The sequence below is a fragment of the Corynebacterium pilbarense genome, from assembly GCF_026930265.1.
GTDB lineage: Bacteria > Actinomycetota > Actinomycetes > Mycobacteriales > Mycobacteriaceae > Corynebacterium > Corynebacterium pilbarense.
In genome coordinates this window covers 1-56418 of record NZ_JANRML010000005.1, presented here as the reverse complement: position 1 = coordinate 56418, position 56418 = coordinate 1, and the positions used below count along the sequence as shown (strand labels likewise).

The following is a 56418-nucleotide window of genomic DNA, read 5'->3' as shown; positions in this document are numbered from 1 at the left end:
CCGCACTCGCCCCGAAGGGTCTGCTAGAGGCGCTAGTTGCGGTCGGCGCCAAGGGCACCGAGGGCGAGGTGACGCGCCTGCTTATCGACGACCACCTGGTCACCGCATTCGGCCTCGGCGACGCCTCCGAGATCGACGACGAAGCTGTCCGCCGCGGCGTGGGCGCGGCCGCTCGCGCCTTGAACGACGTGGAGCGCGCCGCCATCTCCGCCGAGTTCGGCGTCGCGCCTGTGGTGGAGGGCCTCCTGCTGGGCGGCTACACCTACACCGGCCTGAAGTCCCAGGCCGAGGTCAACGACGACGAGAACTCCGATGCCGAGACGCCACAGACCACCGAGGTCACCGTCGTCGGCGCCGACGACGCCGAGTACAACGCCGCGGTGATTGTCGCCGAGTCCGTGAACCTGGCGCGCGACCTGGTCAACACCCCTGCGAACTACCTCTACCCCGAGTCCTACGCCGGCATCATGGGCGAGGTCGCCTCGACAGCCGGCCTGGACATCGAGGTGCTGGACGACACCGCGCTGGATGAGCAGGGCTTCGGCGGCATCCTGTCCGTGGGCCGCGGTTCCTCGCGCCCGCCGCGCCTGGTGCACCTGACCTGGGCACCTGAGAGCGCATCGACGAAGGTCGGCCTGGTGGGCAAGGGCATCACCTTCGACACCGGCGGTATCTCGCTCAAGCCCGGCTCCGGCATGGAGGACATGATCTCGGATATGGGCGGCTCCGCAGCACAGCTCGCCGTCATCGCCGCGGCCGCGCGCCTGGAGCTGCCGGTGCGCATCGACGCCTGGCTGCCCCTGGCGGAGAACATGCCGTCCGGCACCGCCACTCGCCCGGGCGACGTGATCACCCACTACGGCGGCATCACCAGCGAGGTCATTAACACCGACGCCGAGGGACGCCTCGTGCTTGCCGACGCCATCGCCCGCGCCTGCGAGGACGACCCCGCCTACCTCATCGAAACGGCGACGCTCACCGGCGCGCAGTTGGTGGCGCTGGGCAATCGCACCGCAGGTGTGATGGGCTCCGACGAGCTGCGTGACCTCATCGCCGAGTCTGGCCGTAGTGTGGGCGAGCAGGCCTGGGCCATGCCGCTTTTGGAGGAGCAGGAGGACGAACTGAAGTCCCCCATCGCCGACATCCGCAACACCCACAACGCGCGTACCGGCGGCATGTTGTTCGCGGGCCTGTACCTGTCCCGCTTCGTGCCGGAAGACATCGAGTGGGCGCACATCGACATCGCCGGCCCCGCCTGGAACGGCGGCGCCCCCTACGGATACACCCCGAAGCGTGCCACTGGCGCGCCTGTGCGGACGATTGTGGAGACGTTGTCGCGCCTCGTCGATAAGCAATAGCCTTTGTAAAAGTCGGCAACCCCCGGCGCTCGCAAGATCTGACAACCGACCGACATTTCCGCAGGTCGCCACGGGCCGATTTCGGCAGCGCTTTGTGTCAACTTTTACGAGGTTGTCCGCAATGCGGAGCCCGCAAGCGGCGTCTTTTGTACGAATCGACAAAACGCCCCGGTTCCTCATTCCCCCACCTGGGGAAATGCCGGAGCGTTGTCGATTCGTACAAACTAGCCGTAAGGATTCTCGCCGCGCTCGAACCGGGCGCGGCGCTGCTTTTGTTCCTCGCGCTTGCGCAGGATGCGCTCCTGCTCGATTTTCCGGCGCATGCGGTCGGGGTAGCCGGTCTCCTCGACGTCGTAGAGCATGATGCCTAGCATGTCGGCCACCTGGTCGATACCCTTGGGCCCGCCGATGCGGCGGCGGGTGTAGTTGCCTTTTTCGTCCACGAGGACAACGGACATCTCGTTGACCATCGTTTCCGGCTCGACAAAGCCTTCGACGTACGCGCGGCCGGTGACCCAGTCGCGCAGGTACTGCGCATCGTCCGGACGGATCGTCTCCCCCGGCGCGCGGGGCGGTTTAAACGTCGTGGACTTCTTGCCTTTGCCGAACAGGTTGAACACGTCCCACATCATACGGTGCACCTCGGGCAGCAAAGGTCACCCCTTGGGCAACGTGCGGGGCCTGTTACAGGTACGCTTTGTGCCTGTATAGCTTCCAACGTTTCAATGAGGAGACTTAAGAAATGGCGCACTCAGTTGAGATGCCCGAGCTGGGCGAATCGGTCACCGAAGGCACGATCACCACGTGGCTGAAGGAAGTCGGCGACACGGTCGAGGTGGACGAGCCTCTGCTCGAGGTCTCCACCGACAAGGTCGACACCGAGATCCCGTCCCCGGTTGCAGGCGTGATCCTGGAGATCAAGGCTGACGAGGACGACACCGTTGAGATCGGCGACGTGATCGCCATCATCGGCGACGAGGGCGAGGAAGCAGACTCCTCCTCCGAAAAGAAGGAAGAGAAGGCCGAGGCTGAGGAGCCGGCCGAGGAGAAGGCTGAGGCGCCGAAGAAGGAAGAAAAGCCCGCCAAGAAGGCCTCCGGCGACGCCACCGACGTAGAGATGCCGGAGCTCGGCGAGTCCGTCACCGAGGGCACCATCACCACCTGGCTGAAGGAAGTCGGCGACGAGGTTGAGGTCGACGAGCCGCTGCTCGAGGTCTCCACCGACAAGGTCGACACCGAGATCCCGTCCCCGGTCGCAGGCACCCTGATCGAGATCCTCGCTGAGGAGGACGACACCGTCGAGGTCGGCGATGTCATCGCCCGCGTCGGCGACGCTGACGCCGCTGCCGCTTCCGACGACGCCGACGAAGCCGACGAGGCAGAGGCAGAGGAGCCGAAGGAAGAGAAGAAGGCCGAGGCGCCGAAGGAAGAGAAGAAGGCGGAGCCGAAGAAGAGCTCCGGTGCAGGCACCAAGGTTGAGATGCCGGAGCTCGGCGAGTCCGTCACCGAGGGCACCATCACCACCTGGCTGAAGGAAGTCGGCGACATGGTCGAGGTGGACGAGCCGCTGCTCGAGGTCTCCACCGACAAGGTCGACACCGAGATCCCGTCCCCGGTTGAGGGCACCATCCTGGAGATCCTCGCCGAGGAGGACGACACCGTCGAGGTCGGCGATGTCATCGTGGTCATCGGCGATGCAGACGCCGCCGTCGAGGAAGACGACGCCGACGAGGCTGAAGAGGCTGAGGAGCCGGCCGAGGAGAAGGCTGAAGAGAAGCCGGAGCCGAAGAAGGAAGAGCCGAAGGCCGAGAAGGCACAGAAGGCTGAGTCCAAGAACGCCTCCGCGAAGGTGAACAACGGCGACAACGTCCCGTACGTCACCCCGCTGGTGCGCAAGCTCGCCGACAAGCACGGCGTTGACCTGAACTCGGTTGAGGGCACCGGTGTCGGCGGCCGCATCCGCAAGCAGGACGTCCTGGCAGCTGCCGAAGGCGGCAAGTCCGAGGGCACCTCCGCTTCCTCGTCTGCGACGAAGGAGCAGACGGCGGCACCGAAGGGCCCGCGCGCCAACTGGTCCACCAAGTCCGTGGACCCGGCGAAGGCGGAGCTCATTGGCACCACCCAGCGCGTGAACCGCATCCGCGAGATCACCGCCGCGAAGATGGTGGAGTCCCTGCAGACCACCGCGCAGCTGACCCACGTGCAGGAAGTCGACGTGACCCGCGTTGCGGAGCTGCGCAAGAAGGTCAAGCCGGCATTCGTCGAGAAGCATGGCGCAAACATCACCTACCTCGCCTTCTTCATCAAGGCCACGGCCGAGGCGCTGGTCTCCCACCCGAACGTCAACGCTTCCTACGACGCTGACGCGAAGGAGATCACCTACCACTCCGACGTCAACATCGGCATCGCCGTGGACACCCCGATGGGCCTGCTGGTGCCGGTGATCAAGAAGGTGCAGGACATGAACCTGGCCGACATCGCGAAGGCGATCACCGACCTGGCCTCCCGCGCGCGCGACAAGAAGCTGCGTCCGGACGACCTGTCCGGCGCAACCTTCACCGTGACCAACATCGGTTCGGAGGGCGCGCTGCTGGACACCCCGGTGCTGACCCCGCCGCAGGCCGGCATCCTGGGCACCGCCGCGATTGAGAAGCGCCCGGTCATCGTGACCGAGGACGGCATCGACTCGATTGCGATCCGCCAGATGTGCTACCTGCCGTTCACCTACGATCACCAGCTGATCGACGGTGCGGACGCAGGCCGTTTCGTCACCACCATCAAGGACCGCATCGAGGAGGGCGATTTCGAGGCTGACCTCGACATCTAACGCCTGAATGCGCTGAACCCGGCACCGTTTTTCGGTGCCGGGTTTCGTCGTTTTTGGCATACAGTGGTGGCATGCCTGACACGTTCAAATCATTTCGTAACGCCACCGACCACTTCATGCGGGAGGCCCTCGGCGGCCTTGTCGCCGCGCACCCGTGCGCGCAGTGGCACGACGAGGGCTTCGTGGGGCTTTCGCTTGACGACGCCACCAAAGGCGAACAACGAGTAGCCGTCATCTCCGGCGGCGGGTCCGGCCACGAGCCGATGCACGCCGGCTTTATCGGCTCCGGCATGTTGGATGCGGCCTGCCCGGGTCTGTTGTTCACCTCCCCCAACGCAGTGCAGATCGGCGCGGCCACCGAGTGGGCGGACCGCGGCAACGGCGTGGTGCACGTGGTGAAGAACTACACCGGCGACGTGATGAACTTCACCGTGGCGGCCAACCACGCCGACGTTGAGGTGGCGCAGGTGCTGGTGGACGACGATGTTGCAACCGAGATCGACAACGATGATTCGCCGGGCCGCCGCGGCACCGGAGCAACCGTGATTGTGGAGAAGGTCGCCGGCGCGGCCGCCGCACGCGGCGACGACCTGCAGGCGGTGGCTGAGGTTGCCCAGCGCGCGGCGGACCAGTCCCGCAGCATGGCGGTGGCGCTGCAGCCAGGCCACTCCCCGACCTCGGACCGCGCCACGTTCGACTTGGCGGACGGCCAGATCGAGATCGGCGTGGGCATCCACGGCGAGCCGGGCGTGGAGCGCCGCGACATTGCCGGCGCGCAGCTGACCGCGGCGGCTCTCGTGGAGGAACTGCTGGACGGCATCCTCGGCTCGCTTGGCAACCCCAGCGGCGACGTGATGCTCTTCGTCAACGGCCTCGGCGGCACGAGCCAGCTGGAGCAGGACTTGATCTTCGGCGAGGCGCTCAAGCAGCTGACAGACCGCGGGCTGAAGGTGCGCCGCGGCATGCGCGGCACGCTGGTGACCTCGCTGAACATGGCGGGCATCTCGCTCACGCTCACCGTGCTCGACGACGAGCTCACCGAGCTCATCGACGCCTCCACCGCCGCTCCCGCCTGGCCCGGCACCGTCAACGACCCGGAGTATGCCGAGGCGATCCTGGTGGACAACGAGACCCAGCCCGACAGCGGCGAGGAAAACGCGTGGCTGAGCCGCTTTGTCGAGCGCCTGGGCGCCAGCTACGACGACCTGACTGCCCTGGACCGCGAGGCCGGCGACGGCGACTTCGGCCAGAATATGGAGGCGGCCTTTGGTGACGTCGTCACGCCTGTGCGCGGCGCGGACGCGGACGTGCTGAACTTTTTCGCACACCGCATGCTGGTGCGCGCCGGCGGCACCTCGGGTGCGGTGCTGGGCACCTTCTTCCGCCAAATGGCCGACGCGTTCGCAGGCGTGGATTCGCGCGACGCGGACGGCAGCGCATTTGCCGAAGCACTCGCGGAGGGGCTTGAGCGCGGCGTGGACGCCATCACGCAGCTCGGCGGCGCGAAGGAGGGCGACAACACGCTCGTCGACGCGCTCGCCCCCGCCGCACGCGCCGCGAAGGACGCCACCGGCAGCGTCGACGAGGTGCTCGCGCACGTCTTCGCCCCGGCGGTCGAAGGTGCGAAGGCGACCCGCGGCATGCAGGCGAAGAAGGGCCGCGCGTCGTATCTCGGCGAGAGCGCGAAACACGTGCCCGATCCGGGTGCGATCGCGGTGACGTGGCTGTTCGGTGAAGCGGGTGTGGACGAGTTCTAAATCGGGCTTTCGGCAACTGAGAAACAGCTAAGCTGTCGCGTGGTTGTACGACCCGATTTTTCAAGGAGCCCTCTTTTGGATTACATCTCCCGTCATATCGGCCCAGACCAGGCAGAACAGCAGAAAATGCTGGATGCGCTGGGCTACGATTCCATCGATGCGCTGATCACCGCGGCGGTGCCCTCCGGCATCCTGGCGGACAAGCCGCTCGATCTGCCGGAGGCGCTGACGGAATACGAGGCCCAGGACCGCTTGCGCGAACTCGCAGACAAGAACACCGTGCTGCGCGCGTTTTACGGTCAGGGATTCTCCTCCACCCTGACCCCGCCCGTGATCCGCCGCGGTGTGGTGGAGGATGCCGGCTGGTACACGGCGTATACGCCGTACCAGGCCGAGATTTCGCAGGGCCGCCTCGAGGCGCTGCTGAACTTCCAGACCATGGTGCAGGATCTCACCGGTCTGGACATCGCGAACGCATCGCTTCTCGACGAAGCATCCGCCGCCGCCGAGGCAGTCGGGCTGATGTCCCGCGTGGTGAAGAAGGGCCGCCGGGTGCTTCTGGATTCGCGTCTGCACCCGCAGGTGATCAAGGTCGCCTCCGAGCGCGCCCGCGCGATCGACCTGGAGGTCGAGGTGGCCGACCTGGCTGAGGGCGTGGTCGGCGAGGACCTCGTCGGCGCGGTGTTCGCCTACCCGGGCACCGAGGGCGACATCGTGGACCCGCGCCCGGTGATCGAGGCGATCCACGAGCGCGGCGGCCTGGTCGCCGTCGACGCCGACATCCTGGCCCTGACGCTGCTGGAGTCCCCCGGCGAGTTCGGCGCGGACATCGCAATCGGCACCACCCAGCGCTTCGGTGTGCCGCTGTTCTACGGCGGCCCGCACGCGGCCTACATGGCGGTGCGCGAGAAGCTGCAGCGCCAGATGCCGGGCCGCCTGGTGGGCGTGTCCAAGGACACCGAGGGCTACCCGGCCTACCGCCTGGCGCTGCAGACGCGCGAGCAGCACATCCGCCGCGAGCGCGCCACCTCCAACATCTGCACCGCCCAGGCGCTGCTTGCCGTGACCGCGTCCATGTACGCCGTCTACCACGGCCCGCAAGGCTTGACCGAGATCGCGCGCGCCGTCCACCAGCGCGCCGCGGACTTCGCGGCGTCGCTCGAGGCTGCCGGCGTGGCAGTCAAGCACGCCGAGTTCTTCGACACGGTGGCGGTTGAGGTTGCGGGGGCACCGGAGGTCGTCGCAAAGCTGGCTGATGCTGGGTACCTGGTCCGCGCAATCGATGAGACCACCGTCGGCGTCTCCTTCGGCGAGGACACCACCGACGCCGACGTCGAGGCGCTGCTGGCAGGCTTCGGCGCTTCCGTCGCCGAGGGCGCCGCTCGCATCCCAGCGTCGCTCGAGCGCACCACCGAGTTCCTCACCCACGAGACGTTCAACCGCATCCACTCCGAGACGCAGATGATGCGCTACATCCGCACGCTCGGCGACAAGGACCTCGCGCTGGACCGCACGATGATCCCGCTGGGCTCGTGCACCATGAAGCTCAACCCCACCGCCGGCCTGGAGGCGATCACCTGGCCGGGGTTCGCCAACGTGCACCCCTACACCCCCGACCAGTACACCGCGGGATGGCGCGAGCTTATCGACGAAATCCGCGCCTGGCTGGTGGAAATCACCGGCTACGCCGAGGTGTCGGTGCAGCCGAACTCCGGCGCGACCGGCGAGCTGGCCGGCCTTTTGGCCATCCGCGCGTACCACGTGGCCAACGGCGACGCCGAACGCGACATCTGCCTCATCCCGGCCTCCGCGCACGGCACGAACGCGGCGTCGGCGACGCTGGCGAACCTGCGCGTCGTGGTGGTGAAAACCGCGGACGACGGCTCCATCGACCTGGCGGACCTGGATGCGAAGCTGGAAAAGCACGCCGACTCCGTGGCCGCGATCATGCTCACCTACCCCTCCACGCACGGCGTGTACGAGGAGGACGTGCGCGTGGTCTGCGACAAGGTGCACGCGGCCGGCGGGCAGGTCTACATCGACGGCGCGAACATGAACGCGTTGACCGGCATCGCCCGCCCGGGCGACTTCGGCGGCGACGTCAGCCACCTGAATCTGCACAAGACGTTCACCATCCCGCACGGCGGCGGCGGCCCGGGCGTGGGCCCGATCGGCGTGGGCGAGCACCTGATCCCGTTCCTGCCTGGCGACCCGACCGCCGAAGACGGCGAGGGCGGCGTGCCTGTGACCTCCACCTTGTACGGCTCCGCTGGTGTGCTGCCGATCTCCTGGTCCTACATCGCCATGTCCGGTGCCGCGGGCCTGCGCAGCGCCACCGAGCACGCCGTGTTGGGCGCGAACTACATCGCGCGCGAGCTGAACGATTCCTACCCGGTGCTCTACACCGGCAACGACGGCCTGGTCGGCCACGAGTGCATCCTGGACCTGCGCGAGCTCACCGACGCCTCCGGGGTCACCGCGGCCGATGTGGCCAAGCGCCTGATCGACTACGGCTTCCACGCCCCCACCCTCGCCTTCCCCGTCGCGGGCACGCTGATGGTGGAGCCGACCGAGTCCGAGGACTTAGCCGAGCTGGACCGCTTCATCGAGGCGATGCGCGCCATCCGCGCGGAGATCCAGGAGATCATCGACGGCGAAGTGGAGTACGAAAACTCCGTCGTGCACAACGCGCCCTACACCGCCGAGAGCGTGATCCGCTCCGAGTGGCCGTACGAGTTCACCCGCGAAAAAGCCGCATACCCGGTGGATTCGCTGGTGCACGCGAAGTACTTCCCGCCGGTGCGGCGTATCGACGAAGCCTTCGGCGACCGCAACTTCCAATGCTCCTGCCCGCCGCCGGAAGCCTTCGACACCGATACCGAAACCGAATCCTAAGGAGGAACACACATGCCACAGACCCCGCTGCACGCAACGCACGAAAAGCTCGGTGCGAGCTTCACCGATTTCGGCGGCTGGGAGATGCCGCTGAAGTACGGCTCGGAGCTGGAGGAGCACCGCGCGGTACGCACCGACGTGGGCATTTTCGACCTGTCCCACATGGGCGAGATCACCGTCCAGGGCCCCGACGCCGCCGCGTTTTTGGATTACGCGCTGATTTCCAACTTCACCGCACTCAAGGACGGCAAGGCGAAGTACTCCATGATCGTCGCCGAGGACGGCGGCATCATCGACGACCTGATCACCTACCGCTTCAGCGAGAACCACTTCATGGTCGTGCCCAACGCCGCGAACACCAACGCGGTGTGGGCGGCGTTTGAGGCGCGACAGGGCGACTTCGAGGTGCAGCTCAGCAACAATTCCGAGGCGTTCGCGCTGGTTGCCGTCCAGGGTCCGCGTGCGCTTGAGGTGTTGGAGCCTTTGCTTAGCGACGACGCCTCCGCCCTTTCCTACTACTCCGGCGCGTGGATGACCCTCGACGGCGTTGAAACCTTCGTCGCCCGCACCGGCTACACCGGCGAGGACGGCTTCGAGCTGTTCTGCACCCGCGAGGACGCGCAGAAGGTGTGGGACGCCGTCATCGATCACGGCACCCCGTGCGGCCTGGCGGCGCGCGACTCGCTGCGCCTGGAAGCCTCGATGCCGCTGTACGGCCACGAGCTGACCTCCGAGATCACCCCGGTGGAGGCCGGCATGGGCCGCGCGTTTGCCAAAAAGGAGGCGGACTTCGTGGGTAAGGAGGCGCTGACCGGCCGCGAGCCGAGCGTGGTTATCGCGGGCCTTACCTCCGAGCAGCGCCGCGCCGCCCGCGAGGGCGCCGAGGTCTTCCTGAAAGACTCCGACGACAAGATCGGCGTGGTCACCTCCGGCCAGCCGTCGCCGACGCTGGGCCACCCGGTTGCGCTCGCACACCTGGACCCGGCGCATGCTGAAGAGGGCACGGACGTGGACGTCGACATCCGCGGACGCCGTTACCCGTTTACTATTGCACCGACCCCGTTTTACTCCCGAAAGGACGCATAACCATGGAGCTGAAGCAGGACTTCTACTACTCCGAGGACCACGAGTGGATCAACGCCACCCCGGACGAGGCAGCAGGTAAGACTGTGCGCGTGGGCATCACCCACGTCGCCGCTGACCGCCTCGGCGAGGTTGTCTTCGCGGAGCTTCCGCAGGTGGGCGACACCGTCACCGCCGGCGAGACCTGCGGCGAGATCGAGTCCACCAAGTCCGTCTCCGACCTGTACTCCCCGGTCACCGGCACGGTCACCGCGGTCAACGAGGACATCGACGGCGCCTACGAGGCCATCAACAACGACCCGTACGGCGAGGGCTGGCTCTTCGAGGTGGAGGTCGAGGAAGTCGGCCCGCTGATGACCGCCGACGAGTACGCCTCCTCCAACGGCGTGTAGTTCCGGCCGGGGACTAGGGTTGAGGGGCATGACTGCCCCGCGCGATCCGTTCTTCCCCGCCGACAAATCCATCCGAGCCTCAGCCGCGCCCATTGATGTGCGCGAGCTGGGGCTCGTGGACTATCAGGAGGCCTGGGACCTCCAAGCAGACATTGCTTCTCGACGGGCCAAAGGCGAACTGCCCGACACCGTGTTGGTACTCCAGCACCCCTCCACCTTCACCGCCGGCAAGCGCACGCAGCCGGAGGACATGCCCGACCCCGCCTACCCGGTGCCCGTGGTGCCGGTGGACCGCGGCGGGCGCATCACCTGGCACGGCGAGGGCCAGCTGGTGATCTACCCCATCATCAAACTCGCCGAGCCGGTGGACGTGGTCGACTACGTGCGCCGCTTAGAGGAGGCGCTCATCCAGGTCGTGCGCGACGCAGGCGTGACCACGGCGGGCCGGGTCGACGGCCGCTCCGGGGTCTGGGTGCCGGAGGAGACGAAGGCGGTGGACCCGGAGGCGTCGACACGCGAGCGCAAAATCGCTGCCCTGGGCATCCGCATCACCCGCGGCGTGACCATGCACGGCCTCGCCTTGAACTGCAACAACACCCTCGAGCACTACGAGCACATCGTCGCCTGCGGCATCGACGACGCCGACGTGACCACCCTGTCACTCGAGCTCGGGCGCGACACCACCCCGGCCGATATGGCCGCCCCGATGGTGCGCGAATTAGAGCGCGCACTATCCGGCGAACTGGTCGTGGCGGACCACACATTCGCCACCCGACCGGACCCCTCGAAGGGTTTGACACGGAAGGTACGGTAATTAGCGTGACTGTAGCACCAGAAGGCCGCAAGCTCTTGCGCGTTGAGGCGCGCAATTCCGAAACACCGATTGAGAAGAAGCCGCGGTGGATCCGCAACTCCGTCAAGACCGGTCCCGAATACGAGGACATGAAACAAAAGGTCAAGGGCGCGGGCCTGCACACCGTGTGCCAAGAGGCGGGCTGCCCCAACATCCACGAGTGCTGGGAGTCGCGTGAGGCGACCTTCCTCATCGGCGGATCCCGCTGCTCGCGCCGCTGCGACTTCTGCGACATCGCCTCCGGCCGCCCGGATCCCTTGGACCGCGACGAGCCGCGCCGCGTGGCAGAAGAGGTGCAGAACCTCGAGCTGAACTACTCCACCATCACCGGCGTGACCCGCGACGACCTCGACGACGAGGGTGCCTGGCTCTACGCCGAGGTCGTGCGCAAGATCCACGAGCTCAACCCGCACACCGGCGTGGAGAACCTCACCCCGGACTTCTCCGGCAAGCCGGACCTGCTCCAGGAGGTCTTCGAGGCCCGCCCCGAGGTCTTCGCTCACAACGTGGAGACCGTCCCGCGCATCTTCCGCCGCATCCGCCCGGCGTTCCGCTACGAGCGCTCCCTTGACGTCATCCGCCAGGCCCGCGACTTCGGTCTGATCACCAAGTCCAACCTGATCCTGGGTATGGGCGAGACCCGCGAGGAAGTCCTCGAGGCGCTGCACGACCTGGTGGACGCAGGCTGCGACATCATCACGATTACCCAGTACCTGCGCCCCGGCCCGACCTACCACCCGATCGACCGCTGGGTGAAGCCGGAAGAGTTCATCGAGTACCGCGACGCCGCCTACGAAATGGGCTTCGGCGCCGTCATGTCCGGCCCGCTGGTGCGCTCCTCCTACCGCGCCGGCAAGCTCTACGTCGAGGCGATGGCGCACCGTGGCCTCGAGCTGCCGGAGAACCTGAAGCACTTGGCGGAGACGTCGCAAGGCGATACTGCGCAAGAGGCCTCCACCCTGCTGAAGAAGTACGGCGCATCCGCCGACCACCCAGTGGAGACCCGCTAGGGTCTTTGGCCCGCGTCTTAGCTGTGGCATACAGTTATGTCCATGGCTAAGACGCAGGACAAGGAAGCGGCGAAAGCCGCCAAGAAAGAACAGCGCGCCGCGAAGCGCGCCAAGGGCAAAGCAACCCGCTCGCAGCTCAAGCAGGCGTTTGACATCCAGCGCAAGCGCGACAAGGCGCTCATCCCCATCATGCTCGCCTGCGTGCTGGGCGGCGGGCTGCTGTTCTTCCTCCTCGGCCTGTGGTGGGGCGCGAAGTGGTTCTGGCTGATCATGGGCCTGATCCTGGGGGCCGTGCTGGCGATGTTCATCTTCTCCCGCCGCCTGGAAAAGTCCATGTACGACGAGGTCGGCGACACCCCCGGCGCCGCAGGCTGGACGCTGGAGAACATGCGCAACACGATGGGCATCGTGTGGCAGACCAAAACCGGCGTGCAGGCCAACACCCACATGGACACCGTGCACCGCGTGGTGGGCAACCCGGGCGTTGTGCTCGTCGGCGAAGGCAACCCGAACCGCCTGAAGTCCCTGATGAGCAAGGAGCACAAGCGCGTCGAGCGCCTCCTGGCGGGCGTGCCCGTCTACGAGGTTTACGCCGGTGAGGGCGAAGGCCAGGTGCGCAACCGCGACCTGCAGAAGCACCTGCTCAAGCTGCCGAAGAACTACCAGAAGAACGAGGTGTACAGCCTCGCCGCCAAGCTCGACGCGATGGATTCGCGCGGCCGCGGCGCCCAGGCCGCCGGCCTGCCGGGCGGCCCGCTGCCGAAGCAGGCACAGAACATGGCGGGCATGAACCGCAAGATGCGCCGCATGCAGGAGCGCAAGGGCGGCAAGTGATCGAGCACAACCCCGGCATGGACGCCGAAGCGAACACCTGCCTTCGCTTCGGCGTCTTGTTGTTGTCTGCCGGCGCGTCCGGCTACCGCGTGATCCGCGCGGTGAAGCGCTGCGCCCGCTCGGTGGGCTTCGACGACGCCGACGTCATCGTCGGCTTCAACACCATCAGCTGCACGTTCCACCGCGGCCAGCAGTTCCGCACCGCCGTGTCCGACGTGCCGCTGCCGGGTGTCAACGCCTCGCGCATCGAGGCGCTGGAGACCGCGGCGCACTCGCTTCTGCAGAGCTACCGCACGCCCGAGGTCATCGATGCAGTGCTCGACGAGATCGAGCGCATCCCGTCTCCACGCTGGGGCCTTTGCCTATCGACGTTCGCCGCCGGACTCGCCTGCGCCGGATTCGCAGTACTGAACCAGTTCGGGCTCGCCACCGCCGCGCTGGTGTGCCTGGCGGCGATGCTGGGCCAGCTGGTGCGGGCGTTTTTACACAAGGCGCACTTCAACCTCATCGGCATCACGATGGCGGCGTCGTTAGTGGCGTCGTCAGCGTTCTTGCTGCTCGACCAGCTCCTGCAGTTAAGTAGTGTGGTCTCCCCCGGTTTCATCGCCGCGGTGCTGTTTCTCATCCCCGGCTTCCCGCTGTTCACCTCGTTTGTGGACCTCGCCCGCTTCGACTTCACCGCCGGGATCCCGAGGCTGTTTTTCGCCCTCGAGATCATCGTGGTGATCATGCTGACCGTCTCCGTGGTGGCGATGCTCTCCGGCACCCCGGAGCTGCCGTCGACGGCGGTGCCGCGGTCGGCGGAGTTCATGGTCGCCGGGGCGCTGGCCAGCTTCGTCAGTGTGGGCTGCTTTGCGTTGCTGTTCAACTCGTCGAGACGCATGGCGGTCATCGCCGCCACCCTCGGGATGGCGGCCAACGTCGCACGGCTCGCCCTGCTTGCGGACGGGGTGCGCTCCTACCTCGCCGCCTTCGTCGCCGCCCTTATCATCGGCGTCGCCGGCGGGCTTTTGGGCCGGGTGGCGAAGGTGCCCCGCACCACCGTGACCATCCCGGCGGCGGTGGTGATGATCCCCGGCCCCGTCATTTACGCCGCGGTGCACAACTTCGCCGACGGCGACATCCTTAACGCGCTGTCGAAATTCACCGAGGTGTCGTTCGTGGTGCTGTTCATCGCCGGCGGGCTCGCGGTGGCGCGCATGCTCACCGACCCGAACTGGGCGATGTACCGCTACATCGACTTCGACCACGAACTCGTCGGCGAGGAACGCCCCATCAACAACTAGGTGCGGATCACCGTCGTGGTGGTGGCTCGGTCGTGCATGCCGCGCCCATCGGCGTCCACAAGCGCCGCTGGCAGCACAAAGCCGGTGAGGATTGTGCGCACCGCCGCTCGCCACAGCCCCACCGGGGCCTCCTTGTCCACGCGCGCAACCCCCATGCCCAGCGCCGCCATGCCCGGCGTGCGGGAGAACAACCAGCCGCACACGATGCCCAAAACGATCCACAGCAGGTACGTCGCGGTGTAGCGGTCCCCCAACGCGGACGTGTTCGCCGTGATCAGCGACGCAGCCACCGCGCACAACGCCCAGTCAATGAACACCCCGCCCATGCGGCGCAGCACCGACGCCTGCGAGCCCGTCCCCTCCTTCGGCATCCCGAGATACTGCCCCGGGTACTCAGGCAAGGTGTCCTCGCCGGAGAATTGGTTCGGGATTTCGGGGCCGTCGTGCCAGTTTTGTCGTCGAGAAGCAGCCATGCCTTCCGAGCGTAGTGTCACGCGCGCGTAGACTTGAAACCGTTATGTCCGACACACAACGAGGAGTACCACCCGTGTCCTTCGACAACATCGAAGATGTCAAAAAATTCATCGCTGACGAGGAGGTGGAATTCGTCGACGTGCGCTTCACCGACGTGCCCGGCATCGAGCACCACTTCTCCATCCCGGCGTCGATGTTCGACGAAGATGTGATGGAAGAAGGCCTCGCCTTCGACGGCTCCTCCATCCGCGGCTTCACCACCATCGAAGAATCCGACATGACCCTCATGCCGGACCTCGCTACCGCCAAGCTCGACCAGTTCCGCGGCTCCAAGACCCTGAACGTGAAGTTCTTCGTCAACGACCCGTTCACCCACGAGCCGTTCTCCCGCGACCCGCGCAACGTAGCCAAGAAGGCCGAGGAATACCTGCGCTCCACGGGCATCGCTGACACCTGCTCCATCGGCGCCGAAGCCGAGTTCTACCTGTTCGACTCCATCCGCTACGAGGTGGAGGGCCACTCCGCGTTCTACGAAATCGACGCCGAAGAAGGCTGGTGGAACCGCGGCAACGAAATCGAAGCCGACGGCTCGCCGAACCTTGGCTACAAGAACCGCTGGAAGGGCGGCTACTTCCCCGTCGCCCCGCACGACAAGACCGTCGAAGTGCGCGACGCGATGGTGCGCAACCTCGCCGCCGCCGGCTTCGACATCGAGCGCTTCCACCGCGAAGTGGGCAACGGCGGCCAGCAGGAAATCAACTACCGCTTCAACACCCTGCTGCACGCGGCCGACGACCTGCAGGACTTCAAGTACATCATCAAAAACACCGCCACGCTGTACGACAAGACCGTGACGTTCATGCCCAAGCCGCTCGCCGGCGACAACGGCTCCGGCATGCACGCCCACCAGTCGCTGTGGAAGGACGGCGAGCCGTTGTTCTACGACGAGTCCGGCTACGGCGGCCTGTCCGACATCGCCCGCTGGTACATCGGCGGCCTGCTCGAGCACGCCGGGGCGGTGCTGGCGTTTACCAACCCGACGCTGAACTCCTACCACCGCCTCGTGCCGGGCTTCGAGGCACCGATCAACCTGGTGTACTCGCAGCGCAACCGCTCCGCCGCGATCCGCATCCCGATCACCGGCGCGAACCCGAAGGCCAAGCGCATCGAGTTCCGCGCACCGGACCCGTCGGGTAACCCCTACCTCGGTTTCGCGGCAATGCTCATGGCGGGCATCGACGGCATCAAAAACCGCATCGAGCCGCACGCCCCGGTGGACAAGGACCTCTACGAGCTGCCGCCGGAGGAAGCCAAGGACATCCCGCAGGCGCCGACCTCGCTGGAGGCCGCGCTCAAGGCGCTGGAGGAGGACCACGACTTCCTCACCGAGGGCGACGTGTTCACCGACGACCTCATCGAGACCTACATCAAGCTCAAGTACGACAACGAGATCACCCCGGTGCGCCTGCGACCCACCCCGCAGGAGTTCGAGATGTACTTCGACTGCTAGGTTTGCATAGCCTGACCTGCACTAAGGCAGGCCGAACTTCCTTGCGGGGGTGACCGGGCCGGGTGATGATTGGATCATGACTGATCTGATGAACCGCCCCCAGCCCGACTGCCCCGCGGATTGTCCGGGGACGGAGGAACGGGGCGTCGATAGGCATGAGCCCGGCACCGGCGAGCGCCTGAACCGCCTGCGCGCCGCGGTGTTGGGCGCGAACGACGGCATCGTCTCCACCGCCGCCGTTGTCGTCGGCGTGGCGGGCGCGACGTCCGACCAGACCACGATCGCGATGTCCGGCCTGGCCGCGGTGATCGGCGGCGCGGTGTCGATGGCGTTGGGCGAGTACGTCTCGGTCTCCTCGCAGCGCGACTCCGAGCGCGCCATGGGCCTCGCCGAAGAAATGCAGGTCAACCCGTGGTCCGCAGCCATTGCGTCGTTCCTGTCGTTCCTGCTCGGCGCCGCACTGCCCTTTGCGACGGCGCTGCTCGCCCCCGCGTCCTGGCGCATCGCCGCCATCTTCGTGCTGACCCTAGTGGCACTCGCGTTGACGGGCGCGCTGTCCGCGAAACTCGGCGAGGCCCCGGTCGCACGCTCGGTGACCCGCATCGTGGTCGGCGGCACCATGGCGCTGGCGGCCACGTTCGCCATCGGCTCGCTGTTCGGGGCGAACGTGGGTTAGAAACACACCGCGGCTCAACAGTGACCTGCCCAACCAGCTCCCGGCCTCACCGGTACAAAACCGCAGGTCGGGTTTTGTGTTTCCGGGGCTGTTTCGGTGCAACGGGGCCCGCCTGGTGGGCCGAGCAAGCACCGTTACCTAAAAGGGATTACCATGCGCTGAGTGACTGACAAGTTCCGCCAACTGCCACCGCCCGGCCCCGCGTGGGGCGGCAGCCTCATGGGCACCTCAATCGTGTCGCGACTGCTCGTGGAGATGGACCACCAGTTCTTCTCCGCCGTCTTCGCTGCGATCGCGTGCTTCATCCTCGTTGTGCTCGTGTTCGGGTTCGCGCGCTACCGCCACCCCAGCTTCGAGCGCACCACCATGGCGGAATGGTCGATGTTCTTCATCGGCATCCTCGCACTGGGTGCCGCGCTTTCCGGGCTTACCGACGAGGGCGTCTACCGCCTCATCGGCTTCTGGATCGGCGCCCCTGTCACCGCAATCACCTGGGCCATCCAACTCACCCGCTTCGACGGCGCGCCGAAGTTCACCTGGGGCCTGCCGTTGGTCGGCCCGATGATTTCCGCGTCGGTGGCCGGCTGGCTCGCCCGCGACTACGGGCAGTTCTACCACGTACTCGGCACCGTGTTCTTCCTGATGTCCCTGTTCACCGCGGTGCCGACCTTCGCCCGCGTGTACTGGGCGGCGTGGCACGGCAAGGTGGACCTTTCGGGGCCGCTATCGGCGACAGCGTGGGTGCCCCTGGGCGTGATCGGACAATCCACCACCGCGATGCAGATTCTCTACCCGGGCAAGGTTTCGATCTACTACGGCTACGTCGCGCTCGTGTTGGCCATCCCGCTGGGTATTTGGGCGATGTGGAACTTCTACCCCAATGTCGCGCGCTGGGTGGAGTACACACCTGCGTGGTGGGCGTGCACCTTCCCACCCGGCACGGTGAGCATGGGCGGGCACCAGGTGGCGCTCGTCAACGGCTCGCACTGGCTCGACGTGGTGGCGCTGACCCTCCCGTTCTTGCTCATCGTGCACTGGTCGCTGTGCTCCGGCCGCTTCATCAGCTGGGTGCTTGAGGGGCGGCGCTAAAACGGCATGCCGATGGGCCCGCCCGGTGGGGCGGGTTTTCGGTGTGTGGTGGTTAGTCGAAGAGCAACTCCATCGCGCCCGGGGTGGTCATGGGCACTTTCGTGCCGTTGGGCGCGACCCAGCGGATGCGGGCGTTGGGGTTGTCGATGTAGCCGAACTTTCCCTTCCTGTTGTCGGCGTTGACCCCATTGTGGAACGGGCAGAGTTCGGCGAGGTTGTCCATGTTGGTCATCCCGCCGAAGCGCCACGCGTTGATGTGGTGGGTTTGTGTGGTCTCCGCGGAGTGTTTGCAGTCGGGGAACGCGCAGGCCGGGCAGGTGAGTTTCGACATGGTCTTTTGTTTGGGGTTGGCGCAGCGCTTTGCGTGGTAGAGGTTGACGGGGCCTTCTTGGGGGTGGAACGCGGCGACTTCGAGTATGTCGCCGAATTCGTGCTCCATGTATTCGGCACCGGTCATGGTGGTGCCGTCGGTGCAGATCAGGGTGACTTCGTCTGCGTGGCCTGATTGGATGCGGGCCCAGTCGGCGATCGGCACCAGGATGATCGGGCGGAAGTTCGCCTTCGGTATACCTTTGCCGTCGCGCAGGATCCTGATGAGGGTGTGGGCCATTTGGGCGGCCGCCGGGTCGTCGGCGTCGATGAGTTGGCGCAGCAGGTGCTCAAGATCGGCCAGGTCGCGCTCGTTGTAGGTGAGGATCATGGTGCGCATGCCGGCCTTGGAGCGGGAAAACCTGCACGAGGGTGCGGCGGGTTTGATGGGTTGTTTGATCAGCCGTTTGATGCGCTTGGTCAGTGCCCTATATGAGCCGCGGTGGCGCACTAGGTCGAGGCGGATGCGCCAGCGTTCCGCGGCTCCTTCGACGGCGAGCAACTTTTTCTCGATGTGCACCAGCTGGTCGACCGGCAGACCATGAGCAGCCTCGAGAGCGTCGCGTTGTTTGCGGGTGAACTGGGTCGGGCCAAAGTAGGTGTGGTGCACCCGCGCCAAATCGCGCACCCGGCCAGACGATAGGCCGGCGGCCATGGCCACGTCGCGGTCGAAGTCGGCGAGGACACCCACGCCTGCGGTAACAAAGTCGGTGAAGTTCATGGCCCAGAAGCTAAAACAGCGCAACCCCCAAAACTAGACCCGCGGCGAATTGTGGAGAACTCAACCTGTGAAATTCACAATCAGCAGGTCAGCGCGCCAGATTTAAATCGACGTCCACCCCGTCGACGCGCCCGCGGGAGGTGAACTGCCACACCGTGGGCTCCGGGAAGCCGAGGGGACGCGGCCAATCCCCCAGCTCCGGCAACGCAGAAACGTCCACGACTGGGTTAGTGCCCCACTGGGCGAGCCACAGCGCGCCGAACTCGGACACAGAAGCAAACAGCATGTGCCGGCGCCAGTACCAGGCACTCGTGTAGACACCGGCCACCTCGACGCCTGCGGAGGTGAAGGCGTGGTGGGCGGAGTGGACGTCGAGAAGCGAAAGCCCCACGGGGGACTCGACGTCGAGCCACATAGGCAGGCGGCGATCCCCTAAGACCTCGAGCGAGGCGGCAACTTGCGAGGCGACGGACGTGCCTTCGGACGGGGCGCGCAGGAAGTGGTACGCCGCCGTCGCATGCGGGGCGAAGGACGAAAACGCGGCGTCCTGGTAGGTGCCGTCGGTGGTGCGGGCGATGACGAAGTCGAAGCCGGAAACGTCCAGCCCGGCCTGGTGCTCGGAGACGTCGAGCCCCAGCTTCACCTCTTGGTCAGCCCCATGCGCGGCGCGAAGCTGCCCGGGTGGCGGCGCTGCGAGGCGGCGTCGGCGATGGCCAGGCGCCACTTCGGGTCCGTCACCGGCATCTGGGAGATGGGGAACCAGCCGGCCTCGGTGTTCTCGTCGTCGCCGACAACAGGGTCCGCGGTGGGTTCGAGCGGTTCGCAGCGCAACTGCACCGTCATGTAGCTGGCCTTGTCCCCGTTCGCGTGGGTGACCGGGCCGTGCGCGCCGACACCCAAAATCGCGGCGGCAGTCACCCGCACGCCGGTTTCCTCCAGCACCTCGCGCACCGCCGCGACGTGCGGCTCTTCGCCCGGGTCCGCGATGCCGGTCACAGGGGTCCACTCGCCGTTGTCGGCGCGGCGCACCAGCAGCACTTCGGGGACGGCCCACGGGGAGGTAACGGTGGCGTCGCGAAGCACGACGGCGCACACGGCCGGCACCCACATCAGGTCGGTGCCGATCTTCTTGCGGGTTTCCACGATGAACTCCGGGATAGGCATGGTGGCAAGTGTACAATCCCCAGAATTATGAGCACCGCCGTTTCCGACACGCAGCCTTTGGTCAGACGCGTCCCCGCTCCCCTGTTCGTCGCGGTGTATGGCGCGCTGGTCATCCTGGTGATTTTCGGGGTGGCGATGGCGGCGAGCCGCACCACGGCGAGCACCCCGGCGGACGCGGAGTTGCCGCAGCCGGAGCGGCCGTTCAACCCGGCGCCGGCGGATCCGTCCAACGTCGCGGCGAGTATCCGCCCGCACCTGATCGACAATGTGCGCGTGGGTGAGACGAACACGGGCGCGATGATGCGCGGCGACGTCGTGGTCGGGGCGCTGGACGATTCCACTGAGATCGCGGGTCACCTCTCGCGTCTGCTGGAGCAGAATTGTTTGGACACGGTGACGTTGACGTCGAAAAGCGGTATGCGCTTTAACTTCTGGGGCTTTTGCTTCTCGACGCTGCCTCCGGAGACCATCGCCCAGTTCATCGATTTCGGCGTGGCTGAGAGCGCCGATTCGGTGTCGTTCGTCGACTACGCCTCGCACAACCACTTCCGCGTAATCACCCTGAACTGGATGGATGTGGACGACGCCGACGCGATGTCCGAGCGCTGGCTGGACGTAGAGCGCCCCGACGAGATCGACCGCGTGACGTTCAACGGCTACACCGACGACGAAGTCGTGGTGGTGGACAACGACAAGGAAACCGGTGAGCAACTCAAGCGCTGGCCGCTGCTCACCAACGCTGAGGAATAAACTCCGCGTCCGGCACGGCGTGCCGGATCACGGCCATGACCTGCTTGACGTTGGAGTAGCTCATCAGGTGCGGGTCCTCCATGCCCTCGTAGCACTCCTCGCCCGCGCGGCCGGCTTCGGTGCCGGAGACGACGCCGATGACGGTGGCGCGGCCGCCCACGTCCGCGAACACGGGCCCGCCCGAATCGCCGGAGGCGGCGCATACGGCGGCGATGTCGCCGAACGTTTCGTCCTCCACGCCGGGGTCGAGGTTGACTATCTGCACCCGCTCGGTGGCCTCGAAGGTGCCGCAGGTGTAGCCGGTGGTCGCCCCCGTTTTACATAGCCTATCGACGGGCCCAAGGCCCTCCCCGATCCCAGTCGGAATCGGCGCACCGACCACGTCCATGAACCGGTCGGGGTCTGTGATCTCGATGATCCCCACGTCCGTGCCCTCCGTGGCCGGGGTGTGCTGGGAATACAGCCCGGAGAAGATGAAGTGGCCGACCTCGGAGGCGTAGTCGATGGCCGTGGACGCGTTGGTGGGCCACACCAGGTCGCCCTCGCGGCCGCAGTGCCCGGCGGTCACCGCGTAGGCGCGTCCGTCCTTGCCGGTGAACGAGAACGCCGCGGTGCACGACTGCGCCGTGAAGTGCTCACCGGGCGCCGGGCGGTGGTCCGTGGTCTGAATCTTCGTGCCCGGCGCCCACGGGGCGAACGCGGGCACGAGCACGTTGTTTTCGCTGCCCGGCGCGGGTGAGGCGTCGCCAGGCGTTTGCACCTCGGACAGTGCCTCGCGCTCTTCCACGGTGCCGGTGGGCACCCTGGATGCGTTCAGGCCCAGCCACACCACGATGCCCACAATCATCGCGGTGGCGACGATCACGGTGATCCACCCGCCCGTCTGTAGCCCGCTGCGGCGCGCGCGGGCCGGCTGCGGCGCGGGCATGTCCGGGAACTTCAGCGGGTGCTGCGGGTACTGCTGCTGGGGTTTTTGCGCAGGCTGGACCGGCATGTCCGGGAAGCGCCACTGCTGCCCCTGCTCGGGCTGGTAGCGCTTGGCCGAGCTGGGCCGGTTCGGCTGCCCGGGCTGGTTACTCGGAGGCGTCAACCGCCGAGCCCTCGTCGCAGGACTCGTCGTCCTTTGCTTGGTCCTTCTCTTCGGCCATGATCTTCATGTCCCGGATGAACTTCTCCGGATCGAAGTCGGTGTAGTGCTCCGGGCCTGCGAACTGCTCCTGTGCCATTGTCGCGCGCGCTCCTTTCTGTCGCCCTAGACGTTAGTGGCCTCGATGGCGTCGGCGATAAACGCCTTGACGGCCTCGGCGTCGTTGGGCAGGTCGGTCACGTGGCGCTCGGCGTCCATGATGTCCGCGAAGCGCTCCGGCACCTCCGGGGCCTTCCCAATGGCCTCGGCGATCGTGTCGGCGAACTTCACCGGCAGCGCGGTCTCCAGCACCACGATCGGGGTATCCACCTCGCCGGCGAGCTGCTCGGCCACGTGCACGCCGTCGGCGGTGTGCGGGTCCACCAGCACCCCGAACTCGTCGTTCACGCGCTTGATGGTGGCCACGCGGTCGGCGTGGGTGGAGGTGCCGGAGGCGAAGCCGAACTCGCCGCGGATACGCTCCATCACCTCTTCCCCACCCAGGTCGGAGGCAGCGAAGCCGCCGTTTTTCACCCTGTTGGCGAACAGCTCGGCGGTGAGGTCGGAGTTGCGCAGCGTGGCGTCGAAAAGCATCCGCTCAAAGTTGGACGCCTTGGAGATGTCCATGGACGGCGACGACGTCGCGTGGGTTTCCGCGGCGGAACGGGGGCGGTACTCGCCGTTGGCGAAGAAGTCGTGGAGCACGTCGTTTTCGTTCGTCGCGACGATGAGACGGTCGATGGGCAGGCCCATCTGCTTCGCGATGTGGCCTGCGCACACGTTGCCGAAGTTGCCGGTGGGAACGCAGAACGAAACGCGCTCGTCGTTCGTCTCGGTGACTTTCAGGTAGGTCGCGATGTAGTACACCACCTGCGCAAGCAGGCGCGCGAAATTGATGGAGTTCACCGCGCCGATGGAGTATTTCGACTTGAACGCCGCGTCAGCGCTGACGGCCTTGACCACGTCCTGGCAGTCGTCGAACACGCCGTCCAGGGCGATGTTGAAGATGTTCGGATCGTCCAGACCGAACATCTGCGCCTGCTGGAACGGGGTCATACGCCCGGCCGGGGTGAGCATGAACACGCGGATGCCGTCGCGCCCGCGCATCGCGTACTCGGCCGAGGAGCCGGTGTCGCCCGAGGTCGCACCCAGAATGTTGATCTCCTCGCCGCGGCGGGCCAGCTCGTACTCGAACAGCTCGCCGAGCAGCTGCATCGCCATGTCCTTGAACGCCGCGGTCGGCCCCTCGGACAGGTGACCGATGTGCAGCTGGTCGTTCAGGCGGGTCACCGGGACGATTTCCTCGTTGGCGAAGACGGGCGTGCGGTACGCCCGGCGCGCGATCGCCTCGAGGTCCGCCTCGGGGATGTCGTCGACGTAGAGCTTCAGGACTTCGGCGGCGAGGGCTGCGTAGCCGTCGTCAAGCAAAAGCTCGCGCCACTGATCCAGGAGCTCATTGCTTATGGACGGGTACACCGCCGGCATGAACAGGCCGCCGTCGGGGCTTAAGCCCGTGAGCAGGATGTCCGTGAAGGAGCGCGGCTGCGCCAATGCGTCGCGAGTTGAGATGTAGTCCACCCCGCGAAGTCTACGTCATGGGCCCTTACCTGCGGGGCGGTTCCTGTCGACCGGTCAAAATATCCACCACCGAGCGAATCGCGGCGTCGCCGAGCGGCGGCACGGTGCGCTCCTTCTCGGGCGCCTGCTCGCGCGCGGGCGTGCGGGTAGTCGGCTCGACGGTGATGCTCAGCGTCTCGCCGTCGAGTTCCAGCCCGGTCTTCGGGTCAACGCCGGCCACGCGCGCGGCGTCCACCAGCGCGACGAGGTCTGCGAAGGTGGCGTTGTTCAGGTCGATGGTCATGTTCACTGCCATGTCCCCGAGCATATTGCCTAGTCGAACTCCAGCGACGGCACCTCGCCCCAGAACGCCTCTTCCACCACCTTGTGGGCGTGGCGGGTGATGCGCAGGTAGTCCTCCAGGAACTCCTGTTGGTCGTCGGGGTCGTAGCCGGCGGAGCCCGCCACCTGCGCGAGCTGCGGGCCCGGCGCGGGCAGCTGGTCGGTGCGTTTGCCGGCGACGAGCACGATGGCATTGCGGGCGCGGGTGGCGGTGAGCCACGCGGTGCGCAGCACCTCGGCGTGCGAGCCGCGGATGACGGACGGGTCGTCGAGCTCGGCGAGGAAGTCCAGCGCGTCCAAAGTCGACGGGGTGCGCAGTTCCTCGTGGGTGTGGGCGTGCTGCATGGTCAAAAGCTGCACGGTCCACTCCACGTCCGCGAGCGCGCCGCGGCCGAGCTTGGTGTGTGTGGCGCGGTCGGCGCCGCGGGGCAGGCGCTCGTTGTCCACGCGGGCTTTGATGCGGCGGATTTCCCGGATGTCGGCGGGTTTTGCGCCGCCGGCCGGGTAGCGGAAGGCGTCGATGGCCTCCAAGAACGCATCTCCCACGCCGCGGTCGCCGGCGACGACTGCGGCGCGCAGCAGCGCCTGGCGTTCCCAGACTTCGCCCCACTCGCGGTAGTAGCGCTCGTAGCTGGCGATAGTGCGCACCACCGGGCCGGAGCGGCCCTCCGGGCGCAGCCCCAGATCCACCTCGAGCGGCGGGTCGCCGGAGGGTTTGGACAGCCGCGCGCGCATCTGGTCGACGATCTTCGCCGCCCAGGCGATGGCGCTGGCTTCATCGGCTGCCTCGCTCGGTTCGGCGACGATCATCACGTCGGCGTCGGAGCCGTAGCCGAGTTCGGCGCCGCCGAGGCGGCCCATGCCGATGACGGCGATGCGGGCCGGAGGCTCGTCGTGAGGCGAGGATGCGAGATCCGCGTGCACCTCGGCGCGAAGCGCCGCCTCGAGGACGGCCTCCCACACGTAGGTCAGTTCGAGGCAGACCTGGCGCGGCTCCATCAGGCCGAGCAGGTCGGCGCTCGCGATGCGGGCGAGCTCCGCGCGGCGCAGCGAGCGCGCCACGGCGACGGCCTTGTCGGGGTCTGCCTGGTGGCGCTTGGCGGAGGCGATGATGGCTTTGTGGACTTGGTCGGGGGCGGCATCGAGCAGCCGGGGACCGTTGGAGCCGTCGCCGAGAAGTTTGACCACATCGGGCGCGGAGATGATCAGGTCGGAGGCGTACGGCGAGGTGCCAAGGATGTGCATGAGGCGTTGCGACGCCACGCCCTCGTCGCGCAGCATGCGGAGAAACCAGCTGCGGTCGACGGCGGCGTCGGAAAGCTTGCGGTAGTTCAGCAAGCCCTGGCCGGGGTCGGCGGTGTCCGCGAGCCAGTGCATCAGGCTCGGCAGCAGGATCGCCTGCAGCTTGGCCTTGCGCGAGGTGCCCTTGACCAGCGCGGAGAGGTGGTCGAAGGCGCGCGCCGGGTGGCGGTAGCCAAGCGCGGCCAGCTGGGCCTTCACCGCGTCGGCGGAGAGGGTGGCCTCGCCGACGGACATGTCGGCCACCGCACCGAGCAGCGGGCGGTAGAACAGCCGCTCGTGCAGGTCGGAGACGTCGCGGCGCACGCGTTTGAGCTCGCGGTACATCGCGTCCGGGGCGGTGCCGCGGTGGTTGGCGGTGAACCCGGCGGCGCGGGCGAGCCAGCGGTTGCGCTTCTCGTCGTCCGGCTCGGGCAGCTGGTGGGTGCGTTTGAAGCGCTGCAGCTGCAGCCGGTGTTCCAACAGGCGCAAAAACTCGTAGGCCTCGGTGAGCACGCGCGCGTCTTCGCGGCCGACGTAGCCGGCCTTAGCCAAGGCAGCGAGTGCCTCCAAGGTGTTGCGGGCGCGCAGGGTGTCGTCGATGCGCCCGTGCACGAGTTGCAAAAGCTGCACGGCGAACTCGACGTCGCGAAGCCCGCCGGGGCCGAGTTTGAGCTCGCGGCGTCGCACCTCGGCCGGAACGTTTTCCAACACGCGCCGGCGCATGGCTTGGACGTCCTCGACGAAGGAGTCGCGCTGGGAGGCCTCCCACACCAGCGGCGTGATCGCCTCGGAGTACGCCCGCCCCAGCTCCATCGTCCCAGTCTGCGGCCGCGCCTTCAGAAGGGCCTGGAACTCCCAGGTCTCGGCCCATTTCCGGTAGTAGGCTTGGTGAGATTCTAAGGTGCGCACCAGCGCGCCCGAGGCGCCTTCCGGCCGCAGGTTCGCGTCCACGTCGAAAAAGCATGCGGAGCCGATGCGCATCATCTCCGCGGCCACGCGCGTAATCTTCGGCGAGGCGGGCTCGGCCACGAACACCACGTCCACGTCGGAGATGTAGTTCAACTCGCCCGCGCCGCACTTGCCCATGGCGATCACGGCGAGCTGCGCGTCGGGTTCCTCGTCGCCGTAGACGTCGCGCACCGCCACCGCGAGCGCTGCTGTCAGTGCTGCGTCCGCGAGCCAGGTGAGCCGCTCGGTGGTGTAGCTATAGCTCATGGATTCGCCCTCGCCGTAGCCCTTCACCGCGGCGAACGTGCCGGCGAGGTCGGCGGCGGCGATGCGCATCACCAGGTCGCGGTGGGTGGCGCGGAGCTTTTGCTTAGCCGCGTTAACGTCGCCCTCCCCCGCCATGTACAGCCCCGGGCCGTCAGCGTCGACCCCCACGGCGGCGAGCATGGTGCGGTAGAGCTCAGCCTCGTCCGGTAGGTCCTCGAGCAAAAGCCGCCACTGCTGCGGGTGCGCAATCAGGTGGTCCGACAGCGCGGTGGAGCCGCCCAGCAGCGCGAAGAACCGGGTGCGGAATACGGGAAAGTCGCGCAGCGCCTCGAGCAGCTGCGCCCAGCCGCTTCCCAGCGCGTCGAAGAGCCGGTGGGCGTTATTGAGCGCCAGGTCCGGGTCGCTTGCGCCGGCGAGGGTGTAGAGCGAAGCTTCGTCGATAAGCGAAAGCTCCTCGATGTCCTTGGCGGCGCGCGGGCTGGTCAGTCCGAGCTTGGCGGGTGAAATCACAGGTCAATCCCCGTATCGATCTCCCAGGGGGTGATCTGGGCGGTGTAGTCGTGCCACTCGGCCCACTTGGCGCGCAGGAAGAACTCGAAGACCTGCTCGCCCAAGACCTCGGCCATGAACTCGGAGCGCTCCATTTGGCGCAGCGCCTGGTCCAGCGAGTTGGGCAGGTCGCGGTACCCCATCGCGCGGCGCTCGCGGCGGGTTAGCGCGAACACGTCGTCGCGGGCGGGCTCGTCCAGCTCGTAGCCCTCCTCGATGCCCTTCAGCCCCGCGGCGAGCACCGCGGCGAACGCCAGGTAGGGGTTGCACGCCGAGTCCAGCGAGCGCACCTCCGCCCGGCGCGAATCCGCCTTGTGCAGGCGGTAGGTGGGTACGCGCACCATGGCAGACCGGTTGGAGATGCCCCAGGTGGCGGCGGTGGGCGCCTCGGAACCGAACTGGAGGCGCTTGTAGGAATTGACCCACTGGTTGGTCACCGCGGAGATCTCGCCCGCGTGCTCGATGATGCCGGCGATGAACTGCCGGCCGGTGGTGGACAAACTGATCTCGTCGTCCGGGTCGTGGAAGGCGTTGGTGTCGCCTTCGAACAGGGAGAAGTGGGTGTGCATGGCCGAGCCCTCGAGGTCCTTGAACGGCTTGGGCATGAAGGTGGCGTGCACGCCGTTCATCTCCGCGACCGTTTTCACGATGTAGCGGAAGGTGACGATGTTGTCGGCCATGGTCAGCGCGTCGGTGTGGCGCAGGTCGATCTCCTGCTGGCCCGGCGAGCCCTCGTGGTGGGAGAACTCGGTGACAATGCCCATGTACTCCAGCGCGGAGACCGCCATGCGGCGCAGCTTCGGCGCCTCGTTGCGTTTGGCCTGGTCGAAGTAGCCGCCCTTGTCCGCCGGGGTGGGCGGCTGGTCCGCGTGTCCGGGTTTGACCACGTAGAACTCGATCTCCGGGCTGGCCACGAACTCGAAGCCCATGTCGCGGGCGTTGGTGATCTGGCGGCGCAGCACCTGGCGCGGGTCGGCGTAGAGCGGGTCGCCGTCGGGCATGGTGATGTCGCAGAACATGCGCGCGGTTTGCAGGCCCGCCTCTTCGTCGAATGGCAGCGGCTGGTACGTCGACGGGTCGGGCCGCAGCAGGGTGTCCGACTCGGAGACGCGGGAAAACCCCTCGATGGAGGAGCCGTCGAAGCCCACGCCCTCCTCGAAGGCGCTTTCCAGCTCCGCCGGCGACATCATCACGGTTTTTAGCGAGCCGAAGATGTCGGTGAACCAGAGGCGGATAAAGGCGATGTCCTGCTGCTCCACCATTCGCAGCACATTGTCGGTTTGGGCGCTCATGCCAATCAACTGTAGCGGGCCTTTGGGCGTCGATTAGCAGGCTAAGCTTGGGGGTGACTAACCATTGAAGGAGGACAACGATCATGGCTGCACAAGCACCCGAGCAGTTCCTCGAGGTGGAGATCAAACTCGCCGTGGACGAGGGCACCGGCATGCCGGACCTGACGCAACTGCCCGGCGTGGAGGAGATCGCGAGCATGCGCGAGCACAACCTCTCCGCCGTGTATTACGACACGAAGGATCTGCGCCTGACGCGTTCCAAGATCACGCTGCGCCGCCGCACCGGCGGGGCGGATGACGGCTGGCACCTGAAGTTGCCGAAGGAGGGCGGCCGCAACGAGGTGCGCATGCCTCTCGACGACCCTTCGGCCGTGCCCGAGGAACTTTTGGCCCAGGTGCGCTCGATCGTGCGCACCGAGGAGCTGATTCCGGTGGCGCAGGTGGACAACCGCCGGGTTGAGATTTTGCTTTCCGGCGCCGAAGGCGCCGTCGCGGAGTTTTGCGACGACCACGTCACCGCCTGGTCGCTGCTGCCCGGCGGCGAGCGCACCAGCTGGCGCGAGTGGGAGCTCGAGCTTGCTGAGGCCCTGGCCGGCACCGACGAGGGAGCCACACTGATCAACCAAGGCACCAGCTTTTTGATCTCGGCGGGCGCGCGCAAGTCGTCCTCGCCGTCGAAGCTGGCCACCGCGTTGGGCGATTCCGTCAAAACCGCTCCCCTGCCCCCGCACATGCAGGCCGAGCTGGAAGCCGACTCCCCGGCGGCGGCCGTGGTGGATTCCCTGCGCAAGCAGCGCGACGCCATCGTCGCCTGGGAGCCGCGCGTGCGCGCCGACGAGTTCGACTCGGTGCACCAGCTGCGCGTGGCCACCCGCGAGATGCGCTCCCTGCTGGAGACCTTCGAGGGCATCTTGGAGGGCGAGCAGCTCACCACGCTTGAGGACGAGCTGAAGCACGCCGCCGGGGTGTTGGGCGTGGCCCGCGACGCCGAAGTGGTGGAAGAGCGCTTCCTGGAGCTGTTGGATTCGGACGAGTCCGGACTTGTGGACGACGCCGCCCGCGCGCACATCGCCGGCGACATGCGCCGCGACTACAACGAGGCCCACGCCAAGATCGTGGCCATGCTCGACTCGCAGCGCTTCATGGATCTGCTGGACACGATTGATGGGTTGTTGGCGCAACCGCCCGTCGCAAAGCAGGAGGCTTCTGAGGACACCCCGGCGGAGTCGAAGGAAGTCCTCTACGACCACCTCAAGCGCGGCTACAAGAAGCTGAAGAAGCGCCACGACAAGGTCGACGAGCACTACCACGACACCGACCTGCCGCTGCACGAGCGCGAAGATTACGTCCACGACGTGCGCAAGGCCGCAAAGAAGCTGCGCTACTCCGCCAACGCCGCGGCCGACGCGGGTTTGAAGGCGGGGCGTTTAGCCAAGGCATGCAAGGCGCTGCAGTCCAAGCTGGGCGACTTCCAGGACGCCGTGACCTCGCGCGACCGCATCCAGCGCCTGGCCGAAGAGGCCCGCGAGCGCGGCGAGGACACCTTCGCCTACGGCATGCTCTACCAGCGCGAACTCGACCGCGGCGAGCAGGCCCTAAGCGGCTACGACAAGGCCGTGCGCGAGGTGCGCAAGGCGTTTAAGAAGATCAAGCCGTAAGCGGGCTTACTTCTCCCAGGACGGGGCCTCGCCCCAGTTGTCGTCCGCCTCGTCCTGGTTGTCGGCGCTCTTGTTGCGCTGCGCGGCGATCTGCAGCGCGGACTCCGCCTCCTCGCGGGTGGCGTACGGGCCCATGCGGTTGTCCCAGGCGGCCTCCTTGCCCTGGGTGACCTCGCCGGTGGACGGGTTGTAGTAGTACTGCTCGTCTGCCATTTTCGTTCCTTTCGGGTGTTGTTTACCCGTCCGACTGTACCGGGGCGGTTGGTAGTGTGGGGGCGGTTAAAAGGAGCGTGACATGGCATTATTTGAAATCCCCTCGAAGTCGCCTGCAGAGCGCGTCCGCGCAGCATCCGGGCGTGTCGCATCCGCGCCCGGAACGTGGGTGCTCATCGGCGAAAACGTCGACCACTTCGGCGGCGTGACGCTGGTGGGAACGTCGTCGTTGCGCGCCGCGGCGGCGGTGTCCCCGCGCACAGACGGCGTGATCTCCATTGCAGCCCGCGGCCCGCTCGGCCAGGAGTTCTCTGAGCAGTTGCCTTACAGCGACGAACCTGCCGACGGCCTCTCCCGCCGCTGGTGGGGGCTCGTGCACACACTCGTGCAGCGCCAAATCCTCTCCCGCGACACGTCCGGGATGGACATCACCGTGGAATCGGACGTGCCGGTGGGTGCGGGCCTTGGCGCGCTCTACGCCGCCGACGCCGCGATCGCGCTGGCCCTGGCCGGCGAGCACGACGACGTGGACACCGCCCCGTTTCGCGCCCGGCTTGCGGAGATCTGCTCGCACGCCGTGGCCACCTACTCCTCGCTGCCGGTGCTGCGCGCCCGCCACTCGGTGGCCCTGCGCGGGGCCGAGGGCGTGTCGGTGGTGGATTACGCCGACGGCTCGCTGACCCAGGCGCCGCACCCCTCGCGCCACGGCGTGCGCGTGTTTTCCGTGTCCCAAGAGCTGGGCGCGCCGTTTACGCAGTCCCGCGAGGCGATCGCTGAGCGCCGCGCGTTCATCGACGCCGCCTGCTCCAACTTCGGCGTCTCCTCGCTGCGCCAGCTTCCCGACGCCCCGGGCCGCGCCGTCCAATGGGTCGAAGCACGCCGCGCCGCCGGCGACTCGGCCGCGCCAGAGCCGGAGGCCGCGCGGCGCTGGGTGACGTTCTGCGAATCGGAGACGCTGCGCTCGCTCGCCGCGGCGAAGGCCCTGCGTTCGCGCCGCGCCAACGAGCTGTTTACCCTGCTCAACTCACCTTCCGAGGCCCACGACCTTGCCTCCCCGGACGCCCTGGTCGCCCTCGCCCGCAAGCGCGGCGCCGTCGCCGCCCGGCCTGCCGCCATCGGCACCTCCGACGCTGTGATCGCGTTCGTGCCGGTGCAGGAGGCGGACTCGTTCGCGGCCGCGATGGCGCGCGAGTTCGAGGTGGTGGAGGTCGCCGCCGGCGAACCCGCCCGCCTCGAGGGGTAGGCGGCGCTGTTCGGCCTAGTCCGCGGGCCAGGCGAAGCCGACCTCGCGGGCCGCCGGGTCCGCCCGCACGAGGGAAAATTTCGTCTCCGCGCCTTCCTCCGGCGCGCCCGCGGACGGCGCGAGCACCGGCGGGTCCACGATGAACACGCGCGCGGCGTCCTCCCCGCTCTTTAAAGTCACGCCGTCAAAGTTGTGGCCCACCCACGGCTCGAGCACCGTCGCCTCCGTTAAGTGCAGGCAGGCCTTCTCCACGGTGTTGGCGAGCTGCGAGGACCGGCCCATCGTCTTGATCACCCGAGCGGCGTCGCGCTCGACCCACTCCGGCACGTCCTCGCCGGCGCAGATGGCGAGGCAGACTTCGGTGGCGTAGCGGTCGATCAACCGTCGCAAGGGTGCTGTGACGTGCGAGTAGAACCCGCCGATACCGGCGTGCACCTCGGCCTGCTTCTCGGACAGGTCCACGTAGCCGGATCCGCGCAGGAGTTTCTGCGCCTCTCGCATCACCGCCATGCCGCGCGGGGTGTCGGCGTCCACGCCGGCGAGGAACTCTCCGATGTCGCCGGCGACTTCGTAGCCCAAGTTGCGTGCTTCTCGACGAAACTCCGCCTCGCCGCCCTCATCCGCCGGGCCCAACGTGCGCAGGAAGCCCACCCCGGCGTCGACCATCATCCGGCCCGCCACCATGCCGGTGAGCAGCGAGATTTCCGAGTTGTAGTCCATGACCGGGTGGCGCGGCTCGATGACCAGCTCGAACGTGTCGCCGTCGCCGACAACGCGCACCGACGGCAGGCGCAGGTTAATCGCGTGCCTGCGCAGCGAGGACTGCTGCCGCAGCTGCCCCACTTCCTCCAGCAGCGCAATTGACGGGTGCACTGACCCTGCCTGCATGTCTTTGTGCACGCCTTCGTAGTCCAGCCGCGCCACGGAGCGCACCAGCGCGCGCTCCACGTGCGCCGAGTCGACTTCGCCGCGCTCGTCCAGCTCGAACGTCCAGAGCACTGCGGGGCGGTCCACGTCGGGAAGCAGCGAGGCGGAGCCTTCCGAAAGCTCCTCCGGGTGCAGGCGTGCGGGCTCGTCGGGCAGGTAGATCGTCTGGCCGCGCTCCAGCGATTCGTCCGCCACCGCCGAGTCCGGGTCCACGAACGCCGCCACATCCGCGATTGCGTAGCGCACCACGTAGCCGCCGCCGTCGCGCGCCTCGATGTGCACCGCCTGGTCCAGGTCTTTCGAGCCGGCGGGATCGATGGTGACGAGGGGCACGGAGCGGGCGTCGATACGCGACTGCGCAAAGCGGTCCTGAAGCTGCGAGGCTTCCGTGTGGAGCGCCGGCGCGAACGTTGTGCGCACGTCGAATTCGCGCGCAATCGAGCGGAAGTTTAAAGGCGCGGCGTAGAGCTTCATAAGCAGCCATCGTGCCACGAAAAGGGCGAATGAGTCGGCCTATGAGCCGGATTCTGTTCCCCTTGCGGGGCGGCGACCATCCATCTGGACCACCCATCGCTGGGGGCCTCAAGCAGCTACCTTCGGACTGGGCGGGCAGCCCACATCCGACGACCTCCGCCGTTTCGGGCGGGGGCTCTTGCCTTGCTCCCGGTGGGGTTTACCTGGCCACCTACGTCACCGCAGATGCCGGTGCGCTCTTACCGCACCCTTTCACCCTGACCTCGTTGCCGAGGCGGTCTACTTTCTGTTGCACTTTCCCGCGGATCGCTCCGGGTTGCTGTTAGCAACCACCGTGCCCTGTGGAGTCCGGACTTTCCTCGACCCACGCCTTCCCCAAGGTTGGGGTGGTTCGCGGTGCCGCGGCCGCCCGGCCGGCTCATTCGCGAGGTACAGCATACGCTTTCCGCCGGTTGGAACGGAACTGCCGGGCATCGTTCGAGGATGCTTACCCCAGGATGCTTATCCTTCGAGAGCGTTGACGGGCATTTCTCGTGTCCACTCGATAAGTAAGCTTCCTGGGGTAAGCATCCTCCCCCGGTAAGCGTCCTGGGGTAAGCATCTAGCGCCGGAACCTACCCGCGGTGGTGCGCGACGTCGTTGACGCAGCGCACCACGCCGAAGTCGCCGTAGTAGTCCACGACGGAAATGCTAGCCAGGTCCAAAAACACGTGCTTGAACAGCTCCGGCCCGGCGCCGAGGGCCTGGCGCAGGAACGACTTCACCGGCGTCATGTGCGTGACCACCAGCACTGTTTGCCCCTCGTAGCGCTCCTGCAGCTTCTCCCGCGTCCGCGACACGCGACGGTGCAGCGCGGTCAGGGACTCGCCAGACGGGGGCGCGCTATTGGGCGAGGACTGCCACGTCTCAAACGCTTCCGCGTCGCGCGCCACGGCCTCCTCGCGGGTGAGCCCCTCGAAGTCGCCGAAGTCGAGCTCGCGCAGCCCCTCGTCCACCACCACGTCGAGCCCCAGCGCGCCGGCGGCGATGCGGGCGGTGCCCTGCGCGCGAGCCTGCGGCGAGGCGACAACGGCGTCGATGCGCCCGAATTTGCGCAGTGCGTCGGCGGCCCGGCGCGCCTGGTCGCGGCCGGTGTCGGTCAGCTCCGGGTCGGACGTGCCGGAGAAGCGCTGCTCGGCGGAGTGCTGGGTCTGCCCGTGCCGCAGCAGGATGAACCGGGTACGTGGGGCGTCGGAGCCGGCCCAGTGCGCGGGGCTAGCGGTCTGGTGCGAGGGCTTCTCGACGTCCTCCGGTTCCCCGGCCTTCTCCCCCACCCACACGCCGGTGCCTTTGACGATGCCGGGGGCGTCGCCGCGGGCGGCGGCGTCCATGGCCACATTCGACAGCTCGTCGGCCTTCTTGTTCTTCGCGCGCGGGACCCAGGTGTAGGTGACTTTCTCAAACGACGACGCCAGATCGCGCGCTTCACGCGCCAGTTTCTGCATGTCGGGGTGTTTGATTTTCCAACGGCCGGTCATCTGCTCCACAACCAGCTTGGAGTCCATGAACACGTCCACGTGCGTCGCCCCAACCTCGCGGCAGGCCTCCAGGCCGCGCACCAGGCCGTAGTACTCGGCGACGTTGTTGGTGGACTTTTTGCCCACAACGTAGGCGATCTCGCCCAAGGTCTCCCCGGAAGCGTCGTAGACCACGGAACCGGATCCGGCCACGCCCGGGTTACCCCGGGAGCCGCCGTCGCAATACATGGAAACCTGCATCAGCTACTCCGTAGCCGATGCAGCGTCCACCGGAGAAACCCGCACCAGCAGCGTGCCGCAGTTCGGGCAGGTGGGCAGTTCGTCTTCCGGCTCGCCGAGCACCTCGGCGCGCTCGGCCGGCGGCAACTGGATAAAGCAACCGCCGCAGGCGCGGCCGTTGAACTTGGCGGCGCCGATGTCATCGTAGCCGCCCAACACGTCGTCAGGCAGTTTCGCCCGCAGCGCATCCACGTCCACGTCATTTTCCTCCGGCAGCGCGTCCACGGCGCGCTGGGCGGCCTCGACCTTGCGGTTAGCCTCGTCGACGCGGGCGGCGTGGACGTCGCGGTTGTTGCGCAGCGCAGCGATCTCGTTGTGCGCCTCCTTCAGCTCGGACAAAAGGTCCGCGATGCGGGACTTCGCGGCGTAGCGGTCGTGCTCGAGGTCCTTGCGGCGCTCCGGGTCGGTCTCGGCAGACAGCTGGCGCTTGTCGTCTAGCTCACGCTTCTTCAGCTTCCGCTCGTCTTCCTGGATGCGCAGGATCTCCAGCTCCATGTCGTCGACTGCGAGTTGGGCAGCGGCGGAGGCGTCGGTCAGGCGCTTGCGCTCGTCGATAAGCTTTTGCAGCTCCTGCTCCTCGGGGCGCACGCGCGGCTGGGAAGACGCGGCGTCTGCCTGCGCGAGCTGCAGGAGGACGGGCTGCAGGTCTTTGGAAAGGTGCATCGTTTCTCCTTACTCGGGGTGCGCGGAGATGGTCCACGGGTCCGTGCGGATGTGCAGGATCTCGGTGTCCACGCTCAACGGAGCCACGATACTCTCCGCCTGCTCGGTCCAGGGAAACTCGCTGGCCCAGTGGGCGGTGTCGATCACGGCCGGCCCGCCGGCGCGCAGGTGCTCGTCCACCGGGTGGTGGCGCAGGTCGGAGGTGACGTAGACGTCCACGCCGAGCTTCGCCACATCTGCCAGGAAGCTGTCGCCGGAGCCCGAGGACACCGCGACGCGTCGCACCATCTGGTCCGGGTCGCCGGCGGCGCGCACGCCCCACGCGGTTTCCGGCAGCGCGTTAGCCACCTGCTGGGTGAACTCGCTAAGCGTCATCGGTTCCTCCAGCTCGCCGATGCGGCCCAGGCCGGTCGCTTTTTCGAGGTCGCTGGTGTCGGCCATCTGCACCACATCGAACGCGGGTTCTTCGTAGGGGTGCGCTTCGCGCAGCTTCTCGACGATCCTCCGGCGATCCGCCGCCCTCGCCACAAACTCGATGCGGATCTCGTCGCCCGTGTAGTGCGTGCCCACGGCCCCGTCGGTGGGGTTCGCGCCCTCGACGGGGGTGAACTCGCCGGTGCCCTCGAAGGAAAACGCGCACTCGCGGTAGTCCCCGATTGCGCCGGCGCCGGCTTCGAACAGCGCGCGTTTTAAGTCCGTGGCGGCTGCCAGCGGGACGTGCACGCCCCAGCGATCGGTGGCGTCCAGGGTGACGGGTTTGATCGGGCGGCCGGGCGTGATGCCGACGAGCTCCGCCAGCTTGTCCGAGACACCCGGGCGGGCCGAATCGGCGTTGGTGTGCGCGGCGAACAGCGCGCAACCGCCGGCCAGCAGGGTGTGGATGACCTTGCCCTTCGGGGTGTTCGCCGCCACGGAGTGCACGCCGCGCAACAGCAACGGGTGGTGCACGACCAGCAGCTGGGCACCTGCGGCGACGGCGCGCTCGGCCACCTCTTGGGTGCAGTCGAGCGCGAAGGCCACCTTGGCCACCTTCGCGTCCGGGTCGCCGCAGATCAGCCCCACCTGGTCCCAGCTTTCCGCCAGCGCAGGCGGGTAGGCCGCCTCGAGCGCGTCAACAACTGTCTGCACTGTTACGTCTGTCATGGCAGCCAGCCTACAAATTTGGAACAGTGGGCAGGTGTGAACGCCACTTTGCTTTTCGACGTCGACGGCACGCTGATCGACTCCTTCCCCGGCATCAGGCACGGCTTCCTCGTAGGCCTCGAGGCCGTGGGGTGGGACACACCCGACGAGGAATTCATCCGCCGCATCCCCGGCCCGCCCATGCCGGAGACGATGCGCTCACTCGGCATGTCTGCCGCGCAGGTAGAAACCGCCATGCGCGCCTACTCGGACTACATGTCCGGCGAGGGGTGGCAGCGCTTCGAGGTCTACCCCGGCATGCATGCGCTGGTGCGGCGCTTAGCCGGGGAGGGTTACCGCGTATGCACGGCGACGTCGAAAAGCGAACGCTTCGCACGCGCCGCGCTGGAGCGCGCGGGGGTTTTGGAACACATCGACTTTTTGGGTGCGGCGTCGAACGACGGGAAACGCGCGAAGAAGGTCGACGTGATCCGGCACGTGCTGGACCAGGCCGCGCCCGAGCGCCCGCTGATGGTCGGCGACCGGCTGCACGATTTCGAGGGCGCGAAAGCGTTTGACATCCCGAGCGTGGCCATGACCTGGGGCTACGGCGCCTCTGAGGAGTGGGATTTGGCCGACTACGTGGCGCGCGACGCCGACGAGCTAGAAAGGATCATCCGTGAGTTCTAAATTGCATATCGACTTTGTGTGCACCGGCAACATCTGCCGCTCGCCCATGGCGGAGGTGATCGTCCGGGAGAAATTGGCGCAGGCTGGGTTGGGGGATGCGGTGACGGTGACGTCGTCAGGCATTGGCGGCTGGCACGTCGGGCAAAAGGCCGACGAGCGGGCGCGCGCGGAGCTGGCGGCTCACGGCTACGACGGCGAGGCGCACCGCGCCCAACAGTTCGGGTTTGAACAGGAGCAGGCGGACCTGATTGTCGCGCTGGATACGAACCACGTCTCCGAGCTGGTCGCGCGTGGCGTGGACGAGGACAAGGTGCGCCTCATCCGTTCGTTCGACCCCGCTGCTGAGGAAGGCGCGGGCGTGGCCGACCCCTACTACGGCGGGCCCCAGGGCTTCACCGTCGTGCGCGAGCAGATCGAGTCCGCAGCTGACGGCATTATTGCCTGGGTGCGCGAGCGACTAGACTGACCCGGCGTGAGCGCCAACAATCAATCGTCCAAGCCGTGGTGGCGGCAGGTTCTTACCCCCGGTTGGGTCATCGCGGCGCTGTTAATCGGGGTGTTCTCCTACTACGCGTTTACGTTCCTGGCGCCGTGGCAGCTGGGCAAAAACGAAGCGCTTGTAGAGCGCAACGAACACATCTCCGCCGCCTTCGAGCACGACCCGGAGCCGTTATCGTCCCGCGTGGACGACGACGGTTCCCTGGGGGCGGACGCCGAGTGGTCCCGCGTGGTCGCCACCGGCCGCTACACCGGCGACGACGTGCTACTTCGCCTGCGGCCCGTCGACGGCACCCCCGCCTTCCAGGTCCTCACCCCGTTTGCCTTGAATGACGGGCGCGTGATCGTGGTCCACCGCGGCTGGGTGAAGGCCGAAAACTCCACCCAGGTACCCGCCGTGGAGCCTGCACCTTCCGGCGAGGTCACCATCACCGGCCTGCTGCGCGCCGACGAAGGCGAGCACCCCAACCCGCCCATGCACGAGCAGGGCTACGACATGGTCTACTCCATCAGCCCCACACAGGTCGGCTCGCTGACCGGCACCGATGTGGTCTCGCCGTACCTGCAGCTCCTCGGCGGTGAAGCGGGCGTGCTCGACCCGATCCCGCTGCCGCAGCTGGAGACAGGCAACCACCTCTCCTACGGGCTGCAGTGGATCCTCTTCGGCCTCGCCGCCCCCGCCGGCCTGATCTACTTCCTCTACTCCGACTCCCGCGAGCGGCGCCGCTTCGAGGCCGAGCAGGAGCAATTGCTTCTCGACGACTCCCCCGCCGGCAGCCCCGACCCCACCGCTCCCGCTGCCCCCGCTGCCCCTACCCGCCAGCGCTACGGCTCGTCGCGCGCCAACCCGTGGGCCAAGGCCTACGATAAGGAAGAAGAACGCTAGCTTCGCCCGCCTGAAAGGGGGACGGTTGACCGTGATTGACGCCGAACAGCTCCACTCCGCCCTGTTCACGCTGGAAACCGCAGGTGTTGGTTTGGCGGACGGCATCGAAACCGACGACATCGACGACGCCGCCGCCGACCACCCCGTCACGTTTAACAGCCGGCCCTTCGCAGTGTTGTCCCAGGTGGCGCAGCTTGCCGAGTCCGCCGCCGAGGACGAGACGCTGTTCGCCCTCGCCCACCCCGGCTCTCTGGAAACCCGCGCCGCCCGCGCCTGCTCCGCCGCCGGCGTCGAGCTGTGGGACCTCGCCGTCGTCCCCGATGCCAAAGGCTCCGTGGCAGGCTCCGCCCGGGTGCGGTTTTCCGAGTGGGACGTCGCCGATGTGCCCTTCTCCGGCCCCTCCCCCCGCTTCGAGATGGCCATCCTCGCCGCCGTCGAGTCCCGCCCCTTCGCCTGACCGGTCTCCCCTCTCAAAAACAGCGCAGACCCTGGGCACCAAACCCTGGGTTCGCGCAAAAATCGACCGATCCCAGGGTCTAGTTCCCAGGGTCTGTGGGCTGTCGGCCCCTTCCCAGGGTGTGCGGACGGTCAAGCCCCATCCCCGCGCTAGATGCTTACTCCTAAACGCTTACTTCTCGACGAATCCCCGGCCGCGCCCGCTACTGCACTCGAGAAGTAAGCATCCTGGGGTAAGCATCTAGACCGGGTAAGCATCCTGGGGTAAGCATCCTCGGCCGAGATGGGTTGATTTACCCAGCCAACAGCAGTTTTCGCTTCCCACACGGGCTCTGCTATTCTGCTTGCTACGCGCGCCGTTAGCTCAGCTGGAAGAGCAACTGGTTTACACCCAGTAGGTCGGCGGTTCGAGCCCGTCATGGCGCACCAGATCGATGGTCCCGATCCGGCATTCCGGAACGGGACCATACGCATTGCTGCCTAGCCCCGCGACGTGGCCAACGCGCGGAAACCCGCACCGGCTAGCGGTTGCGCGGCGTGAGGCAGGAGGCCTGCCAGGCGCCGAAGCGGTCCGCCTTCGTCTGGGTGAAGCCGGCGAGCTGGGCGGACTCGGCGATTTCGCTGGGCGGGACCACCCCGGCGGAGGCGGCGGAGCCGGCCCCGGGGGTCATCAGCCAGATGCGGCCGCCGGGGCCGAGGCCGCGGGAGACGTCGACGAGATCGTCGACGAGGTCGCCGTCGCCGTCGCGGAACCAGAGGAGGATGGTGTCGCAGGGTTCGTCCACGTCTTCGTCGAGAAGCTCGGCCCCGATGGCGTCCTCGATGGCCTCCGAGATGGCGCAATCCGCGTCCTCGTCCCAGCCGATCTCCTGCACAACATCACCCGGATTTACCCCCAGGCGGGATGCGTAGGTGTCCACTCCTGTGGCACTCAAAACTCCATGTCCTCCGTTTTTATCAAGATGTGGTTTGGGCGATAGCTTAACGTCGAGAGGCAAAGAATGCTTGCAAACCCGTGATTAGTCTCACCAAAGAGTACCCACTGTAAGACCGCACGCGCGCGAACACGTATTCTTGGGGGCGTATTGCCCGACTGAAGCCAGGAGGTTGAAGTGGCCCAGAAAGAGACCAACATGGAAGACGCTCGCGCGAAGACCGCGTCCGAGGTTGACACCAACATTCTCTCGCTGCGCGAAGGCGTGGCGTCCTACCTGCACGACGCGGACCCCGAGGAAACCCAGGAATGGATGGACTCCCTCGACGGGCTGCTCGAGGAATCCGACCCGGAGCGCGCCCGCTACCTCATGCTGCGCCTGATCGAGCGCGCCAACGCGAAGCGTGTGCCGCTGCCGGCGCTGTCCTCGACCGACCTGGTCAACACCATCCCCACCAAGCTCGAGCCGGAATTCCCGGGCGACGAGCAGATTGAGAAGCGCTACCGTCGCTGGATGCGCTGGAACGCCGCAGTGATGGTGCACCGCGCGCAGCGCCCCGGCATCGCCGTCGGCGGCCACATCTCCACCTACGCCTCCGCAGCGGCGCTGTACGAGGTCGGTTTCAACCACTTCTTCAAGGGCAAGGACGCACCGCAGGGCGGCGACCAGGTATTCTTCCAGGGCCACGCCTCCCCCGGCATGTACGCCCGCGCCTTCATGGAAGGCCGCCTGAGCGAAGACGACATGGACGGCTTCCGCCAGGAGCACTCCCGCAAGCAGGGCGGCCTGCCGTCCTACCCGCACCCGCACGGCATGCCGGAGTTCTGGGAGTTCCCCACCGTGTCCATGGGCCTGGGCCCGATGAACGCGATCTACCAGGCACGCTTTAACAAGTACCTGCAGGACCGCGGCATCAAGGACACCGACCAGCAGCACGTCTGGGCGTTCCTCGGCGACGGCGAGATGGACGAGCCGGAATCCCGCGGCCTGATCCAGATGGCCTCCCTGTACGGCCTGGACAACCTCACCTTCGTGATCAACTGCAACCTGCAGCGTCTCGACGGCCCGGTGCGCGGCAACGGCCAAATCGTCCAGGAGCTGGAGAGCTTCTTCGTCGGCGCCGGATGGAACGTGATCAAGGTCGTGTGGGGCCGCGAGTGGGACGAACTGCTGGAAAAGGATGAGGACGGCGCGCTCGTCCACATCATGAACACCACCAAGGACGGCGACTACCAGACCTTCAAGGCCAACGACGGCGCCTACGTCCGCGAGCACTTCTTCGGCCGCGACGAGCGCACCAAGAAGCTCGTCGAAGACATGACCGACGAGGAAATCTGGAACCTGCGCCGCGGCGGCCACGACTACCGCAAGGTCTACGCCGCCTACAAGCGCGCCCTGGACACCAAGGGCAAGCCGACCGTCATCCTCGCCCACACCGTCAAGGGCTACGGCCTCGGCCACAACTTCGAGGGCCGCAACGCCACCCACCAGATGAAGAAGCTGGCCCTGGAGGACCTCAAGCTCTTCCGCGACAAGCAGCAGATCCCCATCTCCGACGAGGAGCTGGAGAAGGATCCGTTCATGCCGCCGTACTACCACCCCGGCGAGGACGCCGAGGAGATCAAGTACCTGAAGCAGCGCCGCGAGGAGCTCGGCGGCTACCTGCCGGAGCGCCGCCAGGACTACTCCCCGGTTGAGCTTCCGGAGTTTGAAAAGACCTTCAAGGCGCTGTTCAAGGACTCCGGCAAGCAGGAAGTCGCCTCCACCATGGCGCTGGTGCGCACCTTCAAGGCGCTCATGCGCGACAAGGAGCTGGGCAAGCGCATCGTGCCGATCATCCCGGACGAGGCCCGCACCTTCGGCCTGGACTCCTGGTTCCCGACCCTGGGCATTTACAACCCGCACGGCCAGAACTACGTGCCGGTGGACCACGACCTGCAGCTGTCCTACAAGGAGGCCACCGACGGCCAGATCCTGCACGAGGGCATCAACGAGGACGGCTCGTCGGCCTCCTTCATCGCCGCGGCGACGTCCTACGCCACCCACGGCGAGCCGATGATCCCGATGTACATCTTCTACTCGATGTTCGGCTTCCAGCGCACCGGCGACAACTTCTGGGCCGCCGGCGACCAGATGGGCCGCGGCTTCATCATCGGCGCCACCGCCGGCCGCACCACCCTGTTCGGTGAGGGCCTGCAGCACATGGACGGCCACTCCCCGATCCTGGCGTCCACCAACCCGGCCGTCATCCCGTACGACCCGGCGTTTGCCTACGAGATGCCGTACATCATCTCCAAGGGCATCGAGCGCATGTACGGCCAGGGCGCCGACAAGGACGAGAACGTGATGTACTACATCACCGTCTACAACCAGCCCCACCACCAGCCGGCACGCCCGGAGAACCTGGACGTGGAGGGCCTGCACAAGGGCATCTACCTCTACGACGAGGGCAAGGACCTGGACAACAAGGTCTCCCTCCTCGCCTCCGGCGTGGGCATGCAGCAGGCACTGCGTGCCCAGGAGATCCTGCAGGAGAAGTACAACGTCGGGGCCGCGATCTACTCCGTGACCTCCTGGACCGAGCTCGCCCGCGAGGGCCAGGCCAAGGCCGCCGAGCAGCTGCGCAACCCGGGCGAAGAGGTCGAGGAGGCGTTTGCCACCAAGCAGCTGAAGCAGACCTCCGGGCCCTACATTGCGACCTCGGACTTCGCTTCCGACCTGCAGGAGCAGATCCGCGCCTACGTCCCGGGCCAGTACATCGTGCTCGGTGCCGACGGCTTCGGCTTCGCCGACACCCGCGAGTCCGCCCGCCGCTACTTCAACATCGACGCCGAGTCCATGGCCGTCGCCGCCCTGCTGGGCCTGGCCAACGAAGGCAAGATCGACCGCTCCGTGGCTGCCCAGGCGGCCAAGGACCTGAAGATCGACGACCCGACCGCCACCGCCGCCGACGAGGACGGCGAGGACGTCGGCCCGGAGAACGCCGCCGAGTAGGGGGTTATCTCGGGCCTTAGGGTCTTAGGGCTTTAGGGGCGTTCCGGTTTCGGAGCGCCCCTTTTGTCGTGGGTTTATTGGGGTTTGGTGGGGCTTGGTTGGTGGCGCTTGGCGGGTGCGCTGACAGATTACGACGGACACTTGCGCCGACCTGGGACGATGCAGGCCCGCTGACAGATTCCGCCGCGATCCGTCATTGAGCGCCGCCCGCTGAGCGTGTCTTGGCGGCCCGGCGCAGATTTGTTCACGGCGTGATGAATGATCCCGCACCATTCGAACATCCGACCTGGGCAGAGTGAACAAATTGCACGGGGGAAGAAGATTTGTTCACTGGATCACAGAACCCGAGTGAACAATTTTGCGGCAAGCCCCGACGCCCGCCGCTGCTGCGACGGTCCCCCCCTACATCTTGGGCAGGAACTGCTGCAGCTGCGGCCACGCGAAGGCTGCGGCGCCGACCAAAAGCGCGAGGACACCGAAGATGAGGCCGAGCTTTTGCGCCGTCGACGAGCCCGTTTCCGCCTCGGGCGCAGGAGCTGGCTTCGATGCCTCAGGCTGCGGCGCCGGATCCTCGGGCAGCGTCACGCCTTTGCCCGAGTTCTCGATTTTGGCGTTGGAGCTGCGCTTGGACCCGTCCGCGAACGTGGTCACCACGGAAAAGCCTGCGTCCGCGTAGGAGTCGGTAGGCACCTTCGCCGTGATCACGCCGGTTTTTTCGTCGTGGCTCCAATCCCAGCCGCTGCCGCCGCCGGTGACATCCCATTTGGCGTCCGCGGGCAGGTCGAGCTCCCACCGGTTGAACGGCTCCAGCGTGATGGTCTGCCCTCCGTCGCCGACTGCGCTTTTGTACATGGGCTCGTACAGGAAGGCCTCGTCGGGAATGAGGGTGATCTCCGGGGAGTACACGTCGGTTGAGGTATCCGGAAACGTCACGCGAATGTCGATTGGCTGCGTGTTTTCCCCAGGCTGCGGCGGGTTCGCGTCGTTGTGGTTGAGTCGCACGCCGAGCTTGTCACCGCGCTTTTCAAGCTGCATCAGCTCCCTCGAGGTGTCCCGACCGGTCAGCTTCCAGGTCGCGCCCTCCGGCACATCTTCCAGCTCATAGAAGGTCTGGAACGTGTATCCGTCGCCTGGTTTGCCCTTAACGTGCCGAGCTTCCGGATCGAAGTGCGGCGCGTACTCGTCATCCATTGCGGCGGAGGCGGCGGGCGCGAACAGGCCGGCGGCGACGACGACCACGGCCGGCAGTGCGAAGCGTTGCATGCGCTTATCATAACGGCATGGAACTTTCGCAGCGGTTGGATCTTGGCGGCTTGCTCGCCGACGACTCGGACGCCCAAGAGCAGACGGAGGCGCGGGGCACGTTCGCGCGCATTGCGGAGCTCGTGGAGGATGTCTCCGGCGTCGAGCTTGAACCGGAAGCAAGGATTGACGGGAGCGGGATTTCGTCGTTAAGCCGTATTGAGCTCGCTGTTCGCATCGAGGAGGAGTTCGCAGTGTCTATCGACGAGCACGTCTACGCCCAATGCACCACCGCCCAGGACCTCGCCGACTATGTGGAGGAGCACCAGTGATTTCGTATCTGACCGACATGGATGGCGTGCTGCACCGCGAGGGCGAGATCATCCCCGGTGCCAAGGAGTTCGTCGGCGCGTTGCGCAGCGAAGACATCGATTTTATGGTGCTGACCAACAACTCGATCCAGACCCCGCGCGACCTGTCCGCGAAGCTGATGCGCATGGGCCTGGACATCGAGCCGGAGCGCATCTGGACCTCCGCCACGGCGACCGCGAAGTTTTTGTCGCAGCAGGCTGGCGAGGCCTCCGCGTACGTCATTGGGGAAGCTGGCTTGACGACGGCGCTGCACGAAATCGGCTGGATCCTCACCGACGCGGACCCCGACTTCGTGGTGCTCGGCGAAACGCGCACCTACTCTTTTGAGGCGCTGACCACCGCGTCGAACCTGATCCGCAACGGCTCGCGGTTCATCGCCACCAACCCGGACCTGACCGGCCCGGGGCCGGCGGGCGTGGTGCCGGCGACCGGGTCCGTGGCCGCCATGATCACCGCCGTGACCGGCATGAGCCCCTACTACGTGGGCAAACCGAACCCGGTGATGATGCGCTCGGCGCTGAACAACATCGGCGCGCACTCCGAGAACACGGTGATGATCGGCGACCGCATGGACACCGACGTCAAGGCCGGCCTCGAGGCGGGCATGCGCACCGTGCTCGTGCGCTCGGGCATTGCCGATGACTCCGAGATAGCCAAATACCCCTTCCGCCCCACCGCGGTGCTGGATTCGGTGGCGGACCTGGTGGAGCGGATCTGGGATCCGTTCGACGACGGGTTCTACACCGAAAGCGACAGCAAGTAATCGCAGTCTACGGCGCGAGTTGGCGCGCCCTATTGACGAGCTTCACTGACAGCCGCGAAGTCTGTTTAACCTGAACTTCGCTTAGGCCGACGTCGCTGTAATTGGCCATCGTCTTGTTTTGCAGCACCGTGTGCAATGCCTTCGCGGCATCCTTTTCACCAACCAGCTCCAGCATCCGCACTGCCTCAAAATGGTCCGCTGAGCGGTTATAAGAGCCGCCTAGTGCGCCACAGATCCGCCTATCGCCGCGTTGATGTAGTTGGAAATCACTGCGTTTGCGCCGAACTCCCCCTCGGCGAACTGCGCCAGTTCCAAATGCTCTTCGACCCGAAGCATTCGCTTGCGAAGAACTGCATCACTAGCCTGTGCGGTCTTTCCTTTGCCCGCTCGCGGTGTCACGAATCCCCCTCAGAATCCCCCGTACGTGTTGCAGATCACCGTATATGGTTTTGCCCTCGTCCACAATGTTGTCGAGGATTGCGCCTGGGTGATCTTGGTCCGCGGTCCACACCACGACGTTGGCGGCCGCTCCCGTCCATGCCTCTACCTGGCGCGACAGCTCATACACTCCACTTTCCGCCTTCAGCGCCGCCGACTCATTGTCCACCAAAATGAGCAGGTCGATGTCACTGGAATCCCCCATCTCGCTCCGGGCTGCCGAGCCAAAGAGGACGCATCCCGCCACGTCTGCCGGCCAAGCTTCGACGCACTGCGCAATGCGGGAGTGGAGCTCCGCTGTTGCGTGAGCGATGTCCTGAATTGGTCGAGCCAGCAGGTGCTGTTGGTTCAAGGAGTAGCCCCTCGCCTGCCCCAACACCCGCTCGTGAATGACCCCACCCTGAGCGAGCCGATCCAAACTTCGGCGAACGCTGGAAAGCGACGGACCCGCCGCTAGACCGTAAACCTGCTGGGCAGTGAGCTCCACCGGCGCCCGGCCGAGTGCGAGCAGCACCGCTGCATCTGCGTCGGAGCAGATGGCAGTAAACGGGTTCTGGAGCTTCATAGTGTCAATTTTGACACGTGCGTGTCATTTTTGAAACGCCTGCGTCAAAACTGACACGGCCAAGCAGCCCCCGGGCCCCAGGCCCCGGGTTACACCGCCGAGTCGGAGCCAGCGACGTAGAAGCGCTGGTGGTTGACAAACTCGTCCATGCCCAGCGGCCCGAGCTCGCGGCCCAGGCCGGAGGCCTTCACGCCGCCGAAGGGCAGCTCGGCGCCGCGCGCCTGCGGGATGTTCACGTGGATCATGCCGGTGTCGACCTTCGCCGCGACCTTCTTGGCGCGCTCGGCGTCCTCGGACATAACCGCGCCGCCGAGGCCGTAGCGGGAATCGTTGGCCAGCTCGATCGCCTCCTCCTCGGAGGAGACCTTGTACACCTCGGCCACGGGCCCGAAGAACTCCTCGTAGTAGGAGTCGGAGCCGACCGGGATGTCGGTGATCACGGCCGGGGTGATGTAGGCGCCCTTGCCGGTGACCTCGCCGCCGACGCGCAGGTTCGCGCCGTCCTCCACCGCTAGGCGCAGCTGCTGCGCGAGTAGCTCCGCGGCGTCGCGGGAGGACAGCGGGTAGAACTCCTTGCCCTCGCCGGGGTTAAGCGGGTCGCCTTCGCTATACGACGACGCAAGGTCCACCAACGCCTGCACAAACTCGTCGTAAATGTCCTCCATGACGATCATGCGCTTATTCGAGGTGCAGGCCTGGCCCACGTTGCCGATGCGCTTGTTCCACGCGGTCTCCGCGGCCTTAGCCACGTCGGAAGCATCCAGCACCACGTATGCGTCGGTGCCGCCGAGCTCGAGCACGCACTTCTTCAGCGCCTGGCCGGCCTGGGAGGCGATGGTGCGGCCGGCGCGCTCGGAGCCGGTCAGGGACACGCCCTGGACGCGGTCGTCGTTAATCAGCGTGGAGACCTGCGAGTGCTTGGCGTACAGGTTCGTGTACAGGCCCTTCGGCGCGCCCGCCTCGTCGAAGATCTTGGCAATCGCGGCAGCGGAGCGGGGGCAGATCTCGGCGTGCTTGACCATCACCACATTGCCGGCCATCAGCGCCGGTGCTGCGAAGCGCGCGACCTGGTAATACGGGAAGTTCCACGGCATAATGCCCAGGATCACGCCGAGCGGGACCTTGCGCATGACGGAGGTGCCGCCGCGCTGGTTCGGGATCTCCTCGTCGGCGCCGAATTCCGCGCCGTTGTCGGCGTAGTAGTTGAAGATCTCGACGACGTCGTTGATCTCGCCGTCGCCTTCCTTGACCGATTTGCCCATCTCTTCTGCGATGATGCGGGTGAGCTCGGCGCGTTGCTCGTCGAAAAGCTTCGCTACCTTGCGCAGCACCTCGGCGCGCTCCTCGAAGCTCTTCTCGCGCCACTGCTTGAACGTGTCGTTTGCGGTGGCCAGCGCGTTTTCGAGCTCGTCGTCGGTGATGAAGTCGAAGGACTCGACGATCTCGTTGTTCTTCGGGTTTTGTACGCGGTATTTAGTAGACATGCGGCCCATCGTAGGAGCGTGGCGTGAGGCTCGCCACAAAATCTTTCTCGCGTGACAGCCGGTCCATGGCCTGCGCAAACGGCTCGATCTCCTCGCGCGTGGCCAGGATTGTTTCGCGGCACGAGTACGTGCGGTCCGCGCGCCGCTGCCAGCGGGTGAACCAGATTTCGCCGGGCGCGCCGTCGGGAAGCAAAAGCATCTGCTTCTCGACGCTCCGTCGCTCCCGCACCGGCATCCCCTCAACGCAGAATGTCCACGCGAGTCGGGTGCGCGGGGCGCGGCAGGTGGGTGCGGCCAGTGTTGTCGTCATTGGTGGGGACCCTTCTTGCGGGCGCCTTTTCGGCGTGCCCGCATCGATGGCGGCACACTCCAACCCCGGTGACTAGGCGGGAGTGCCGCGGCGGGTGACTAGTCCGCGCGGCGGAGTGTGAGACGAGAGGTTCGTCTTCCCCAACGGCCTCTGATTTCTCTCGGCCGATATTGCTTCACACCAGTTGACTCGAGCAACCCTCAACCGCTGGTTGATCCCCCTATTTGCTCGAGTTGTGGTTGAGGTTGAGGGGACCGCGGGCGCGGCCAGGCCTCGCGTCTCTTTTGCCGCCCCCGTGCCGCCCCGGGCGCAAATGCCGATATCGGCGTTTACACCATCCGAGATGCAGCGACCTGGGCTTATGCGGAGCCGCTACGGGTAAATGCCGATATCGTCATTTAGCACCCCGCCCTACAGCAGCCGCACCGCCAGCACGCCGAGGAAGATCACCACCAGGCCCACCAGGCGGGTCGCGGTCAGCGGATTCTTCCGCGCGCCGAACGCCCCGCGCGCCTCCAGCGCCTGGCCGGCGGCGATGGTGCCCGCGTTGAACGCGATCACGGTCGTGGCGGTGCCAAGCAGCGGCGCCAGGGTCGCGCCCGAGATCACGAACGTCGCGCCGACCAGGCCGCCGACCCACATCCACCACGGCCCGCGCTCCGGCCGCCGCGCTAGCTGGCGCGGGCTGGTCACCAGCGCCGCTACCAGCAGCAACACCACACCAACGGCCAGGTTGATCTCGCCGGCGTGCATGGAGGACCCGGCAATCGTGCCCAGGTAGCCGTTCACCGCCGTCTGCACCGCGGAGCCCACACCCACCAGCACGCCGAGTGCCCGGAAAAGCCACAGCTCCAGCCCCTCGGCGTCGCCCTCCGCGGCTGGACGCTTCCCGGCGCGCAGCACCATCACAATCCCGGCCAGCACCACCACTGCGCCGAGCACGCGCATGAACGACACGGAAAGCACCGGTGCGCCGAACAGGCCGAAACGGTCGATTGCCAGACCCATGATTACCTGGCCCAGAATCGGCAGGACCACGGTCTGCACAGCGCCCAGGCGCGGGAACAGCAGGATGTTGCCCAGCACGAAGCACACCCCCATCGCGCCGCCGAGCCACACCCACCAGGGCACACTCACGCCGTCCTCGAACTGCGGCACGGGGTTGCCCTGCAGCACGGCCGTCGCAATCACGGCCACGCACAGCGCCACGGTGAACGAAATCAGCGCTGAGACCACCGGCTTATTGCCCACGCTCAAGCGGAGTCGTGAGTTGGCCGCGGTCTGGATCGGGATCAGCCCGCCTACTGCGAGCGCTACAAGCAACAGCATGCGCCGATCTTCTCACGCCGAGCGCGCCGCCGTGCATTGCGCTAGGCTCACCGGCGAATCCATTAAGGGGGGATTATGACTACTGCATACACGGGCCCAGAGCGCCCATTTCAGCCGCACACCGCACCGAAGCCTTCGCCTATCGACGCCTTCGGGGACAACCTCATCGGCATCATCGGCCTGGTCTGCGCTGTGCTCGGCACGCTGCTTTCTTTCAACGCCGTAACCGCCAATTTCGGCGCGCCACTGTTGCAGGCGGCGTTCATCCTCGGCGTGGTGGGCCTGTTCCCGCAAGGGGCCAAGAAGGTATGGCCGGCCGCGGCGCTCATCACCGCGATCCTGGGCAGTGCGCTGAGCATCATGCTGGTGCAACACCAGGTGACCTCGCAGTTCGACAGTTCCACGGCGCAGTTCACGGATCTGGAGCGCCAGCTCGAGCAGCTCAACCAGACCTTCGACCCATACTCCACGGACCCGCTTTCCGGGCCGGGCGCTCCGACCGGCTGGCCCACCGCGCCGCGCCGGTAGCTACTTCAGCCCGTAGGCGCGGTACAGCGCGGCGATGAACTCCTCGTGGGTGATGTCGCCGTCGATGGCGGCGAGCTCGTCGCGCACGTCCTTGCGCGTCGGGGCGGAGATCAGTGTGGGGTTGGCGGTGCGCTGCCGGTACGACACGGGCGGAAGCTTGCCGCCGACCCGGTCCTTCACCCGGGTGAAATAGCTGTCCACCGGCGCGAGCGCCTCCACCCCCGGCACCGACCAATCCAGCCAGTACGCGGCCACACCCAGCGCAATGCCGAGCAGCGCGGAAACGGCCAGACCCACCGACTGCCAGCCGAGGTCGTAGAAGAGCTGCACGCTTATCGACGACACTATCGCCGGGACCACGTACAACTGGCGGTCAACGAGAATGTTGGGAATCTGCCCAATCATCATCTCGCGGATGACCATCCCGCCGGTGGCGGTGAGCACACCCATGAGGATGCATCCGAACCACGTGACGTCCTCACGCAACGCCGTGACCGTGCCGGTGACCGCCCACACGCCCACGATGACCATGTCGCCGTGGAAGCGGAACAACTCCCAAGCGCGGCCTTCGATGGACAGCGCGAACGCGACCAGTGAACCCACCAGCGCCGTGCCGATGTACCACGGGTTCTGCAGCGCGCCCGCCGGGGTGGAGCCGATCAGGGCGTCGCGGATCATGCCGCCGGCCATGCCGGAGATGATGGAGATGACCATGAACCCGACGGCGTCGAAACGCATCCGCCTGGCCACAAGCCCGCCCATCAACGCGTTGAGGAACACGCCGATCAGATCCATCACGGCAAACGAAAAACCCACGGGGGTGAGCACGTTGTCGAAGTACATGCGCGCCATCGTAAAGGGGTTGGCGCGGCTTCGGGGCGGGTTTCTGATTTAGCTTTTCGCCTCCGTGCTCTCCCGCACCTCGTTTTGCAACATCACCCGCAGCGCCTGGACCAGCTGCTCGTCCGAGGCGGTCTCCAGCGCGTTGCGCACCTCCTTGCCGGACTCGGCCGGGCGTCGCGAGTCGGTGTCCACGCCCAACGCCTCGCCGATCTTCTCTTCGAGCGGGCGCTCGAGACGCTTGGTCTGGAGCCCTAAGAGCTTGTCGCCGCCGAAGTACACCGCCAACGCAAACAGCGGCGCGGCGATCGCGGCGGCCAGCATGCCCTCCCACACCAGGTCGAAGCGGTTGAGCACCAACATGATCACCGACGCGATGATCGCCGGGAACACCGTCATCTTCTCGCTGGTAAACAGCGCCGGGATCTGCCGCAGCACAACGTCCCGGGCAAGCGTGCCGCCGGTTGCGGTGATCACGGCCAGCAGCACGCACGGCACCCAGCTCAGCTCCGCGTTGAGCCCCTTGATCGTGCCGCCGACCGCCCACACGCCGATGGTGACCACGTCCGCGTAGAACCGGAAGTTCTCCCACAGTTTGCCGCGCAGGGGCGCAAAGTAGGCGATCAGCCCGCCGATCGTGGCGGTGATCAGGTAGCCGGGGTTGGTCATGGCGGCGGCGGGGCCGTCGTTAAGTATGGCGTCGCGCATGAGGCCACCGCTCAACGACGAAATCAGCGCCACAAACGCGAACCCCACAATGTCGAAGTTCATCCGCTTGGCCACGGTCCCGCCGATCGTGGCCGCCAACAACACACCGGTGTATTCGAGGACAAAGTAAAGAGTGTCCACGTCATCAGAAAAGTCCATGGGCGCCAAGGCTAGCTTTCCGGTGGGCGCGGCGTCTGGACGGGCGTTGGGTGGTCGGTGTGGGGTTGCTCCGTCGGGGCGCTCGTGTTCACCCCGACGCACAGATGGTGAAAGGCAGATGGTGAATCCGCGCCCATTTTGCGCATATTCACCATCCGCCAATCGACATGTAGCGGCAGAAGAGCCCGCGCCTCAGCCCAGGCGCTCGACGGCGTCGACGACGAGGTCCCAGAACCGGTCCACGTCCAGGCGCGTCGCCACCGAGGTGTTGCAAGCCGGGTCGGCATCAGCGGAGGAGGCGGCAGCGCCAGCAGCGCCCTCGCCCGGAACGCCGGACGCGAGTGCCGCGCCGAACGCGCGCAGGTCCGCCACGGTGCGCCCGCGCGTCAGGGCACCCGAAAGCTCCACCGACACCGGCACGGAAACGGTCTCGACCACGGTCGGGTCGATGACGTACGCCACCGCGCACGGATCGTGGACCGGCGGGTTGTCAAAGCCCTGGGCGTTTTTGTAGTTGGACCGGAACGCGTCCACAAGCGCGGCCAGGAAGTCGCCGCTCGGCGTGCCCAAATTCCGAAAACGTTCCTGCACTGCGGGCGTCGCTAAGGCTTGGTGTGTCAGGTCCAGCCCGACCATGACCACGGGCCAGTCCTCGCCGAACACGATCGCGGCGGCCTCCGGGTCGACGGCGATGTTGAACTCCGCGGACGGCGAGAAGTTGCCGGCCCCGTACGCGCCGCCCATCAGCACGACCTCGCGCACTCGCGAGACAATGCGCGGCTCCAGGCGCGCAGCCAGCGCGATGTTGGTCAGCGGCCCGGTGGGCACCAGGGTCACGGTCCCTGGTTCTTCGCGCATCAGCGTATCGACGATCCACTGCACCGCCCCGATCTCCCCCACCTCAACAGCAGGTTCGGGCAGGTCGAAGCCGTGGATTTCCATGCCAGTGTTGCCGTGGATGTCTTCGGCGGTGACAACGTCGTTAAGCAACGGCCTCGTCACCCCGCGGTAGACGGGGACATCGCGCAAACCGGCGACCGTAAGCACCTGCTGCGCGTTGCGCGTGACGTGGTCGATGGTGTGGTTGCCGCCGACGGTGGTCAGGCCGAGCAGCTCGATGTCCGGGTTGCCGGCGGCGAGCAGGATCGCGACGGCGTCGTCGTGGCCGGGGTCGCAGTCCAGGATGATCTTACGCACGGGCAGCCAGGTCCTCCGCGGCGATCGTGTCCGGAACGGTCTCCGGCTTCGGGATGAGGAAGGACGCCGCGAACGCGCAGCCCAGCAGGATCGCGCCGGCGATCATGCCCGCGCGGTAGCTGCCGCCGGTGGCGGTGAACACGGCGAAGATGATGGTGAACGACAGGCCCGCGCCCAGGTTGAACGCGCCACCGTTGAGCCCCGGCAGGTAGCCCTGGTTGTGCTTCGGCGCCAGCACGACGCCGAGCGAGCCGAGCATGATGTTGCCCATGCCGGCGTAGGTGATGCCGGCGAGCAGCGACATCGCCAGAAGCATGCCGTGGGTGGCGTTGCCCACGACGACCAGGCCAAACACCACGGACAGCGCAGCACCAGCGATGCCGATCTGCAGGATGATCTTGTAGCCCACACGCCCCGCGAGCCAGCCGGAGATCGGGCCCATGGCCAGGCCGGCCAGGGCGTACGGGGTCAGCGTCCACCAGGACACGACGCCAGCGGACATGCCCGGGCCGGCCGCCGGGTCCTGCGCCAGGTTGGGCACCAGGCCGTTCATCACGGCGAACACGCCGGTCATGGTCAGGGTGGTGGTCAGAAGCAGCGCCCAGGTGCGGCGCTGGGACAGCAGGTCGGTGGACATCAGCGGGTGCGGGCTGGACTTCTCGGTGCGCCAGAACCACACCAGCGACGCGCCGCCGATGACCAGCAGGAGGATCACCATGAACCAGTTCGCCGCGGCCAGCTCACCGGCCATGTTCAGGGCGGTCAGCACCAGGCCGACGCCGACGACCAGGCCGACAACGCCCTTCCAGTCCATCGGCTGGAGCTGGTCTGACTTGGTCTCTTCCACGCCGTACTGCACGGCGAACACGGCGATCAGGGCGGAGGCGCCGATGACCCAGAAGAGGGAGCGGAAACCGAAGGCGTCGGTAAGCCAGCCGCCCAAAATCGCGTCGATGCCGGCGATGCCGCCGTTGACGGAGGTGAGGATGCCCACCAGGAACGCGAACTGCTTCTCCTCGCGCACCGCCTGGCGCAGCATCACCGACGTCAGCGCCACGGTCGGGCCGGACACGCCCTGGATCACGCGGCCGATGAACAGCATGGTCACGTTGGTGGCCAGCGCCGCGACAATCGAGCCGATGACGGTGACGATCATCATCCACACCAGCACCTTGCGGCGCCCAATCAGGTCACCCCAGCGCGGCATGAACAGCGCAAACACGGCCGCCGCGGTGAAGAACGCCGTCTGCGTCATGCCGATCTGCGCGGTGGTGGCGTTAAGATCGATCTCCATCGTGTGCAGCGCCGGCGCGAGCATGGAGGCGTTGAGCTGGAACGCGAAGACGGCGACCAGCAGCGCCGTCATCAGGGGCACGACCTGGTTGGTCGGCAGCTTCCGCCCCGCTGCTGGTGGCGGGGTGTTCGTCGTAGTCATGCGTGCAGTTTAAAACACTGCGCGCCGCGCGCCTACACGAAAAAGGCGGCGGCTACACCCGAAATGCGGGGGCATTTTGCCTATCGACGCCCACCTGGCCACCGCTGCCTACCCCCAGCGCGTTTGCGGGCAGGCTATGTGTCCGATTGAGTCGCGTCGCACTTGACCTGAATTCGCAGAAGGGGACGGCCCGGCGCGCACCCGTCCGCCCTGGGAAAACTCGTGCGGCTCGCACCATGCGCCCGCGCGGAATTCAGGTTTTCGGCTACACGACTTTTTCGCGTACCTCGTGGAAGGTTTATGGCCGCCCTACCCCAGCGCCTCCCACAGCGCGGTGTTGGTCTCCTGCCACAGCGGCTTGGCCCAGTCGCCGAACTCGCGGTCTGTGAGCACCACGCACGCCTGCCCTCCCGCGACCCACAGGTACGTCCCCGCCATCCCGAAGTGGCCGACGGTGTCCGCGGGCATACCGTCACCGGTCCAGTGCGGGGATTTTTCGTCCTTGATTTCAAAGCCCAGGCCCCACTGGCAGGGTTTTTGCATGCCGTAGCCGGGAACGACGCCGCGCAGGTCGCCGAATTGGTTAGACAGGGCCTCGCCAAGCGTCGACGGGTCCAGGAGACGCGGTGAGAGGAGCTCGGAGGCGAACGCAGCAAGGTCGCTGACGGTGGAGCGCCCGCCGTGGCCGGCCGAGCCGTAGATCTCGGTGGAATCCATGCCGAGAGGCTCGAACACCCCTTCGCGGGCATAGTCCGCAAACGCAATGCCAGTGGTTTCTTCGACGTGGTCGGCCAGGATCTCGTAGCCGGCCGAGGAGTAGATGCGCCGCTCCCCCGGTGCTTTTTGCGGCTCACGGGAATCGAAGCCGACGCCGGAGGCGTGCGCGAGGAGGTGGCGGATGGTTGCGCCGTGGGGCCCGGCGGCGTCGTCAAGCTCGAATGCCCCTTCCTCCACCGCGAGGAGCACCGCGTACGCGGAGAGCAGCTTGGTCACGCTGGCGAGCTCGAAGACTTTGTCCTGGTCGCCGAGCGTGGCTTCCGTGTCGCCGACGAGGGCCGCCGCGACGTTGTCCACCGGCCAGTTGCTGAAAAACTTCTCGAGCTCCATGCCGCTCACTTTACGTGCGCCGCGCGGGGACCGGTGGCGTGCGCCCCCACCCGCAGACCCCGAGTAAGCCCTCCTGAGTATGCCCATTTTCGGCCATACTCAGGAGGTCTTACTCGGGGTTTGTGTCATTAGAACGGCAGCGTCGGGAGTGTGAGCCCCGGGATCATGCCCGCAAACGCCGCGCCGGCCCCGAGCACCGCCAACACCGCGGCGACGATTCCCGCGATTGCGCCCGGCGCGAGCTTCGAGCCCAAGCTCGACGGCACCGCCGGCTCGGTGCGGTTGATGTCCTTGCCACAGTCCTGAACGCGCTGCGCGGTGTAGGAGGCGGCCGACTTGAAGTACGCGACCTCGCCGGCGCTAAACGGCGTGTCAAAGGTGGACGGCGCGCCGGTCTTGGAACTGCCCAGGTCGTCGGCGATCACGGAGCTGGTGGTGTGCTCCTCAACGGGCCAAAGGGAGTCTTTGTCGATGTCTTTCAGCGCACCCCAGCCGTTTTTGCCGAGCCCGGCGCGCAGCTCGTCCTGCTTCTTCGCCCACAGCGCGAGCGCGTCGGCGCGGGATCCGGAGTGGTAGAGGATGTCGTCGGTGTTGAGGCCGGCGGCCAGGGCGGGAATCTGGTCGGCGTTGTACTCGACGGCGCAGACGCGGGATAAGCCCGGGTCGACGGCAGGCACGGCGCCGGCAATCCCGGCGGAGGCAACAGCAACGACGCAGGCTGCAACGCCCGCGGTGAGAGTCTTTCGCATGCGTAGAACCCTACCCCACGCGGCGCCCATGCACCCGGCATTTCCCGCGCTCGGTGGCCGCCACCTCGCCGACGCGCACGAGCGACTCTGCCGTCCGCGTCCCACAAACCCTGGGATCCAAAGCCAGGCAACGGCCGGCGGGATCAAGCGGTTAATGCGCCACGTTTGAATATTTGCTGGAGTATCTCACGTGGGGTTGCTCCGCCGAGGACTTGTCGTGGTGTGTC

At 66.7% G+C, this 56418-nt stretch carries 53 protein-coding genes, 1 tRNA gene and 1 other RNA gene (1 of these 55 only partly in view); 25 read left to right on the top strand and 30 right to left on the bottom strand.

Going from position 1 to position 56418, the window contains the following annotated elements; translation table 11 throughout:
• Positions 1-1358 carry the 3' portion of a leucyl aminopeptidase gene (locus NUW87_RS05525; protein WP_269027625.1) on the top strand. Its footprint begins 130 nt before the window's first position, so only the last 1358 of its 1488 coding nucleotides appear in the window; the start codon falls outside the window, past its left edge; the stop codon is at positions 1356-1358.
• Between the two features lie 224 nt (positions 1359-1582).
• Here the strand turns inward: NUW87_RS05525 and NUW87_RS05520 are convergent, their stop codons facing one another.
• On the bottom strand, positions 1583-1978 hold the full coding sequence (locus tag NUW87_RS05520) for an oxidoreductase (RefSeq protein ID WP_269027680.1): 396 nt from the start codon (positions 1976-1978) through the stop codon (positions 1583-1585).
• Between the two features lie 122 nt (positions 1979-2100).
• On the opposite strand from NUW87_RS05520, the gene sucB reads away from it, so the two are divergent.
• From sucB to NUW87_RS05475, 9 genes are all read left to right on the top strand, one after another.
• Complete coding sequence (gene sucB, locus NUW87_RS05515) at positions 2101-4185, top strand: 2-oxoglutarate dehydrogenase, E2 component, dihydrolipoamide succinyltransferase (RefSeq protein ID WP_269027624.1); 2085 nt, start codon at positions 2101-2103, stop codon at positions 4183-4185.
• Positions 4186-4256: 71 nt separating this feature from the next.
• On the top strand, positions 4257-5942 hold the full coding sequence (locus NUW87_RS05510) for a dihydroxyacetone kinase family protein (RefSeq protein WP_269027623.1): 1686 nt from the start codon (positions 4257-4259) through the stop codon (positions 5940-5942).
• Between the two features lie 75 nt (positions 5943-6017).
• Complete coding sequence (gcvP, locus tag NUW87_RS05505) at positions 6018-8837, top strand: aminomethyl-transferring glycine dehydrogenase (protein ID WP_269027622.1); 2820 nt, start codon at positions 6018-6020, stop codon at positions 8835-8837.
• A gap of 12 nt (positions 8838-8849) precedes the next feature.
• Complete coding sequence (gene gcvT, locus NUW87_RS05500) at positions 8850-9923, top strand: glycine cleavage system aminomethyltransferase GcvT (protein ID WP_269027621.1); 1074 nt, start codon at positions 8850-8852, stop codon at positions 9921-9923.
• A gap of 2 nt (positions 9924-9925) precedes the next feature.
• Positions 9926-10312, top strand: coding sequence for a glycine cleavage system protein GcvH (gene gcvH / locus NUW87_RS05495; protein ID WP_034998480.1), 387 nt, complete (start codon positions 9926-9928; stop codon positions 10310-10312).
• A gap of 28 nt (positions 10313-10340) precedes the next feature.
• Positions 10341-11126, top strand: coding sequence for a lipoyl(octanoyl) transferase LipB (gene lipB, locus NUW87_RS05490; protein WP_269027620.1), 786 nt, complete (start codon positions 10341-10343; stop codon positions 11124-11126).
• Positions 11127-11131: 5 nt separating this feature from the next.
• Positions 11132-12175 (top strand): lipoyl synthase, encoded by a 1044-nt coding sequence (gene lipA, locus NUW87_RS05485; RefSeq protein ID WP_239219236.1) that lies wholly within the window; start codon positions 11132-11134, stop codon positions 12173-12175.
• A gap of 42 nt (positions 12176-12217) precedes the next feature.
• Positions 12218-13009, top strand: coding sequence for a DUF4191 domain-containing protein (locus NUW87_RS05480; RefSeq protein WP_194559591.1), 792 nt, complete (start codon positions 12218-12220; stop codon positions 13007-13009).
• Entirely contained in the window at positions 13006-14295 is a 1290-nt protein-coding gene (locus tag NUW87_RS05475) for a threonine/serine exporter family protein (RefSeq protein WP_269027619.1), read from the top strand. Before NUW87_RS05480 ends, NUW87_RS05475 begins: the two co-directional genes overlap by 4 nt.
• Here NUW87_RS05475 and NUW87_RS05470 read toward each other — a convergent pair.
• Positions 14292-14768 (bottom strand): RDD family protein, encoded by a 477-nt coding sequence (locus NUW87_RS05470; protein ID WP_239219242.1) that lies wholly within the window; start codon positions 14766-14768, stop codon positions 14292-14294. The two genes, NUW87_RS05475 and NUW87_RS05470, sit on opposite strands and share 4 nt — an antisense overlap.
• Positions 14769-14812: 44 nt before the next feature.
• Between NUW87_RS05470 and glnA the strand changes: the two genes are divergently transcribed.
• From glnA to NUW87_RS05455, 3 genes are all read left to right on the top strand, one after another.
• Positions 14813-16279, top strand: a complete 1467-nt coding sequence (gene glnA / locus NUW87_RS05465) for a type I glutamate--ammonia ligase (RefSeq protein ID WP_272508691.1) — start codon at positions 14813-14815, stop codon at positions 16277-16279.
• 76 nt (positions 16280-16355) lie between these two features.
• A complete protein-coding gene (locus NUW87_RS05460) occupies positions 16356-16955 on the top strand; it encodes a VIT1/CCC1 transporter family protein (protein WP_269027617.1) in 600 nt (199 codons plus the stop codon).
• Between the two features lie 162 nt (positions 16956-17117).
• The gene (locus NUW87_RS05455) at positions 17118-18044 is read left to right on the top strand and encodes a TDT family transporter (protein ID WP_269027616.1); all 927 of its coding nucleotides are present in this window, start codon (positions 17118-17120) and stop codon (positions 18042-18044) included.
• 52 nt (positions 18045-18096) lie between these two features.
• Here the strand turns inward: NUW87_RS05455 and NUW87_RS05450 are convergent, their stop codons facing one another.
• The 3 genes from NUW87_RS05450 to NUW87_RS05440 all read right to left on the bottom strand — a co-directional run bounded on the left by NUW87_RS05450 (position 18097) and on the right by NUW87_RS05440 (position 20298).
• Positions 18097-19134, bottom strand: a complete 1038-nt coding sequence (locus tag NUW87_RS05450) for an HNH endonuclease signature motif containing protein (protein ID WP_269027615.1) — start codon at positions 19132-19134, stop codon at positions 18097-18099.
• A gap of 88 nt (positions 19135-19222) precedes the next feature.
• A complete protein-coding gene (locus tag NUW87_RS05445; protein ID WP_269027614.1) occupies positions 19223-19777 on the bottom strand; it encodes a glycoside hydrolase family 25 protein in 555 nt (184 codons plus the stop codon).
• A complete protein-coding gene (locus NUW87_RS05440; protein WP_269027613.1) occupies positions 19774-20298 on the bottom strand; it encodes an NUDIX hydrolase in 525 nt (174 codons plus the stop codon). Before NUW87_RS05440 ends, NUW87_RS05445 begins: the two co-directional genes overlap by 4 nt.
• A gap of 27 nt (positions 20299-20325) precedes the next feature.
• Between NUW87_RS05440 and NUW87_RS05435 the strand changes: the two genes are divergently transcribed.
• The gene (locus NUW87_RS05435; protein WP_269027612.1) at positions 20326-21048 is read left to right on the top strand and encodes a hypothetical protein; all 723 of its coding nucleotides are present in this window, start codon (positions 20326-20328) and stop codon (positions 21046-21048) included.
• On the opposite strand, the gene NUW87_RS05430 is transcribed toward NUW87_RS05435, so the two are convergent.
• The 6 genes from NUW87_RS05430 to NUW87_RS05405 are packed head-to-tail and all read right to left on the bottom strand — an operon-like array spanning position 21029 to position 28410.
• On the bottom strand, positions 21029-22138 hold the full coding sequence (locus NUW87_RS05430; RefSeq protein ID WP_269027611.1) for a trypsin-like serine protease: 1110 nt from the start codon (positions 22136-22138) through the stop codon (positions 21029-21031). The two genes, NUW87_RS05435 and NUW87_RS05430, sit on opposite strands and share 20 nt — an antisense overlap.
• Positions 22122-22274: a hypothetical protein gene (locus tag NUW87_RS05425; RefSeq protein WP_269027610.1), complete on the bottom strand. Its 153-nt coding sequence runs from the start codon at positions 22272-22274 to the stop codon at positions 22122-22124. Before NUW87_RS05425 ends, NUW87_RS05430 begins: the two co-directional genes overlap by 17 nt.
• A 26-nt stretch (positions 22275-22300) precedes the next feature.
• Positions 22301-23752, bottom strand: a complete 1452-nt coding sequence (thrC, locus tag NUW87_RS05420) for a threonine synthase (RefSeq protein ID WP_269027609.1) — start codon at positions 23750-23752, stop codon at positions 22301-22303.
• 25 nt (positions 23753-23777) lie between these two features.
• Complete coding sequence (locus tag NUW87_RS05415) at positions 23778-24047, bottom strand: Cgl2226 family protein (RefSeq protein ID WP_070473614.1); 270 nt, start codon at positions 24045-24047, stop codon at positions 23778-23780.
• 17 nt (positions 24048-24064) lie between these two features.
• Positions 24065-27079, bottom strand: coding sequence for a bifunctional [glutamine synthetase] adenylyltransferase/[glutamine synthetase]-adenylyl-L-tyrosine phosphorylase (locus tag NUW87_RS05410; RefSeq protein WP_269027608.1), 3015 nt, complete (start codon positions 27077-27079; stop codon positions 24065-24067).
• Positions 27076-28410 carry a glutamine synthetase family protein gene (locus tag NUW87_RS05405; RefSeq protein WP_269027607.1) on the bottom strand — a complete coding sequence of 445 codons (1335 nt, stop codon included), beginning with the start codon at positions 28408-28410 and terminating at the stop codon, positions 27076-27078. Before NUW87_RS05405 ends, NUW87_RS05410 begins: the two co-directional genes overlap by 4 nt.
• Before the next feature lie 83 nt (positions 28411-28493).
• Between NUW87_RS05405 and NUW87_RS05400 the strand changes: the two genes are divergently transcribed.
• Entirely contained in the window at positions 28494-30068 is a 1575-nt protein-coding gene (locus NUW87_RS05400) for a CYTH and CHAD domain-containing protein (protein ID WP_269027606.1), read from the top strand.
• Between the two features lie 6 nt (positions 30069-30074).
• Here NUW87_RS05400 and NUW87_RS05395 read toward each other — a convergent pair whose 3' ends face one another.
• Positions 30075-30281 (bottom strand): hypothetical protein, encoded by a 207-nt coding sequence (locus NUW87_RS05395; RefSeq protein ID WP_034998455.1) that lies wholly within the window; start codon positions 30279-30281, stop codon positions 30075-30077.
• Between the two features lie 82 nt (positions 30282-30363).
• Here NUW87_RS05395 and NUW87_RS05390 point away from each other — a divergent pair, with 82 nt between their 5' ends.
• Positions 30364-31524 (top strand): galactokinase family protein, encoded by a 1161-nt coding sequence (locus tag NUW87_RS05390; protein ID WP_269027605.1) that lies wholly within the window; start codon positions 30364-30366, stop codon positions 31522-31524.
• A gap of 15 nt (positions 31525-31539) precedes the next feature.
• Here the strand turns inward: NUW87_RS05390 and NUW87_RS05385 are convergent, their stop codons facing one another.
• From NUW87_RS05385 to NUW87_RS05365, 5 genes are all read right to left on the bottom strand, one after another.
• Complete coding sequence (locus NUW87_RS05385; RefSeq protein ID WP_269027604.1) at positions 31540-32925, bottom strand: RNB domain-containing ribonuclease; 1386 nt, start codon at positions 32923-32925, stop codon at positions 31540-31542.
• A gap of 26 nt (positions 32926-32951) precedes the next feature.
• Positions 32952-33346: RNase P RNA component class A (gene rnpB / locus NUW87_RS05380), an RNA gene on the bottom strand.
• A 193-nt stretch (positions 33347-33539) separates the two neighbouring features.
• Positions 33540-34682: a bifunctional RNase H/acid phosphatase gene (locus tag NUW87_RS05375; protein ID WP_269027603.1), complete on the bottom strand. Its 1143-nt coding sequence runs from the start codon at positions 34680-34682 to the stop codon at positions 33540-33542.
• Positions 34683-34685: 3 nt separating this feature from the next.
• Positions 34686-35384, bottom strand: a complete 699-nt coding sequence (locus NUW87_RS05370) for a zinc ribbon domain-containing protein (protein ID WP_269027601.1) — start codon at positions 35382-35384, stop codon at positions 34686-34688.
• 9 nt (positions 35385-35393) lie between these two features.
• Positions 35394-36527 (bottom strand): Nif3-like dinuclear metal center hexameric protein, encoded by a 1134-nt coding sequence (locus tag NUW87_RS05365; RefSeq protein ID WP_269027599.1) that lies wholly within the window; start codon positions 36525-36527, stop codon positions 35394-35396.
• Between the two features lie 36 nt (positions 36528-36563).
• Here NUW87_RS05365 and NUW87_RS05360 point away from each other — a divergent pair, with 36 nt between their 5' ends.
• The 5 genes from NUW87_RS05360 (at position 36564) to NUW87_RS05340 (ending at position 39465) form a co-directional block, all read left to right on the top strand.
• Positions 36564-37196: an HAD-IA family hydrolase gene (locus NUW87_RS05360; RefSeq protein WP_269027598.1), complete on the top strand. Its 633-nt coding sequence runs from the start codon at positions 36564-36566 to the stop codon at positions 37194-37196.
• Positions 37186-37662: a low molecular weight protein-tyrosine-phosphatase gene (locus NUW87_RS05355; RefSeq protein WP_269027597.1), complete on the top strand. Its 477-nt coding sequence runs from the start codon at positions 37186-37188 to the stop codon at positions 37660-37662. The genes NUW87_RS05360 and NUW87_RS05355 overlap by 11 nt, the downstream gene beginning before the upstream one ends.
• Before the next feature lie 6 nt (positions 37663-37668).
• Positions 37669-38580: an SURF1 family cytochrome oxidase biogenesis protein gene (locus tag NUW87_RS05350; protein ID WP_269027596.1), complete on the top strand. Its 912-nt coding sequence runs from the start codon at positions 37669-37671 to the stop codon at positions 38578-38580.
• Between the two features lie 31 nt (positions 38581-38611).
• Entirely contained in the window at positions 38612-39037 is a 426-nt protein-coding gene (locus tag NUW87_RS05345; RefSeq protein WP_269027594.1) for a hypothetical protein, read from the top strand.
• A gap of 352 nt (positions 39038-39389) precedes the next feature.
• Positions 39390-39465: transfer RNA gene (locus NUW87_RS05340), tRNA-Val, on the top strand.
• 92 nt (positions 39466-39557) lie between these two features.
• On the opposite strand, the gene NUW87_RS05335 is transcribed toward NUW87_RS05340, so the two are convergent.
• Complete coding sequence (locus NUW87_RS05335; protein ID WP_239219280.1) at positions 39558-39971, bottom strand: DUF3052 domain-containing protein; 414 nt, start codon at positions 39969-39971, stop codon at positions 39558-39560.
• 198 nt (positions 39972-40169) lie between these two features.
• Here NUW87_RS05335 and aceE point away from each other — a divergent pair, with 198 nt between their 5' ends.
• Positions 40170-42965: a pyruvate dehydrogenase (acetyl-transferring), homodimeric type gene (aceE, locus tag NUW87_RS05330; protein ID WP_239219281.1), complete on the top strand. Its 2796-nt coding sequence runs from the start codon at positions 40170-40172 to the stop codon at positions 42963-42965.
• Positions 42966-43367: 402 nt separating this feature from the next.
• Here the strand turns inward: aceE and NUW87_RS05325 are convergent, their stop codons facing one another.
• Positions 43368-44228, bottom strand: a complete 861-nt coding sequence (locus tag NUW87_RS05325) for a Rib/alpha-like domain-containing protein (protein ID WP_269027591.1) — start codon at positions 44226-44228, stop codon at positions 43368-43370.
• Between the two features lie 17 nt (positions 44229-44245).
• On the opposite strand from NUW87_RS05325, the gene NUW87_RS05320 reads away from it, so the two are divergent.
• Together NUW87_RS05320 and NUW87_RS05315 are read left to right on the top strand one after the other, a co-directional pair.
• Positions 44246-44539: an acyl carrier protein gene (locus NUW87_RS05320; protein WP_269027589.1), complete on the top strand. Its 294-nt coding sequence runs from the start codon at positions 44246-44248 to the stop codon at positions 44537-44539.
• A complete protein-coding gene (locus NUW87_RS05315; RefSeq protein WP_377734017.1) occupies positions 44491-45342 on the top strand; it encodes an HAD-IIA family hydrolase in 852 nt (283 codons plus the stop codon). The genes NUW87_RS05320 and NUW87_RS05315 overlap by 49 nt, the downstream gene beginning before the upstream one ends.
• Positions 45343-45349: 7 nt before the next feature.
• Here the strand turns inward: NUW87_RS05315 and NUW87_RS05310 are convergent, their stop codons facing one another.
• The 5 genes from NUW87_RS05310 to NUW87_RS05290 form a co-directional block, all read right to left on the bottom strand.
• Positions 45350-45517, bottom strand: a complete 168-nt coding sequence (locus tag NUW87_RS05310) for a hypothetical protein (protein ID WP_269027587.1) — start codon at positions 45515-45517, stop codon at positions 45350-45352.
• A 183-nt stretch (positions 45518-45700) separates the two neighbouring features.
• A complete protein-coding gene (locus NUW87_RS05305) occupies positions 45701-46345 on the bottom strand; it encodes a nucleotidyltransferase domain-containing protein (RefSeq protein WP_269027585.1) in 645 nt (214 codons plus the stop codon).
• A gap of 89 nt (positions 46346-46434) precedes the next feature.
• Entirely contained in the window at positions 46435-47829 is a 1395-nt protein-coding gene (locus tag NUW87_RS05300; RefSeq protein ID WP_269027583.1) for an NAD-dependent succinate-semialdehyde dehydrogenase, read from the bottom strand.
• Complete coding sequence (locus NUW87_RS05295; protein ID WP_239219288.1) at positions 47819-48139, bottom strand: hypothetical protein; 321 nt, start codon at positions 48137-48139, stop codon at positions 47819-47821. The genes NUW87_RS05300 and NUW87_RS05295 overlap by 11 nt, the downstream gene beginning before the upstream one ends.
• 411 nt (positions 48140-48550) lie before the next feature.
• Positions 48551-49468 (bottom strand): DMT family transporter, encoded by a 918-nt coding sequence (locus NUW87_RS05290; protein WP_269027577.1) that lies wholly within the window; start codon positions 49466-49468, stop codon positions 48551-48553.
• Between the two features lie 75 nt (positions 49469-49543).
• Between NUW87_RS05290 and NUW87_RS05285 the strand changes: the two genes are divergently transcribed.
• Positions 49544-49996, top strand: coding sequence for a hypothetical protein (locus tag NUW87_RS05285; RefSeq protein WP_269027575.1), 453 nt, complete (start codon positions 49544-49546; stop codon positions 49994-49996).
• Here the strand turns inward: NUW87_RS05285 and NUW87_RS05280 are convergent, their stop codons facing one another.
• From NUW87_RS05280 to NUW87_RS05255, 6 genes are all read right to left on the bottom strand, one after another.
• Positions 49997-50839 carry a trimeric intracellular cation channel family protein gene (locus tag NUW87_RS05280; protein ID WP_269027574.1) on the bottom strand — a complete coding sequence of 281 codons (843 nt, stop codon included), beginning with the start codon at positions 50837-50839 and terminating at the stop codon, positions 49997-49999.
• 48 nt (positions 50840-50887) lie between these two features.
• Entirely contained in the window at positions 50888-51703 is an 816-nt protein-coding gene (locus tag NUW87_RS05275; protein ID WP_269027572.1) for a trimeric intracellular cation channel family protein, read from the bottom strand.
• Between the two features lie 192 nt (positions 51704-51895).
• Complete coding sequence (gene uriH / locus NUW87_RS05270) at positions 51896-52900, bottom strand: uridine-preferring nucleoside hydrolase UriH (protein WP_269027571.1); 1005 nt, start codon at positions 52898-52900, stop codon at positions 51896-51898.
• Positions 52893-54335 (bottom strand): uridine transporter UriT, encoded by a 1443-nt coding sequence (gene uriT, locus NUW87_RS05265; RefSeq protein ID WP_239219298.1) that lies wholly within the window; start codon positions 54333-54335, stop codon positions 52893-52895. The genes uriH and uriT overlap by 8 nt, the downstream gene beginning before the upstream one ends.
• 309 nt (positions 54336-54644) lie before the next feature.
• Positions 54645-55442, bottom strand: a complete 798-nt coding sequence (locus tag NUW87_RS05260) for a serine hydrolase domain-containing protein (protein WP_269027569.1) — start codon at positions 55440-55442, stop codon at positions 54645-54647.
• Between the two features lie 128 nt (positions 55443-55570).
• Positions 55571-56191, bottom strand: coding sequence for a hypothetical protein (locus tag NUW87_RS05255; RefSeq protein WP_269027568.1), 621 nt, complete (start codon positions 56189-56191; stop codon positions 55571-55573).
• Positions 56192-56418: the final 227 nt, after the last annotated feature.

What these genes read in the sequence shown, in the direction of transcription:
- sucB (WP_269027624.1), top strand. Translation starts at nt 2,101, where the DNA reads ATGGCGCACTCAGTTGAGATGCCCGAGCTGGGCGAATCGGTCACCGAA.
- NUW87_RS05510 (WP_269027623.1), top strand. Translation starts at nt 4,257, where the DNA reads ATGCCTGACACGTTCAAATCATTTCGTAACGCCACCGACCACTTCATG.
- gcvT (WP_269027621.1), top strand. Translation starts at nt 8,850, where the DNA reads ATGCCACAGACCCCGCTGCACGCAACGCACGAAAAGCTCGGTGCGAGC.
- gcvH (WP_034998480.1), top strand. Translation starts at nt 9,926, where the DNA reads ATGGAGCTGAAGCAGGACTTCTACTACTCCGAGGACCACGAGTGGATC.
- lipB (WP_269027620.1), top strand. Translation starts at nt 10,341, where the DNA reads ATGACTGCCCCGCGCGATCCGTTCTTCCCCGCCGACAAATCCATCCGA.
- NUW87_RS05480 (WP_194559591.1), top strand. Translation starts at nt 12,218, where the DNA reads ATGGCTAAGACGCAGGACAAGGAAGCGGCGAAAGCCGCCAAGAAAGAA.
- NUW87_RS05470 (WP_239219242.1), bottom strand. Translation starts at nt 14,768, where the DNA reads ATGGCTGCTTCTCGACGACAAAACTGGCACGACGGCCCCGAAATCCCG.
- glnA (WP_272508691.1), top strand. Translation starts at nt 14,813, where the DNA reads ATGTCCGACACACAACGAGGAGTACCACCCGTGTCCTTCGACAACATC.
- NUW87_RS05460 (WP_269027617.1), top strand. Translation starts at nt 16,356, where the DNA reads ATGACTGATCTGATGAACCGCCCCCAGCCCGACTGCCCCGCGGATTGT.
- NUW87_RS05450 (WP_269027615.1), bottom strand. Translation starts at nt 19,134, where the DNA reads ATGAACTTCACCGACTTTGTTACCGCAGGCGTGGGTGTCCTCGCCGAC.
- NUW87_RS05440 (WP_269027613.1), bottom strand. Translation starts at nt 20,298, where the DNA reads ATGCCTATCCCGGAGTTCATCGTGGAAACCCGCAAGAAGATCGGCACC.
- NUW87_RS05435 (WP_269027612.1), top strand. Translation starts at nt 20,326, where the DNA reads ATGAGCACCGCCGTTTCCGACACGCAGCCTTTGGTCAGACGCGTCCCC.
- NUW87_RS05425 (WP_269027610.1), bottom strand. Translation starts at nt 22,274, where the DNA reads ATGGCACAGGAGCAGTTCGCAGGCCCGGAGCACTACACCGACTTCGAT.
- NUW87_RS05415 (WP_070473614.1), bottom strand. Translation starts at nt 24,047, where the DNA reads ATGGCAGTGAACATGACCATCGACCTGAACAACGCCACCTTCGCAGAC.
- NUW87_RS05405 (WP_269027607.1), bottom strand. Translation starts at nt 28,410, where the DNA reads ATGAGCGCCCAAACCGACAATGTGCTGCGAATGGTGGAGCAGCAGGAC.
- NUW87_RS05400 (WP_269027606.1), top strand. Translation starts at nt 28,494, where the DNA reads ATGGCTGCACAAGCACCCGAGCAGTTCCTCGAGGTGGAGATCAAACTC.
- NUW87_RS05395 (WP_034998455.1), bottom strand. Translation starts at nt 30,281, where the DNA reads ATGGCAGACGAGCAGTACTACTACAACCCGTCCACCGGCGAGGTCACC.
- NUW87_RS05390 (WP_269027605.1), top strand. Translation starts at nt 30,364, where the DNA reads ATGGCATTATTTGAAATCCCCTCGAAGTCGCCTGCAGAGCGCGTCCGC.
- NUW87_RS05385 (WP_269027604.1), bottom strand. Translation starts at nt 32,925, where the DNA reads ATGAAGCTCTACGCCGCGCCTTTAAACTTCCGCTCGATTGCGCGCGAA.
- NUW87_RS05375 (WP_269027603.1), bottom strand. Translation starts at nt 34,682, where the DNA reads ATGCAGGTTTCCATGTATTGCGACGGCGGCTCCCGGGGTAACCCGGGC.
- NUW87_RS05370 (WP_269027601.1), bottom strand. Translation starts at nt 35,384, where the DNA reads ATGCACCTTTCCAAAGACCTGCAGCCCGTCCTCCTGCAGCTCGCGCAG.
- NUW87_RS05365 (WP_269027599.1), bottom strand. Translation starts at nt 36,527, where the DNA reads ATGACAGACGTAACAGTGCAGACAGTTGTTGACGCGCTCGAGGCGGCC.
- aceE (WP_239219281.1), top strand. Translation starts at nt 40,170, where the DNA reads ATGGAAGACGCTCGCGCGAAGACCGCGTCCGAGGTTGACACCAACATT.
- NUW87_RS05325 (WP_269027591.1), bottom strand. Translation starts at nt 44,228, where the DNA reads ATGCAACGCTTCGCACTGCCGGCCGTGGTCGTCGTCGCCGCCGGCCTG.
- NUW87_RS05320 (WP_269027589.1), top strand. Translation starts at nt 44,246, where the DNA reads ATGGAACTTTCGCAGCGGTTGGATCTTGGCGGCTTGCTCGCCGACGAC.
- NUW87_RS05315 (WP_377734017.1), top strand. Translation starts at nt 44,491, where the DNA reads ATGCACCACCGCCCAGGACCTCGCCGACTATGTGGAGGAGCACCAGTG.
- NUW87_RS05310 (WP_269027587.1), bottom strand. Translation starts at nt 45,517, where the DNA reads ATGCTGGAGCTGGTTGGTGAAAAGGATGCCGCGAAGGCATTGCACACG.
- NUW87_RS05305 (WP_269027585.1), bottom strand. Translation starts at nt 46,345, where the DNA reads ATGAAGCTCCAGAACCCGTTTACTGCCATCTGCTCCGACGCAGATGCA.
- NUW87_RS05300 (WP_269027583.1), bottom strand. Translation starts at nt 47,829, where the DNA reads ATGTCTACTAAATACCGCGTACAAAACCCGAAGAACAACGAGATCGTC.
- NUW87_RS05295 (WP_239219288.1), bottom strand. Translation starts at nt 48,139, where the DNA reads ATGACGACAACACTGGCCGCACCCACCTGCCGCGCCCCGCGCACCCGA.
- NUW87_RS05290 (WP_269027577.1), bottom strand. Translation starts at nt 49,468, where the DNA reads ATGCTGTTGCTTGTAGCGCTCGCAGTAGGCGGGCTGATCCCGATCCAG.
- NUW87_RS05285 (WP_269027575.1), top strand. Translation starts at nt 49,544, where the DNA reads ATGACTACTGCATACACGGGCCCAGAGCGCCCATTTCAGCCGCACACC.
- NUW87_RS05280 (WP_269027574.1), bottom strand. Translation starts at nt 50,839, where the DNA reads ATGTACTTCGACAACGTGCTCACCCCCGTGGGTTTTTCGTTTGCCGTG.
- NUW87_RS05275 (WP_269027572.1), bottom strand. Translation starts at nt 51,703, where the DNA reads ATGGACTTTTCTGATGACGTGGACACTCTTTACTTTGTCCTCGAATAC.
- uriT (WP_239219298.1), bottom strand. Translation starts at nt 54,335, where the DNA reads ATGACTACGACGAACACCCCGCCACCAGCAGCGGGGCGGAAGCTGCCG.
- NUW87_RS05260 (WP_269027569.1), bottom strand. Translation starts at nt 55,442, where the DNA reads ATGGAGCTCGAGAAGTTTTTCAGCAACTGGCCGGTGGACAACGTCGCG.
- NUW87_RS05255 (WP_269027568.1), bottom strand. Translation starts at nt 56,191, where the DNA reads ATGCGAAAGACTCTCACCGCGGGCGTTGCAGCCTGCGTCGTTGCTGTT.